This is a genomic window from Ruegeria sp. G10, assembly GCF_056533645.1.
The window spans coordinates 1-49295 of the sequence record NZ_JBQFOQ010000018.1 but is presented as its reverse complement, the minus strand read 5'-3'; the positions used below and the strand labels follow the sequence as shown (position 1 = coordinate 49295).

Sequence of the window (49295 nt, the reverse complement as noted above, 5' to 3'; positions counted from 1 at the left end):
CGGGCAATACTGGCGATCCGCTCAGGCGATGTCCCAGCATCCAGCCGAACGGTAACATCCCCATGGGCAATCTCAATCCTGTCACCGGGTTCTGATGGTGCCGCCGGAGCCTCGGGCTCAATCACGACCGGCGCAAATTCCGCTCCAGCCAAATCCGGCACCACCAATTTACCTTCTCGGGCCAGGCGACGCCATTCAGACAAATGGTTTGGACGCATGCCAGCGCGTCGGGCGACCTCGTTTACGGTCACCCCTGGAACCAGCGTTTCCGCAACAAGCTGCCCCTTGAGCTCTTCCGGCCAGCGCCGCTTGCCATCTCGACCGATCAAAACCTCATGGCCCGCAACGGACTCCAATCGTAGCTCCCGATGGACTCCCATAAATACCTCCAGCCAAAATCTACACTCCGCAGCGGAATCGCAGATCAGGCAGACTTCAGGAAGGTGGGGGGAGGACACCGCTTACGTTTGTTGTAGTATTTATCGCCCTCAAAATTCACAGACTCAATTGCTTCAAAAGGTACTTCCCCAAGGAGCGTTACCTTGAGGCATTCGTCGGGCTCTTCCATTTGATCTTCGATCCATTGGTCGCCCTTCCGGTGGACGTACGTCCAACGTAGGCCCAGAAGAATTCCGTCATTATAGGTCCCCATTAGCCCAACTCTAAACCATGCAGATATTCCTTTGTCTTCCGGTCCGTTTGGGTATGAGTCGATCCGATCAACATCATGCACAATCGCATCGCCGCGATAACCTTCGCGCGCAGATTCAAGGAAGTAGTCCTCAAAAATTGGTCGCCACTTATCCCGTAGCTCTATCCTTCGTTCGGGACTAAGGTGCCGCTTTTTCTTTCCGGGCAACTGAAGCAAGTCCCAGTTGCTAGCGATGCCCACAACGCTCAGAACCATGACAATCCATGGCTCGTAACCGCCTTCCTTGTAACCCCAAGCAATGGAGCCCAGAAAGGCGGTACCTGACCCAACGAGAATTATGTTGTTCTTAATTGATTTCATAGCTATCCGCCAGCAAACGATACTACATTGTGTGTCACATCTACACATCTTACCCTGCTAGATACAATTTCTAGTAAATTGGTGGCGCGACAAAAAACCTAACAATATTCTAAACTGCACGAAAAAAGCGATTTCCAGCAAGTGGTTTACAACAAGTTCAGCTGGCGGCGGGCTGTGAGATAATCCTGCCACTCGGACTCGGCGGCTGCATCGTCGAGCCAAGCGGTGACAAACTCGACCGCACCGTCAAACCTGGCAACATGATCCCGTGCGAGGAAGCGTGAGCAGTAGCCGGTCTCTGTGATCGGCAAAGGCTGGCTGTCCTCGCTGGTCACCAGAAGGTGGCCAATGCTTAAGGTGCTGTTTCGGTCGGCATAGTGGAACGGGTTCCAGACGATCCGGACGCTGACATCGTGCCACTGCAGCAAATGCACTTCAGTGAAGTTGAGCACGGCGTTTGGTGTCTCGTATGGGAATAATGATAGGTCTGTCATGTCAGTCTCCTGTGTGTTGAGGTTTTCTTCGACCGAGACAGATGAGCGGAAGAAAAGCAGACTGCGCACAGCCCCAACACGGTCCCGCGCAGCGGGAGTGGTGCGGGCCGGGGCTTGTGCAGGCTGCGCGTTCGCTCAGGATCGGGCGATATGAGAAAACCGCCACGCAGGAGTCAGGCGCGATACCTAGACAGAGCAATGCAAACACGAACAGCGCAAGCCTGCTTGAATTAGTTTTCAGATCTTAGTCGCGATTCCTGCGTTCGCCCTGCAACGCGCCGGGCTCAAGCCCGTTCCGGAACATGCCGAACAATAGAACTTATCCGGCGAATTCATCGTCAGGAGAACTTCTATGACAAAGAGAAAGAAGTATGAGGACAAGGAAGAGCAAAGTGTTCTCCGTGTCCTGCAAAATTTGGTTATGATCATGGCCGCTGGTCTTGGTGTCACAGTTGCGGTCGGGCTGCGCAGCATTTTTGCTGCTGAAGGCGGATTTACGAGTTGGCTCGTGCCAATCGTTTTCGCGACCGTGCTAACGGTCATTATGGGAGGTCTGTGGCACATCACACTCGGCATGGTCGCTCGGATCGATCCTGCCAATCCTCGGCACACATGGATGGCTATCGGCTTCGCGTTGGCGCTGACGGCAGCACATGGTGCGACGTCCATTCCCTTCCTCGCCAGTGCCATCGGCGGCAATGAGGCAGTGCAGCACCATCAGATGCTCACGGTCAGCAAACTGGAGATCGCTACCGATACAATCTCTGCGCGAACTGCGCACCACGAAGCTGTCATCAACGGGTTTGGCCGTGAACAGGACATGCTTAATACGCTCCTCGCGCAGGAAGTTGCCGGTGAGGGACAATCAAGGCAACCAGGCTTCGGAACGCTGGCGCGGGAGATAGAACAGGCCATCGCCGCCCTCGGTCGCGCGACAATACAAGCAAACGTAACTAGTTCCGATTTACATCAGGAACTGGAAAACATTCGAGCGATCATCGACCATGCGCGTAGTGCTGCCAATGAGGGCGCGAACGAGGATTTTGCAGAACTGGTCGCAGAAGCGCGCAGCATCATCACGTCTGGATAGACTTCTGGAGACAGACCTCGCGGTTGGCCGTGTAGACCTGCCGGACTTTCAGCCGATTTCCAGGCCCGTTGCTGTGCTCCACTACTCGGAAGCCGTTCCGCTAGCATGGAGCGTCGCTATCGCTGCTGATCTGCTTGCCGTTGCTGCCGTCGCTCTATTGCTGATCTACCGTCTGAATGCGGTCGGAAGACCAACCAAGAGGTGATTGCAGACCTGAAACTGACCTGTCGTAAGACAGGTCGGTTTTGTTTGTCCAAATTACCGGTTCAACCACATCGGCATTTGCCCGTTGATCAGCACGATTTGACTGTCCTGCTCCCGCGCGAAGAGACGCTGGATTTCATCCGGCAGGAGTAACGGTGTGCGGTTGCGTTGCGTGTTCCAGTTCTCGGTTGTTGTCGTGCTCTCCCCGACCGTTGCTGGATCAGCCAGCAGGGAGAGAGGATTAGCAAACAAGCTGGCGTCTCCGCGTTGCGCCATCAAGGCCTGTATCTGAGCGTGCGCGCCGGGGTCGCTCGATGAAAGAGCTGTTGCAGAAGAGAGGCTCCTTTGCGTCTGAAGAACCTCGCATTCGCCCAGACGCTTTGAGAGATATTCCAGCGAGGTCTGGTCGGCATTGGCAAAGGCCTGAATGCACCCGGCATTGCCGACGAAACTCTCCCAGGTTCTCGGATAATTGCCGGATAGCTGCGTCAGATCCTGGCAGACAATCATGAGCTTCAGGCCGAAGCCCGCCGCATACCCTGCAGCCTGCTCCAGCAATTTCATGTGACCAAGCACAGGGAACTCTTCCAGCATTGCCAAAATTGGATGGCCTGTCGCCGGTTGTCCTTCAATCTCATAGATGCGCTCCAGCATCATGGCGATGGCTAGTCGCAGGAAGCGTCCGCAATCCGGCATGCGCTGCGGCGGCAGACAGAGATAGAGCGTCACGCCCTGTGGGTCGGTCTTCAGATCATCGATTGCAAAGCTGGAGGCAGCAAACAGACGCCGCATCGGACGCCGCTCAAGGAATTCGAGGCTGCGCCTTGCGGTTGATAAAACGGAGCCGCGTTCACGGTCCCCCATGGAAAGAATGGTCTCGGCGGCGGCTGCCATCACCCCGTCGAATGTCTCGGAGCCTTGCATCAAAGCGAGAAGATGGGAAAAGGCAGTTGGTTTCTCTTCGGCGCCGCTATGATCGCGAGCCAGCTCAAGGCATGCGCCGCGCATCAGGTATTCATAGACCTGGATGAGGTTCCGTGTCGCGCGGCCATCGTGGGTATCAGCCACGAACAGGATCAGGCCTTTGAGGAAGGTCCGGGCGGAATCGTCAAAATGTTCGTTCTCAGGATTTGTGCGGACGATCAGCGCGTCGGCGATGGAGGCAGCGACATCGATGGCCAGGTCGTTGTCTTTAGAGACAAGATCAAGTGGATTCCACGTTCCATGTAACTCTGCGGGCAGCCGGGAAGTGTTGTATGGGTCAAGGACGATCACGCGCTGGCCTGGCCCGCCGTCTTCAGGCAAGGCACTGCGAATGTGCGCTGTTGTGGCGGCCAGTTCACCCTTGGGGTCCGTGACAATTATACTGCCGGGATAACGCTTTAGATTGGGCGTGAGGAGCGTTCGGGTCTTTCCTGCACGGCTGCCCGCCAGAACCAGATGATGGCGGTCATCGCGAATTCCGATTTCAATAGCGGACGTTCCGACGAGCTCTTCAATCTCCTCTTCAAGTGTATCGATCTCCGCGCGCCGGACACTTCCGTCACGCGCGGTATCGAGTGAAATCTCAGCCTGTTTGAGGCGTAGCCGTTCAACTAGAATATTGGCTTCTTCGCTTGGCCAGGGCTGCTCCCCTAGCCAAAGATCGCCTGACCTAAAGGCATATTCTGCAATCTCATGTGGAAAGGCCCACCGCGCGGTTGCACGGGGGGCCTCGTCGTCATTGCCGGTGCCTCGCGGAAGCTGCATGGTCAGTGCACGCGGTGTTCCAGCTCGCTGCGCTCGATCTGGCGGAGCGCGTCCTGGAAGTAGTTATCAGCGGCGATATGGCATTGCATACCGAGGCGTGGATCAAACGTTCCTGTCAGCGAGCACATTCCTTTCCAGGTGGCATATTGAGATTGCAGATCAGCTTTTTTCTCAGCAATGGCCCGCTGCTGCGCCAGTTCCAGTTCCTTGCGGTTCACCTCATCGAACAAGGCCCCGTGGAACTGTGCGGCGGCTTCACCAGCCAGATGGAATGGTTTTAACGGCGCGGGCAGGAAGAGTTGTGCAGCACAAACGCCAGCGCCGATAACCATGATCAGCTTGTTTCGGTCCCATGGTCGGCGCGGCTGCGGGATGCGCTGCGGCTCCAGGCGTTCAAGGACGACGGGCTTGCGCGAAAGCTCAGTGGAAGAATTCTTGCTTTTCTTGTCCACTTTGGGATGGTTTTTGGGATGTGGCATAAAGAGTCCTCCAGGTGATGATCAGAGGGCTTCTCAGTAGGGCCGAACACCGCAGACATCGGGATGCGCGCAGGAACAAAAGGGGCGCCTCAAGCAGCGTCTTTGTCGACAACCGACCTGATTTCGCAATAAAGCGCGATCAGGCGGAGCTTTGGCAGAACACGGCAAAACCGCTTCGGCTGGTTGCCCGATTCATCTGCCTCTAGGAAATGCGACATCCAGCGGTTCTCGGGATCGCTGAACACGTCATCAATGTCCGGTAGCTGAAACGGTCGGCCACTCTGCAGAAAGATGCGCCCATCGTAGCTATAAATCAGCGTTAGAGCATCGAGCCATGGCACGCGTGGAATTTTGAAACCTCTTGCTGGCCGCCAAATTTTCTCGATGTAGAATTTCTCGTCACGCAGCTGCCAGTCTGCAGGAACGATCAGTACATTCATGACAATGCTCCATTTTCCCTTACTATGCGGCAAGCCACTAGAAGTGGTGCCTTGCTTGAGAACCATGGAGCAAACGCTCGCTAAGAACCTAGATACGATACTGATGGAATTGGCAATCTCATGAAAAATCGCGGACGCGGACGACACGGTCAATCAAGTTACTCTGCGCACCATCATCAGACTCTGCGCCACATACTGATGCGGCATTCTGCGAAACGAGAATTCGGTTATCAGACTTTGGTATCCCGACTGGCAGGCCACGCCGAAGCGAAGAACAGCTATGTGGATGCCGTTGACACACTGAATTGGGAGGACATACGGGACGTAATCAAGAAAGGGCGGTGGCTGGGTGATGAGAAGCTGGCACTTTTGGAAAGTTACCTAAAAGCTGAAGAGCCGGATTTGGCAAAGTCTCTCGATCAAACAGAATTTATCGAACGGATTGGTGAGGCGTTTTCCGACTTTTACATTCCTCCTGTTTTCAAACCCGGCACGTGGGATAATGCCACGCTAAGGGCACGTCTAAAGCTCCATGATGCCTACGCACTACTTACTGATCATGGAACGACAAAAATCGGCTTCACGACTTTTCCGAAGCAAGCAGATCGATACCTCATTCTGAGAGAAGTTGAGGGATTGCCCTTCCTAGTTTCGCACGAATTTTCGATTGCAAGCCACGAGAATGCCCGCAGAGACGGTGATAATATGACCAATCTGTATTGCGGATTCTGCCTCCCGGCACCAGACTTTGTTGTAATCCACTCCCGCGGGTTGAAATTCAGAAACTTCCGGATCGTCATTCTTCAGCGGCATGATGAGAAGGTCTTCAATGCTTCGGAAATATACATTCCCAAAGATGGAAAACGAACGCTGAGAGCTGGAAAAAGACGGCGCTCACTTATCGGACCGTATGAAGCAATTCGGCTTGAAAGGGAAAGTGAGAGATTTCAATTTCTAGCAGATTATCTTGATAAAATTGGAACAAAGGTGTAAAAATATGCCCTATTTATATAGACTTATAGATGAAGACAGGAATTTAATGGGTAGGAAGTATGACATTATCAAGGGCGCAGAGTTTGCAGACCTAGAGGAAGTGCGTGGCGCAATTCGTGAAGATAAGAACTCAGTAAACACGCAGGATCCGGATACCGGGCTAACGGCGATGCACATTACAGCTGCTGATGGGAATATATCAGTATTCAACGAATTAATGAAACAAGATCACCTTGATCTATCGATCACAGATTATTGGGATAGAACAGCAATCGATTTAGCCAATGAGGCAGGGCATTTTCATCTAGCACAGAGACTAATGGAAAGAGCATTCCCTCAGTTTTTCTCTGACGATGGCGATCCCTATCCAGAGTATCCAGAGGGCGTTACACCTCTCTGAAGCTGCTTTCCGGCAAGCGTGGCAAGTTGATGCCTGACTGTTTCCTCCCGGATACCCATCACGAACAGCCGTTCCATGTACTACACGGCTATGTACTATACCGTTGATATATCGCTAGAACCCGCTCCCAGCCTTGCAGTGCAGCACATGATGTTCTGGGATTGTTCGCGTATGACGTGTATAATGAAACTAGGTGAAAAGCGGACTGACCGTGCCTTTGGCGCGGGGTCCGCTTTTTTGTTCGCTGCACAAAATGAGCGGCCAATGGAGGTGGGCTATGCCTGATGACAGACTAAAGGAATCCTTCAAGCGTTCGCGTATCGGCGTCGATGTCGCCAAGTACCAGGCCATGCTTGATGCACCTGATCTGAGCGAAGATGACAAGGAAGCTCTGCTCAAAAAGCTCTGGTATATCCTGATGGTGTTTGTCGATCTGGGATTTGAACTGCATCCGGTCGAGTTTCCCTGTGGACAACTCGAACAATCGGAGGGTTCCGAGTGCAGCAACGAGCCGCCCATGTTAGAATTGGAGCAGTTCCTTAAGCAAAGATTTGAAGACGTAGCGCGCGACTGAAGCGGCTGCGCAGAAAGAGAGTCCTGTAATGGCAAAGAGTAAAAGGAGATTAGAAGCAGCACTTTGTGTGATTTACCGCCGTGTCTCTTCGATCAAGCAAACGGTCGAGGGGAGTGGTCTGACGTCTCAGGAAACCCGCTGCCGCGAGTTTGCCAGACATAAGGGTTATGAAGTCGCTGCTGTGTTTTCTGATGACATGACTGGCGCTCATGTGAATCGCCCCGGCATGGACGCCATGCTGGTGTGGCTCCGCGAAAACAGAGCCCTCGAACCTATCGTCCTTATTGACGACCTAAGTCGTTTGGCTCGCGGGCTGGAGGCGCATCTGAAGCTTCGCTCGGAGATTGATCTGGCGGGCGGACGCCTTGAAAGCCCGTCAATCGAATTCGGCGAAGACTCTGATTCAATACTTGTAGAGAATCTTCTGGCATCAGTCGCGCAACACCAGAGAGAAAAGAACGGCGAACAGGTTCGCAACCGCATGACAGCGCGCCTGACAGGCGGTTACTGGTGCTTCAAAGCGCCTGTAGGCTACAAATACAAGCGCACAAGCGGGCATGGTAATCTGCTGGTGCGTGACGAGCCTGTGGCGTCAATCATACAGGAAGCGTTTGAAGGGTATGCGGGTGGCAGGTTTACTTCCCAGGCCGAGATCAAACGGTTTCTGGAAACACAGCCTGATTATCCAAAAGACCTGCCGAACGGCGAAATCCGTATGCAACGTGTCAGCGAACTGCTCGCACGTCCGCTGTACGCAGGATACATTGAGAAGACCGACTGGGGCATCACCATGCGAAAGGGGCAACATGAGGCACTTATCGATCTAAAGACCTGGCAAAAGGTTCAAGACCGGCGCACTGGCCGAAACCTGACACCCTTCCGGAAAGACATCTCCGAAGACTTCCCGATGAGGGGTTTCGTGAATTGCGATGACTGCGACAAGCCCATGACGGCGTGCTGGTCAAAGGGGTCTCGTAAACACTACGCCTATTACCTCTGCGACACGAAAGGCTGCGAGTCGTACCGCAAGTCCGTGCCGCGCGCGAAGATTGAAGACGGCTATAAAGAGTTGTTGAAATCACTCCAGCCAAGCAAGTCCTTGGCCAAAGTGGCGCATGAGATGTTCCGTGATCTCTGGAATGCTCGGCTCGACGGCGCAATCGCAGATAAAGAAACAATCAAGCGCGAACTCGCTGACGTGACAAAGCAAAGCGATGCTTTGATCGAGCGGATTGTTGAAGCGAAGAGCGTGCCGGTCATCTCGGCTTATGAGAAAAAGATCGAAGCTTTGGAGCGCCAGAAGCTCATTCTGAGCGAACAGATTGAAAAAATCGAACCGCCGAAAGGACGCTTCGAACAGACGTTCGAACTCGCGTGGAATTTCCTATCAAACCCTTGGAAAATATGGGATTTAGGCGATCTTTCACTGCGTAAAACCGTGCTAAAACTGACCCTTTCGGAGCCTCTCAGATACCACCGGAAAACAGGTTATCGAACACCGAAAACATCATTGCCATTCAATGTGTTAGGTGACTTCGCAGACCCTCTCTGCAAAATGGTGCACCTGAGAGGATTCGAACCTCTGGCCTCTGCCTTCGGAGGGCAGCGCTCTATCCAGCTGAGCTACAGGTGCGTTGGCTGTTAGCTACCCTCGTTCAAGGCCGGGTGCAACTGCAAATACGACCCGATCAGGCAAACAGATCATGCGCCAGTTCAAGCGCGTCAATCAGCGTGTCAACTTCATCGGTGGTATTATAAAGGCCAAAGCTTGCGCGGCACGTTGCCGTGACACCCAGGTGATCCATCAGCGGCCCCGCACAATGGTGGCCCGCCCGCACGGCAACGCCTTTTTTGTCCAAGATCGTCGAGACGTCATGCGCGTGCCCCGCCCCATCCAGCGTGAAGCTGAAAATCGCGGCCTTGTCGGCGGTCGTGCCCTGCACCTGCAGCCAGTTCAAACCGGTCAAACGTTGCATCGCATAATCCCGCAGGCCCGCTTCGTGGGCCGCAATGCTGTCCATTCCAAGGCCCATCATGTAGTCCAGCGCCACGCCCAAACCGATGGTCTGCACGATCCCGGGTGTGCCCGCTTCGAATTTCATGGGTGGGTCATTATAGATGACCTGATCTTTTGAAACCTCTTTGATCATGTCGCCACCACCAATGAACGGGCGCATCTCGGCCATGCGCTCGGACTTGATATAGATCGCACCCGAACCAGAGGGGCCATATAGCTTGTGCCCGGTGATCGCATAGAAGTCACAGCCGATATCTTCGACATTGACCGGCATATGCACGGCACCTTGACTACCATCGACCAGCACCGGAACGCCTTTGGCATGCGCAGCTTGGGTGATCGATTTCACATCGACCACCGTGCCCAGTACGTTCGAGCAATGCGTGACCGCGACCAGTTTGGTTCTGGGACCAATCGCATCAATCACCGCCTGTGGATCCAGATGACCCGCCGCATCAACATCGACCCATTTCAGGACCACTCCCTGACGTTCACGCAGGAAATGCCAGGGCACGATATTGGCGTGATGCTCCATCACGCTCAGAACGATTTCGTCCCCGGCTTCAAGTCGCGGCATGGCCCAGCCATAAGCCACCAGATTGATACCTTCGGTCGTGCCCGAGTTCAGAACGATCTCATCCTCGTCCGTGACCCCCAGAAATCGGGCCACAGTACCCCGGACGGATTCGTATTTCTCGGTCGCGAGGTTCGACAGATAGTGCAGGCCGCGGTGGACGTTCGAGTATTCGTGCGCATAGGCCTGCGTAACCGCATCAATCACGACCTGAGGCTTTTGCGCAGACGCGCCATTGTCCAGATAAGTCAATGGCTTGCCGTTCACTTCGCGGGACAGGATCGGAAAGTCAGCGCGGATTTTCTGCACATCATACATGGATGGGAATTCCCTATACAGGCCCGCCGGGGGACAACCAAAGAACAAACGGGATGGCCAGAACACCCGAAATCAGCATCACCAGAAAAGCCTTGCCCAACGAGTCGAAACGGTGCGCCTGGTTCAGGAAATGCAGTGTTATGTAAAGGCTAAGGCCCAGCACCACCAGACTGGCCGGTAGAAACAGGAAAGGTGCAATGGTTGCCGCAACCAGCACAACCACCTGCCCCGCAATCTGCAGCACCTGCAGCCAGATCACCAACGTCGCGACCTCAAACAGCGATCCTGTGCCGCCCATCATCCTGCCAACGATCTGAAAACCTACGACGCTGATCAGGATCGCTCCGGCAGAGACAAATAGGGTCTGCGATACGGGCACGGTCAGTTGCGGAACATCCGGCCTGACCATCGGCAGAACGATACCCGACGCGGACTGGACCAGAGCATTCAGGATGACCGCCAGAAAAAATGCCAGCCATAAGACATCTCCGCCAAGCCGCATCGCGATCATGCGGCGCGCGGCTTCGGCGGGGTTCGACAGGGTCAGAACAACCAGATTCATCAGTGCGACAGAGCTCATTCAGGCGCCTTTTGCGTTTGTCTCAATCCCGAGAACCAGAACCAGAGGAAAATCGCAACCCATAACAGCCCGATCAGCGACTGAGCAGGACCCGGCCCGATGAAACCAGCGACCAGACCATTCAGCAAAACCAAAGGAGCCGAGGCTAAAAGAGCCCAGAACAATGCGAGGCGCGCGCCATAGCTGCTTCCTTTGCCACCAAAGGCGCGCGCTGCAAGATACGAGAGCCACGCAAGCCCATAGAAGATCAAAGGCAGCATGAACACAGAGCCCAACAAGGCGCCGCCCATCAGCATGTTCAGTTCCGACCCTTCCAGATGCGCTTTGCGCGCAAGGCTGGGAAGTTGCGCGATAAAACCAATCACGCAGAAAGCCATCACAAATGCCAGGGCCCGGTCTTCCCGTGGCCCCATATCCAACAGACGGCGCACAACGCGCCCCGGTCCGCGATACGTGGCTACGATATCGGTTGTCACCGGCATCAACTGCGGCGTGCCAGCCAGCTTTCGAGACGAGAAACGATCACATTGGCCAGCGCTTCGTCGTCGATCTCTTCCACCGCTTCAGCAAGGAAGGCCAGCGTCAGCATGTCGGTCGCATCTTTAACCGGGACGCCCCGGGACCGCAGATAGAACAGCGCCGTCTCATCAATCGCGCCCGAGGTCGACCCGTGCGAACAGGCCACATCATCGGCATAGATCTCAAGCTCGGGCTTGGCCAGAAACTGGCTGTCATCGTCCAGAAGCAAGGATTGGCTGATTTGGTACCCATCCGTTTTCTGAGCACCCTCCTTGACCAGGATCTTGCCCTGAAACACCCCGGTCGCCCCGTTGCGCAGCACCTTTTTGAACACCTGACGGCTTTCGCAATTCACCGCGTCATGGGTGATGAAAACAGTGTCGTCATGGTGAAAATCGCCATCACCAACGCAGGCACCAGCAACATGCGCGACCGCATCGTCGCCGGTCAGTTCGACAACCTGCTCGTTACGGGTCAAGACACCATTCACAGTCAGGGTGAACGATTTGTAAACCGACTCGCGCCCCATTCGGGTAAACATGTGGGTCGCAGCCCGGCGCTGATGGTCCCGTCCCTGCGCACGCACGTGGTGCAGCGTTCCGCCATCGGCGATATCGATCTCCATACACTTGTTGAAGCGCGACGCCGCCGGGCCGTTCTCGAGGATTGTCACCTCGGCATCGCTCTCGACCCGTACGATGTGGTGCAGGATCGCGTCCGATGTTTCAGAGGCGTGGCGATAAATCAGGCTGATCGGTTTTGAGGGCTTTCCCGTGACATGGATCGCCACACCATCCGAGGCAAACGCAGTGTTCAAGGCCGCAAGCGGACGTTGAACCGGATGCTGGCCCTTTGCTTCAAGAACGCCGTATAACTTCTTGGCCCAATGTATATCTTTGCAGCAGATATCCTCGAGTCGATCAATCGAAACACCTTCGAGTGTCAGGTCATCGGACTCTTCCGGACTAAAGACGCCATCCACAAAAACGATCTTGAGACGATCGAACTCATGAAACACCATGGGTTCATCGGTATGGAACAACGCCGCCGGAACCGCCTCGGCCGAGGTCAGCGTATCCGGGCGCGTGTATTTCCAGTACTCGTCACGGCGACCCGGCAAGCCCATTTCGCGCACACGCGCCAGTGCGGCCTCGCGCGCATCACGGGTGCAGCCCGCATCCGGCATGGTCAACGCGGCCAGTCGCTCTTCGGTGGCTGTTTGTTTTGCTTGGGGTAAGGCCATCAGTTCACCTCGGCCAGAATATCGGCATAGCCGTTGTTTTCGACTTCCAGCGCCAGCTCGGGGCCACCGGATTTCACGATGCGGCCATCTGCCATGATATGCACCACGTCAGGCTTGATGTGGTCCAAAAGGCGTTGATAGTGGGTAATCACCAGAAACCCGCGGCCTTCGTCGCGCAGCGCGTTCACGCCTTCCGAAACCAGCTTCATCGCGTCGACATCCAAACCTGAATCCGTCTCGTCCAGGATACACATCTTGGGTTCCAGCATTGCCATCTGCAGGATTTCGTTGCGCTTTTTCTCGCCGCCCGAGAACCCTACATTGACCGGACGCTTCAGCATATCTGCATCGATCTTCAGCGCTTTCGCTTTGGCGCGCACCTCTTTCAGGAAATCAGTGGCCGACAACTCTTCCTGACCGCGTGCCTTGCGCTGCGCGTTCACCGCGGTGCGCAGGAAGGTCATGTTGCCTACACCGGGAATTTCCACCGGATACTGGAAAGCCAGGAAGACGCCCGCTGCGGCGCGTTCTTCAGGCTCCATCTCAAGCAGGTCTTCGCCATCGAGCGTGGCTGCCCCCTCGGTCACCTCATACCCATCGCGCCCTGAAAGCACATAGCTGAGCGTCGACTTGCCCGAGCCATTCGGCCCCATGATCGCATGCACTTTGCCCGCCTCGACCGTCAGATCGACACCTTTGAGGATCGTCTTGTCCTCTTCTTCAAGTTTCACGTGCAGGTTCTTGATTTCCAGCATTTCTTTGTCCTTTTGCGTATCGCAAGGGGCAACGCTGCCCCCGGTCATTTCCTACCCCAGTATCCTGCGGAGCAGCCGCGCGACGACCCAACCCAAGATCGCCCCAGCTCCAACCGCCCAAACCGGGTTGGTGAATTCCATGTGAGTAACATTGACGTAAGCCACGCCCATCAGACCACCCAGAACCGGCAGGGCATAGCCAAGCCAGATCAGCACGTCATCCTTGCAGATGCCATTTCGGTGGTTTCGCGCCATCAGCTTCTCCAATAATTCCATATCTTATGAAGCTGACCCGACCAGAGCCCCCAAACCACGATCAACGGAGGCACAAAGACCAAAAGACTCAGACCCCCGGCCATCGGTCCGTTATTGACGAATGCCGCCACAATGAACCCCAGTAGAACCAGCACAACCGGCAACACGACCCGACGTGACAACCAATAGAAAGCTACCGAGCGTGCGCCTTCTTTGGCATTGGTTTCAAAAACCCTGGCCTCTTGGCTGATTTGGCTAGGGCGCGCCATCAACCGACCGAGCCTTCCAGCGAAATGGCCACGAGCTGCTGCGCTTCCATGGCGAACTCCATGGGCAGCGCCTGCAATACATCCTTGCAGAACCCGTTGACCACCAGCGCCACGGCCTCTTCCTCGTCCATGCCGCGCTGGCGGCAATAGAACAGCTGATCGTCGTCGACCTTGGAAGTTGTCGCCTCGTGCTCAACGCGGGATGAGTTGTTCCTGACCTCGATATACGGAACAGTATGCGCCCCGCATTTGTCGCCGATCAGCAGGCTGTCGCACTGGGTATAGTTGCGGCTGTCCTTCGCCTTGGGATGCATCGAAACAAGCCCGCGATAGGTGTTCTGCGCCTTGCCCGCGCTGATCCCCTTCGACACGATCCGCGACTTGGTGTTCTTGCCCAGATGCACCATCTTCGTACCGGTATCGGCCTGCTGATAGTTGTTGGCAATCGCGATCGAGTAGAACTCGCCCTGACTGTCATCCCCACGCAGGATGCAGGAGGGGTACTTCCATGTCACGGCTGAGCCCGTTTCGACCTGCGTCCACATTACTTTGGACCGATCGCCCCGACAATCGGCGCGCTTGGTCACGAAGTTATAGATCCCACCCTTGCCGTTCTCATCACCGGGGAACCAGTTCTGAACGGTCGAGTATTTCACCTCGGCGTCTTCTTCGATGATGATCTCGACCACCGCCGCGTGCAGCTGTGCTGTATCGCGTTGCGGCGCGGTACAACCCTCTAGGTACGAGACGTAGGAACCCTTGTCGGCGATGATCAGGGTGCGTTCAAATTGCCCCGTGTTTTCGGCGTTGATGCGGAAATAGGTGCTCAGCTCCATCGGGCAGCGCACACCCGGCGGCACATATACGAACGAGCCATCCGAGAATACCGCAGAGTTCAGAGTCGCATAAAAGTTGTCCGACGGCGGTACAACCGTGCCCAGATACTTCTTGACCAGTTCAGGGTGTTCCTTGATCGCCTCAGAGATCGAGCAAAAGATCACGCCGGCCTTCTTCAACTCGTCCTGAAATGTCGTCCCGACCGAAACCGAGTCGAACACCGCGTCTACCGCAACCTTGCGCCCTTCGGCCGGGGCATCCTCGGCCCCTTCGACGCCTGCCAGAATTATCTGTTCTTTCAGAGGGATACCCAGCTTTTCGTATGTTGCCAGAAGCTTGGGATCGACCTCATCCAGCGACTTTGGCTTTTCCTCCATCGATTTCGGACGCGCGTAGTAATACTGATCCTGAAAATCAATCTCGGGGTAGCTGACCATCGCCCATTTGGGCTCTTCCATCTGGGTCCATCGTTCAAACGCGGCCAGACGCCATTCGGTCATCCACTCCGGCTCTTCATTCTTGTCCGAGATCAGACGAACGATATCCGGGTTCACGCCTTTGGGCGCATACTCCATCTCGATATCGGTTTCCCAGCCGTATTTGTAGGTGCTGACCTCGCGAACTGCGTCCACGGTTTCCTGATCAACACCTTCTTTTACCTGGGTCTGGTCCAAAGCGGCCATATGACACCCTCCGTCTGATCACGCAGCACGCGCGCGATGCTTTTTCTCTTTATCCAGCCACGTCTCGGCGAAACGCAGCACGTCTTCTTCGGTCGTCTCAGGCCCCAGCGATACGCGGATCGCACTGGCAGCCGTTTGTTCGTCAAACCCCATCGCAGTCAGCACGGCGCTTGCCCGTACCTTGCCGCTGGAACAGGCCGAGCCCGCGCTGATCGCAAAGCCTGCCAAATCCATCTGCATCACCTGCGTTTCACCCTTCCAACCGGGGGTCGCGAAACACGTGGTGTTCGGGAGTCGCTCCTGACCTTTCCCGACAAAAATAGTAGCTTTCGTTCCAGCCTCAAGAGCGTTTTCTAGAATATTTCTAAATTCAGCGGTCTGCGCCCAAACACCGTTCGCAAGATCCTGCGCGGCTGCTTCAGCTGCGGCACCGAAGCCCGCGATTCCAATGACATTTTCTGTCCCGGACCGACGGCCCATCTCTTGCCCGCCGCCCTTGATCTGCGCCGCGATATCCGTGCCGCGCTTCATGACCAAGGCTCCGATTCCCTTGGGGCCGCCCAGCTTATGCGCCGAAATCAACGCCATCTGCGCACCCATCCAATTGAACGCAACAGGCACCTTGCCGAAAGCCTGCGTTGCATCTGTCACAGCCAGACCTTGAGGCAGCTTCTGAACAATACCTGTTTCCGAATTCGCCAGCTGAAGAACCGATCCCGCAGGGTCTGTCACGACCACCTGGCCCGTTTTCGAAACCGGTAAAGATTCGTCTATCCAGGCTCTTACAGCATCATGTTCAATCGCCGCGCCCTGAAGGTCCCGCGCGGCTATCGCCAAAGCTGCCGCCTCGGTCGCGCCCGAGGTGAAAACGATCTCCGCACCATCCGCGCCGAACGCGCTGGCGATCTGCGACCGGGCCTTTTCGATCACCGCCTTGGCCGCCCGCCCCTCGGCATGCACAGATGAGGGGTTCCCCGCCGCATCCATCGCCGCGACCATCGCCGCGCGCGCCTCGGGGCGCAGGGGTGTTGTTGCATTGTGATCCAGATAAACGCGTTTCATGGATACATCTTTTCTGGTGTCAGGCGTAGAAGCGCGCGCACAGGTCCCATCAAATCAATCGTCCACGACTGCAAACAGGTTCGGCACCGCCGGACATGGGGCCAGATCGTTCATGATGACGTCTGACAGACGAGTCTGATGCAAGAACACATAGACATTCGCGCTAAGGCTTTCCCACAACCGGTTGGTCAGCGATTGCGCACGGCTGCCGGACGAGCCCCCCGACGCCCCCGCACCTTTGTGCATCGCATCAACGGTTTCATCCACTGCCGCCAAAACCTCAACCACGCGTATGTCGGAAGCGGGGCGCGCCAAACGATAGCCACCGCCGGGTCCACGCACCGACGCCACCAGCTCGGCCCGGCGCAGCTTGACGAACAACTGTTCGAGATACGGCAACGAGATATCCTGACGCTCGGAAATCTCACCCAGCGTCACCAGCTTGTCAGACGGCTGTAGCGCAATATCAGCCAGCGCCACCATCGCATAGCGACCCTTTGTCGACAGCTTCATTTCATTCCCTCTCGGCAAGAACCGCGCGAAAACATTGACGCCGCCGCGACCAGTGCGTATCTCCCACTGACAGCGTATTTGCGCGACACAGATGCAATTAGAACCGTTCTAAAGTACCCGACGATTACCGTCAAGATAATCCCGGGACCAACACGGTAAAAAACAGGACGAAAGCACACATGCCCGAGGTGATTTTTCCCGGACCCGAAGGCCGCCTGGAAGGCCGCTACCACCCGCAAAAGGAAAAAGACGCACCGATCGCCATCGTCCTGCACCCGCATCCTCAATTTGGCGGGACCATGAACAACAAGGTGGTCTACAACCTGCACTACGCCTTTTACAACATGGGCTTTACGGTGCTGCGCTTTAACTTCCGCGGTGTTGGCCGCAGCCAGGGCGAATACGATCAGGGCGTTGGAGAGCTGAGCGATGCCGCCTCTGCGCTGGATTACCTGCAGTCGATGAACAACAACTCGAAACACTGCTGGGTCGCCGGATTCTCGTTCGGCGCATGGATCGGGATGCAACTGCTGATGCGCCGCCCCGAGATCACCGGCTTCATCAGTGTCTCGCCGCCCGCGAACATGTATGACTTCTCGTTCCTCGCGCCCTGCCCGTCTTCGGGCCTGATCATCAACGGCTCGGCCGACCGGGTGGCTCCGCCTGCCGACACCGCGTCGCTGGTTGGCAAACTGCACGAGCAAAAGGGCATCACCATCACTCATAACGAGGTCGAGGGTGCGGATCACTTTTTCCAGGAACGTCACATGGATACGCTGATGACCGATGTGACGGATTACGTGAAACGCCGCTTGACCGAGAACACACGCTGATGTCCGACACCATCAACACCCTTGCCGCCAAGTTGGCCGAGGACACGATGAAAGTCATGGATGAAACGGGCGAAGAGCGCTTTTTCGTTGAGGTTGGGGATGTGCTGGGTGCCGCCTCGCAATCCCTGGAGGAAGCGTTCCTGACCGAAATCCGCGTTCGCCTGGCCGAACGCAAAGCGCGCCAGTTCGTCGTTCAGAAGCTGACCGAGCATCGATCGAAACTGAAAGCGATCGAAAAGCAGTAGGAAAAGAAAAAAGGAGCCCTGAGAGCTCCTTTTTTAATCGCTCGGCGGGCGCTTAAACCAAAACCCCGATATACCGATCAACAAATTGGGCTGCATCAATGTCGACGGACCCCCCGTCTGCAAGCCACCCGAGCGCCACAATCAGAACCGAAACGATTATGACGGATTTTGCAAAAGTCGTCATCAACTCAAACTCGTTAAAAAAACACTAAAAACAACACAGTGGATAGCACGCATTTCGGTGGCGCGAATAGTAAGGTTTACCTGACCTTTGGTCATTTGCGGATCCAGAAGGTTTCGCATGGCGGACTGACAGCATCTGGCGCAAACGTTGCATTTGCGTCTCGGTAGCTTGCGCCGCGCACTTCGGGCCTTTGATGATCTGGCTCGTTTGCCGATCAACGGTCTGTTTTAGGGCGCGGCAGCCCGCTGGCTACCGGTTAGGGCTGGTATATTTCGCCGCGCCGCGCTATGCGCGCGTCAACTTCCCGTTCAAAGGCTGACCTCTCATGGACCTGCGCAATATCGCAATCATCGCTCACGTGGACCACGGCAAGACGACCCTGGTGGATGAGCTGCTCAAACAATCCGGAGCGTTCCGGGAAAATCAGGCCGTGGCGGAACGCGCCATGGACAGCAACGATCTGGAGCGCGAGCGTGGCATTACCATTCTCGCCAAAGCGACCAGCGTCGAGTGGAAAGACACGCGCATCAACATCGTCGACACCCCGGGCCACGCCGATTTCGGTGGTGAGGTTGAGCGGATTCTCAGCATGGTTGACGGCGTGGTCCTGCTGGTTGACGCCGCCGAAGGTCCAATGCCGCAGACCAAGTTTGTCACCTCCAAGGCGCTGGCACTGGGGCTGCGCCCGATCGTGGTGCTGAATAAGGTCGACAAACCCGATGCCGAGCCCGACCGCGCGCTGGATGAGTGCTTTGACCTTTTCGCCAACCTCGGCGCAGACGACGACCAGTTGGATTTCCCCGCCATGTATGCCTCGGGGCGCTCGGGCTGGGCCGATATGGAGCTGGATGGCCCGCGCAAGGACCTGACCGCCCTGTTCGACCTGATCGTCGATCACGTTCCCGCCCCCAAACAGATCGAAAAAAAGAACGAGCCGTTCCGCATGCTCGCCACGACGCTGGGCAGCGACCCGTTCATCGGTCGCATCCTGACCGGTCGTGTGGAAAGCGGCACGCTTAAAGCGGGCGACACCCTCAAGGCGCTCAGCCGGGACGGTTCGCTGATCGAGAACTTCCGCGCGTCGAAAATTCTGGCCTTCCGTGGTCTGGCGCAGCAACCCATCGACGTGGCCGAAGCGGGTGACATCGTGACCATCGCAGGCATGAGCAAAGCCACCGTCGCGGATTCGTTGGTCGCCCCGCAGGTCGACGAGGCCCTGCCCGCACAGCCCATCGATCCGCCGACCATCACCGTCACCTTCGGCATCAACGACTCGCCCTTGGCCGGTCGTGACGGCAAAAAGGTTCAGTCCCGCGTGATCCGCGACCGGCTGATGAAAGAGGCCGAATCGAATGTCGCAATCCGCATCACCGACACCCCCGGTGGCGAAGCGTTCGAGGTCGCGGGGCGTGGCGAACTGCAGATGGGTGTCCTGATCGAGAATATGCGCCGGGAAGGCTTCGAACTGAGCATCTCGCGCCCGCAGGTTCTGTTCCGCGAAGAAGACGGCCAGCGCCTTGAGCCCATCGAAGAAGTCACCATCGACGTAGATGACGAGTATTCCGGCTCGGTGATCGAAAAGATAACCGGCGCCCGCAAAGGTGAACTGGCCGAGATGCGCCCCGCAGGCGCAGGCAAGACCCGCATTATTGCGCACGTGCCCTCGCGCGGCTTGATCGGCTATCACGGCGAATTCCTGACCGACACGCGCGGGACCGGTGTTCTAAACCGCGTGTTCCACGGATGGGCAGCGCACAAAGGCCCGATCCCTGGTCGCCGCGCCGGCGTTCTGATCTCGATGGAAAACGGTCAGGCCGTGGCCTACGCCCTATGGAACCTTGAAGAGCGCGGCCGCATGTTCGTGGGCCCGCAGGCCGATGTCTATCAGGGCATGGTGATCGGCGAGCACTCGCGCGACAACGACCTTGAGGTGAACCCACTGAAAGGCAAAAAGCTGACCAACGTGCGCGCCAGCGGTTCGGACGATGCGGTACGCCTGACGCCGCATATCCAGTTCTCACTGGAAGAAGCCATCGCCTATATCGACGATGACGAGCTGGTCGAGGTCACGCCAAACGCTATACGCCTGCGCAAACGCTACCTCGATCCGCATGAACGCAAAAGGATGTCTAAATCCGCTTAGAAGGCGCAGTAATCTGGTTCACAGATTGGAAACAATGACCCAATCGTGGCAATTTTGCGTCATTTCTCGCATCCAAGAAATCCGGAAAGCTCAGCCGCAGGCTGGGCTTTCTTTTTGTTTTTTATTGCTTTTTCTGCAAGCAGTCGCATTTTCCGGATTTGAGCCACTTCCCCGCCCAGCAAAAAACGCGCAGAAAGATGCCCAATTTATGTTCAAACTGTGACGGCGGGGCGATATACGCAACGTAGTTAATGAGTACCAAGGAGAGGCGCCATGCGCATCAAGTCCACCCTGTTATCTTTTGTTTTTGTTTCTGCAACATTCCCCTTTCTCTCAACCGGCACCGCGCAAGCTTCGGAAATGTGCACCGTGAAAACGGCGCGGCAGTCGGTCTCTTCAACCACGCTATGCGCTTGCGACATCGTTAGTTCGCAAATGCTGAGATACATCCAGCGCCGCGCTGATTTTGAATCAATCCTGGAACAGACCTTTCTTGACTGCCCAGCTTTCGCTGCGCTGCTGACCGACCTTCCCACAGCCTCCGTTGGCGTTGCCCAGCAGCGCTCTGGCGATGGTCCGGCAGATGAAAATCGTGGTAGCCCGAGCTCTAACGATCCAAGTGGCAATGGTAGCCCTGGTGGCGGCAGTCCATCGGGTAGTGGTCCTGAAAAAGAATCTGAAAAGCAGACTGATACAAAGTCTGAAACGCAGACCGATACAAAGTCTGAAACAAAAACTGAAACAGAGACTGAAACAAAGACCGAGACAAAGACCGAAACAAAGACCATCGGTCTAGTTCAGAAGTAGCCTTGCGATTTCGCGATCCCGAGTGCAATGATCACGCCCACAAAACCAAAGAGAATGAGGGAAGTGCAAAGCGACTCTCATTCAATTGGTTGATTATCTAGGCGTCTGATACCAAGCAGTGCTTAGCTGCGACCGTATACACCAACCCACTTGCGCGGCTGATTTGGGTTCTGCATACGCAAAAAGAGATAACGGGTCTCTGACCAGGGTTTGATGCGGTTCGTCAAGTTGTCGAGAACCAAATCGCCCTGATCAGAGCGATACACCAAGACCGCATGGGGGTTCCTACGTGAGTCCAAAACCGTTGCGATCAAAAGGCGACGCGGGTCGATTCCCGCATTTACAAGATCTCGTTTCTTAAGCAACGCAAAATCTTCACAATCTCCGCCACGCGAGGTGGGAAGCGCCCAGTGCTCTCGCATTCTGTATTGAGACTGGTCTGTCACCTCGCGCGTCGAGGCATTGACGCGTCGGTTGATCTGCTTGACCAGTTTCATCTCTTGAGCACCGGACATGGAAGCCACTGCTTTGTGCGCGCAAGCCCATGCGTATTGCCGGCACAACTGAACCGCACCAGATGGTGGGGGCGACGCAGCAACAACCGGAATGAATGCGCCATCGCGTGCTTCTGCGCTTGTAGCGAAGAACGCAGACCCACATAGCAGCAGAGACATCGCGCACGCACCGCCAAATCGAACGACGCCGTTACCTGCGACCCTTAGCTTCGTGCTAATCCAATCCATCCCAGTCCCTCGAGCTCTGTTCAATCAAACCGATCAGCGTGGCTCAGAACCCTATCTGCTCACTGGAAAATATCCGTGAACAGCGGGTCGCACGCAATCTCATGTTGAAGCTGAGGGGGAAAAGCGGCGGAAATTCGTCATTTTTTGTGACGATTTCCGCGCAGGATCATGGCGCGGGCGTCACATTTGGCCCGATCTCCACTTTAAAATCGTGACGTAAGACATTGTAATAATTTGACTTTGCGGGGCATAAAAGCCGGCCATACAGTCTAAGCGATAACACACATTCTCGTGATCGGTTTCAACGAGCTCGCGGAGATCCAGGTCCAAAGGTGATTCTCAATCAGTGATTTCAACGACGACCAGTTCTCGCTCGCTGGCCCCGCGTGCGTGATCCAGCGCCTTCTGATATTCGGCCGAGTGATAACACTCCACCGCCGCTTCCACCGATGGGAAACGCGCGACCACATTTCTTGGCCGCTCTTTGCCTTCCAGCTGGACATAGCGCGCGGCACGGGCGATAAACTCTCCGCCATGGGCCGCGATAGCAGGGCCCGCCAGCTCAGCATATTTTCCGTAGGCGTCCGCATCAGTTACCGTGACATGCGCGATCCAGAGTGCTGGCATCTTATCCTCCCAATACCTGCTCGGCAGCCTTGATGGCCGCATCTGCGTTCGAAGCATCCTTGCCACCACCCTGCGCCATGTCCGGTCGGCCGCCACCGCCCTTACCGCCGAGTTCCGCGACCGCCGCCTTGACCAGATCAACCGCGGACAGCTTTTCGATCAAATCCTGCGTCACACCAGCGGCCACTGCCGCCTTGCCGCCCGTGTCCGCGATCAGCAATACAGCCCCTGATCCCAGGCGGGTTTTGTGCTCGTCAATCAGCGCAGGTAAGTCTTTTCCGGATACACCGGTCAGAGATTGCGCAAAGAATGCAACACCGTTGACCTCGCGGGCATCGGCACCGCCGCCCTGTCCGGCACCCCCGGCCATGGCCAGATCGCGGCGCAGCTGGGCCACTTCGTTCTGCAGTGCCTTGCGTTCGTCCAGCAACGATTTCACACGCGCCACCACATCATCTGGCTGCGCTCTCAGCTCAAGCGCGATCGCACCCAAACGGTGATCCTGTGCAGACAGGTATTTGAACGCCTCATCCCCGGTCAGAGCTTCAATCCGCCGCACACCCGCACTGCTGGCGCTGTCGCCCAGTACGACAAACGTACCGATATCGCCGGTCTGACGCACATGCGTCCCGCCGCAAAGCTCGATCGACCACGTCTCGCCATCCTGCCCTTTGCCGGTCGGCGCCTTGCCCATAGAAACAACGCGCACCTCGTCACCGTATTTTTCGCCAAACAACGCCTGCGCCCCCAGTGCACGCGCGTCGTCCGGGGTCATGATGCGGGTTTCAACGGGTGAATTCTGGCGGATGAAATCGTTCACCTCCCGCTCAACCTTTTGGATTTCGTCCAAGGTCAGCGCCTTGGCGTGGCTGAAATCGAACCGCAGACGCTCGGCGGCATTGAGCGACCCACGCTGCGCCACATGGTCGCCAAGCGTTTCACGAAGCGCCTCATGCAGAAGGTGCGTGGCCGAGTGGTTTGCGCGGATCGCGGTACGACGGGTGTGATCAACAGCAAGCTCGACAGCATCGCCTTTGGACAGCATGCCCTGATCCACCACAATCTTATGCGCATAGACCTTCCCATCGGCGAATTTCTTGGTGTCTTCAACGCGTGAGACATGCGCGCGTTCGTCCAGACGGCGAATTTCGCCCGTGTCGCCAACCTGACCGCCGGCCTCGCCATAGAACGGCGTCTGGTTGACAACAGCCCACCCCGTGCCGCCCGTTTCGATCTTGTCCACCAGCGCACCGTCAACGACCAGCGCCGCAATCTGTCCCTCGGCCTGCTCTGTATCGTAGCCCAGAAAGTCAGTGGCCCCGGCGGTATCGAGCACATCGAACCAAACAGCCTGGTCAGCGGATTCACCAGACCCCGCCCATGCGGCACGGGCCTTGGCCTTTTGCTCGGCCATCGCAGCATCGAATCCATCGGTGTCGACGGTCAGCCCCTTCTCTCGCAGGGCATCTTGCGTCAGGTCCAACGGGAATCCATAGGTGTCATACAGCTTGAACGCCGCATCGCCGGGCAATGCCGCGCCTTTTGGCAGTCCAGCCACCTCATCGTCGAGCAGTTTGAGTCCACGGTCGAGCGTTTGCTTGAACCGCGTCTCTTCCAACAGCAGTGTTTCTTCGATCAGCGGTTGGGCCTGCCCCAGTTCCGAGTACTGAGCGCCCATCAATCGCACCAGCGTCGGCACCAGCTGGTGCATCACCGGGTCCTTCGCGCCCAGCAGATGCGCATGGCGCATCGCGCGTCGCATGATCCGGCGCAGAACATATCCACGCCCATCATTGCTGGGCATGACACCATCCGCGATCAGGAAGGATGTCGAGCGCAAGTGATCCGCGATCACGCGATGATGCACGTTCTGATCGCCGTAAGGATCGACGCCTGTCGCCTCAGCCGATGCCTCGATCAGTGTTTTGAACAGATCGGTATCGTAATTGTCATGGCTGCCCTGCAGCAGCGCGCCGATCCGCTCCAGCCCCATGCCGGTGTCGATCGACTGCATGTCGAGTTCCACCATCGAGCCGTCCTCGAACTGCTCGTTCTGCATGAAAACGATGTTCCAGATTTCGATGAACCGGTCGCCATCTTCCTCGGCTGAACCCGGAGGGCCGCCCCAGATATGATCGCCGTGATCATAGAAAATCTCGGTACAGGGACCGCAAGGACCGGTCGGGCCCATCTGCCAGAAGTTGTCATTGGTGGCGATGCGGATGATCCTGTCTTCGGGAACGCCGACCTTTTTCCAGATCTCGAATGCTTCATCATCCGTATGGTAAACGGTGGTCAACAGGCGGTTCTTGTCGATCCCGAATTCCTTGGTGATCAACTCCCAGGCGAACGGGATGGCATCATGCTTGAAATAGTCCCCGAACGAGAAATTCCCCAGCATTTCAAAGAATGTATGATGGCGAGCGGTGTAGCCCACATTGTCCAGATCGTTGTGCTTGCCCCCTGCCCGCACGCATTTTTGCGCAGTTGTGGCGCGGCTGTAGTCGCGCGTTTCAACGCCGGTGAACAGGTTCTTGAACTGCACCATGCCCGAGTTCACGAACATCAGCGTCGGGTCATTACGCGGCACCAGCGGGCTGGACGCGACCACCTCGTGCCCCTGCTTGGCGAAATAGTTCAGAAAGGTTGATCGGATATCGTTCAGCGTGGGCATTTGGGCTCTCTCGGCGCGCAATCATCTTGTTCGCTCATGGGTTTATCCCTGTCCCAAAGGATAGTCCACAGGATAGAGGGGCCGCCCTTGGGATAAGCAACTATCTCACGGCATCGTAGGTGCCTGAAACGAAACAAGGCGGCCCTGATGGACCGCCCTGTTCCAGATATTCTCAGCACCATCGGGGTGCCGGGGGATTTCTGCTGTTCCCGTCAGCGACTGTCTCAAGCCTCGAGGATATCATCCTCTTCCGCTTGTGGTGGCATGTCGAAATCCAAGCCATGCGCAGCGCGAATCTTATCTTCAATCTCGAACGCGACGCGACCATTGTCACGCAGGTATTGCTTTGCGTTCTCGCGTCCCTGCCCGATCCGTTCATCACCATAGCTGAACCACGAACCCGACTTCTCGACCACACCGGCCTTTACGCCCAGATCCAGCAGTTCACCCATCTTGCTGATGCCTTCGCCATACATGATGTCGAATTCCACCTGCTTGAACGGCGGTGCCACCTTGTTCTTGACGACCTTCACACGGGTCTGGTTGCCAACCACTTCATCCCGATCCTTGATCGCCCCGATACGACGAATATCCAGCCGGACCGAGCTGTAGAATTTCAGCGCGTTACCGCCTGTTGTGGTCTCGGGGCTGCCAAACATCACGCCGATCTTCATCCTGATCTGGTTGATGAAGATCACCATACAGTTCGAGCGGCTGATCGAACCCGTCAGTTTGCGCATTGCCTGGCTCATAAGACGCGCCTGAACACCCACATTGCTGTCGCCCATGTCGCCCTCAAGCTCGGATTTCGGCGTTAGTGCCGCCACCGAGTCGACCACGACCATATTCACCGCGCCCGAGCGCACCAGAGTGTCAGTAATCTCCAACGCCTGTTCACCGGTATCGGGCTGTGAGATCAGCAACTCGTCCAGATCAACGCCCAGCTTGCGCGCATATTGCGGGTCCAGTGCATGTTCCGCGTCAACGAACGCGCAAACACCACCGCGCTTCTGCTGTTCCGCAATACAATGCAGCGTCAGCGTGGTTTTACCCGAGCTTTCAGGCCCGTAAATCTCAACAATCCGCCCCATTGGCAGACCGCCGATTCCCAGCGCGATATCCAGCCCGAGGGAGCCGGTCGAGCTAGCCTCGATATCCTGCTTGGAATCCTCGCCCAGCTTCATGATCGAGCCCTTGCCGAACTGTCGTTCGATCTGGGCCAAAGCGCTGTCGAGCGCCTTTTGCTTGTCTGCGTTTTTCTTGTCGCTCATTGTCAGAAGATCCGCCATTGTCCTGTCACTATCCCTTTTGTCACACCCTTTGACGGGCGGCAATCGCTGCTTTGTTCGCCTCTTGTTCCTTATGGGACCAAAAAGAGAACATTTCAACTAAAACTTACGAAACCCACTGTTGAGCAATTGTGTTAAAGAGTCGTTTACGACAATCTGCGACACGAAAAGCGTTGAAGAGAAAAGAGAAATGCTGGTTTTTTACAAAGAGCGTCTTGCGCTGTTGTCTGTGCCCAAAACCGGTAGTACCGCCTATCAGGAAGCCCTGCGCGACCGGGCTGATATCGTAATTTCCGGTCCGACAGACCTGAAACATGCAAACCTGCGTCGCTATGACAGGTTCTTTCAGTCCATGTTCCGCAAAATCTTCGACACCGAGATGGAGGTGATGGCTGTCATACGCGAACCCATAGACTGGCTGGGCAGTTGGTATCGATACCGCTCGCGGCCGGAACGGCAGGGGCATGCGCATGCCACCCACACGCTGAGTTTCGACGATTTTCTGAACGCCTATATGGCGTCCCCAACCGCGCCCTTTGCCGATGTCGGATCCCAGAGTGACTTTCTGCGCCCGCGCAAAACCGGCGCTGACGTTGATCACTTGTTCAAATACGAAAACCAGGACGCGATACGGTCTTTTTTGCAGGATCGTCTGAACTGCGATATCCACCTAGAACGCACGAATGTCTCACCGGAACGGCCTTTGGATCTTGCTGCAGAGACCGAACGGCGGTTCCGCAAACGACATGCCGCCGAATTCGCACTGTATCAGGCGGCGCGCTAACTCAATTGCTGATAAACCGCTTCGGTCAGTTGCGTCAGTGAGAACGGTTTGGGCAGAAAAGCGGAATTCTCAAGCTCTGGGCCGGACTCACTGAAAGCACCTTCTGTATAGCCTGACATGAACACCACCCGCACATCAGGGCGCGTCTCACGCGCCTGACGGACCCAACTTGGGCCATCCATACCGGGCATGACCACATCAGTCACGAAGACATCGACAGACAAATCCGTGTCTTCAAGCAGGTGCAAGGCCTCCTCGGCCGAGGCCGCCTCGAGCACGGTGTATCCTTTCAGCCGCAGCGCGCGTGTTGCAAAGGCGCGCACCGGCGCTTCGTCTTCGACAAGCAGAACCACGCCCTCACCCTGACGCGCAATCGGCTCTTCCAGAGCGACGGGTGCCGCAGGTTCTTCGCTGACGATCAGCGTGCTGACGGGTAATAGGACCATGAATTCTGTCCCCTTACCCAGCACGCTGTCGACAAAAATGAAACCACCGGTCTGCTTCACGATTCCATAGACGGTGGACAGGCCCAGCCCCGTGCCTTCACCCGTGCGCTTGGTGGTATAGAACGGCTCGAACACCTTTTGCAGCTTGTCTGTAGGTATGCCGATGCCGCTGTCGATCACCTTCACCGTAACATATTCGCCGGGCTGTACCGTTGCCCGGTCGCGGGTGAAGGGCCGATCCAGGGACAGCACCTCGGTCTCGATCCGGATCTCGCCACCCTCGGGCATCGCGTCGCGGGCGTTGACCACGAGGTTCATCAAAACCTGCTCAAGCTGACGCTTGTCGGCGCATACCGGTTTAAGGACGGGATCGTGGCTGAGGGTCAGGCGCACCTTCTCACCGACCAGACGGTTCAGCAGATGAATCAAATCCGAGATCGTATCCCGCAGGTCCAGAGTCTGGGGCCGCAACGTCTGCTTGCGCGAGAACGCAAGCAACTGGCTGACCAGAGCCGCCGCGCGGTTAGCGTTCTGATTGATCTGCACAAGGTCCCCATAATCCGGATCGTTTTGATCATGGCGCAGCAGCAGCAAATCGCAGTGACCCGAAATCGCGGTCAGAAGATTGTTGAAATCATGCGCAACCCCACCTGCAAGCTGGCCCACCGCCTGCATTTTTTGACCCTGAACAAATTGCGCCTCAAGTGTCTTCAGCTCCGTTGCATCGTTGAGCACAGCAATCAGTGCTGCCTGGCCCTCGCGCTGGATACGCGACAGAGTGACCTGTACGAACACGTCTTGATCCCGGCGCGTCAGGCGCAGAAATTCCGAACGCGGAGTGGCGTTCAGTTCCAGCGCGCGGCTCAGCCAGTCGCGGATCGGATACCCAAGCCCCTGCATCATAGTCTCGATATTGGTAACCCCGGGTTCGACGTCTCCGATCAGTTGCTCTGCCAATCGGTTGGCTTCCAGAATTTCTCCGTCGGCGGAAAGCCGCATGACCGGAACAGGAAGCTCGGCGACCGTCGCCGGATCAAGATCGGCAGTAGCGACATCAACCGGCGTCAACAGGATATCCCGGACCGTGTCGCTTTCCCGCAAGGTCGAAAGAATCACCGATCTTTGCCCCTCTGGGGTCAGCAACTGATGGACGCCAGGCTGCGCACCGGGTGATAGCACCTGGCCAATGGTCACGGGGCTGCGGCCAAGAAGGCGTATCGCTGCGTCGTTTGCCCCCAACACCACATCGTCGCAACCAACCGTCAGGACCGGAGCCTGAATGTCCCGAGCACGGCACGCTGGTTGCGGCCCAAAGCGCCAGCAAAAGCAATCGTCATCCAGCCGCGTCACCGCGACCGAGATCGTCTGACCACGCGTGACAATATCGCGCTCGGCCCTTCCCCGTGTCCTGGCCTGCGCCTGGAGACTGGTCAAAACCGCAGCCGGGGTCGCGAATCTGGACCGCAGGCATATGTCGAGACGTCCGCCAACGGTCGCTTTCAGGCAGGATCGTGCGCGCAGATTGGCATTCAGGATACGTCCACTTGCGCTGGCGATCAGGCTGGATGTGGTCTGATGATCAAGATAAGCCGAGATGTAAGCCAGCGCTTGCTGGCTGGCCCGGTTCTGATGCCATTTGCGCGCGAGTTCAAAGAGAACAACAACCAGCGACGACAAACCCGCGGTCAGGGTCATTACGCTCCACGGAGCTGGAACCAGACCAAGCCCGGCAGGCAGGCACAAAATCAGAGCGATCACCCCAAGTGAGACAGAACGCCAGTGTACACCACCCCAACGCCCCGCAGCGTCAGGAAAGGACTGAGAAATTTCGGACATAAACAGCTCGTGTTAAGTCAATTTTTGACCAATATCGGCCTGCAATGGTTAACCACCGCTTAACAAGTTCACGGCTTAAACTGCTTATGGTTGATTTTTCAAATTCACGCTCTCGTCAAGTGAGCGGTGTAAAATCCGTCGGTACCGTGTGAAACCAGCCACGATTTGCGCAACCCGCAAACCCAGTCCGGATGGTTGTGCAAAAATGCATCCACAACAGCGTCATTCTCGGTCGTCAGCATCGAGCATGTCGCATATGCCAGCACCCCACCCGTTGCCACAAACGGCACAACATCGGACAGGATCCGGGCCTGAAGGTCTGTCAGTTCCTGCAAACGCTCGGGTGTTAGCGCCCATTTTCCAGCGGGTGCGCGGCGCCAAGAACCGCTTCCCGAACAGGGTACGTCGGTCAAAACAATGTCAAACGGTGCTTGCTTAGCCAATTGCGCGGACGACAAGAGCGTGACACTGACGCCCGCACGCTGCGCACGCGCCGGAAGATCACGCATCCGCGCCGGATTGGCATCATGGGCGAACACCTGAACACCCTCTGCGGCCAACGCCAGGCTTTTGCCGCCTCCGCCCGCGCAGTAGTCCAGAACACGCAGGCCTGCGTGCAGATCAAGCGCTGCAGTCACGGCCTGACTTGCAGCATCCTGCAGTTCGACAAGCCCGGTTTTATAAGCCGTACTTTGGGCAACCCCGCGCTCACCTTCTGTCACCTCAAGCGCGGTCTTGCAGGCTCTATGCGGGGCCGTCGCTATTCCGTCCTCAGCCAGCCGAAGCGCCGCTGCCGCCCTGTCACCTTTTGCGCGGTTGACGCGCAAATGCACGGGTGCGCGTGTCTGCAAGGCCCGAGCTGCCTGCTCGGTTTCTTCTGCCAATGACCCTTTGAACGTAGGCCAGAGCCATTCGGGAATATCAAGGCGCTCGGCATCACTGGCAAAAGGGCGCGCCTGCTCTGAGGACGCGATGGGCGCTGGTGCGAACTTGTTGCCCGTGAACACGGCAGAGGGATCGCCGGATTCTGCACGGATTGCTCCGATCATCAGCCCGCGCCCGGTTTCCGCCCCGCCGAGCGCCGCGAAGGATCGTTTGCAACGCAGGGCGCCAAATACATGGTCCCGGATCGCCGCACGATCTTTCGACCCGGCGAACCGGCTGCGCCGGGCCCAGCCGGTCAGGGCTTTTTCAACCGCGACACCCGAGAGAATCTCGTCGAGAATCTCAATTGAGGCCTGAACGCGCGCTGCCGGAGTCATTACCGTTTCGAATCCCGAAGATCACATCACACGATAGTTCGGGCTTTCGCGGGTGATCTGGACGTCATGCACATGGCTTTCCTTCAGTCCCGCGCCGGTGATCTTGACGAAATTGCAGTTCTTGCGCATCTCATCAACGGTCGCGCAACCTGTGTAACCCATCGCCGCCCGCAGACCGCCGACCAGTTGGTGCACCACAGCGCTGGCCGAGCCCTTATAGGGCACCTGCCCCTCGATCCCTTCGGGCACCAGCTTGTCGTTGGCTGCGTCCTTCTGGAAATACCGATCCGCCGAGCCACGCGCCATCGCACCCAAACTGCCCATGCCGCGATAGGATTTGAACGAGCGGCCTTGGTACAGAATGACCTCGCCCGGGCTTTCATCCGTGCCTGCGATCATCGAGCCGACCATGGCGCAGGACGCCCCTGCCGCAATCGCTTTGGCGAAGTCGCCAGAGAACTTGATACCGCCATCCGCGATGACCGGAATATCACCCGCCGCCGCTGCACAATCCATGATCGCCGTCAGCTGAGGCACTCCGACCCCGGCCACCATACGCGTGGTACAGATCGAGCCTGGCCCGATCCCCACCTTGATCGCATCCGCACCCGCATCGATCAGCGCCTTGGTTGCCTCGCCCGTGGCGACGTTCCCAGCGATGATCTGAACCTCGTTCGACAGCGTCTTGACCCGACGCACCGCATCCAGCACCCCTTGCGAATGACCATGCGCGGTATCGACGACGATAATATCGACGCCCGAATCCACAAGCTGTTCAGACCGTTCAAACCCTGCATCGCCCACCGAAGTTGCCGCCGCCACCCGCAGGCGACCCAAGCGGTCCTTACAGGCGGTTGGGTTCAGCACGGCCTGCTCGGTGTCTTTCAGCGTCAGCAGACCGGTCAGCTTGCCGCCGCCATCAACGACAAGCAGCTTTTCGATCCGGCGGGCGCGCATCAGGCTTTTGGCCTCTTCCAAATCCGCCGGTTCCTGCAGCATCGCCAGATTGTCCGAGGTCATCATCGCCTTAATCGGCGTATCGTCCGAGGTCGCAAAACGCATATCCCGATTGGTCACAATGCCCACGACCCGGCCGCTTTCATCAACAACGGGAAAACCGGTGAAATTGTACCGTTCCACGAGCGCCTGCGCATCGGCCAGCGTTTGATCCGCGCGCAAGGTCACGGGGTTATACACGATACCGGATTCAAAGCGCTTCACGCGGCGCACTTCGCGGGCCTGTTCCTCGACCGAAAGGTTCTTGTGCACCACGCCGATGCCACCGGCCTGCGCCATAGCAATGGCCATACGCGCCTCGGTCACCGTGTCCATCGCTGAACTCAGCAGAGGGATATTCATGGTGATCTCACGCGTCACGCGTGTGGTCGTATCCGCGGTTGCCGGCAGCACAGAAGATGCGCCCGGAACAAGAAGAACGTCGTCGAAGGTGAGTGCCTCACGAATCTGCATCTGATAACCCCATGCAAAAGCCCGTTTGACGGTGACCCTATTACATGGATTTCACCCAAGGGAAAGCCCTGAACCAAGTTGTTTTTCCGTGTTGGGCTTTACCAAGCCCGAAAACGACGCAAGCTGTGCAAAACGTGCCGCTGAATGCCCTTTCCCTTTGCGCGCAAACGCATATCTTCCGCCGCATACGCGCGAATACAAAGGCAGGCCTTTCATGACCACCGATCCTCTTGTCGTCTTCACCCCCTCCGGCAAACGCGGGCACTTCCCCGTCGGCACGCCGATTCTGACCGCTGCCCGTCAGCTGGGCGTCGATCTGGATTCGGTCTGTGGCGGGCGCGGGATTTGCTCGAAATGTCAGATCACGCCCAGCTATGGCGAGTTTCCCAAGCACGGCGTGACCGTCTCTGAGGACGCGCTGAGCGAATGGAACGCGGTCGAGCAGCGCTATGACGACAAGCGCGGCCTCAAGCCGGGTCGCCGTCTGGGCTGTCAGGCCTCGGTTCAAGGCGATGTTGTGATCGACGTGCCGCCCGAAAGCCAGGTGCACCGGCAGGTCGTCCGCAAGGCTGCCGCCGCCCGTGCAATCACCATGGACCCGGCCACGCGGCTGTATTTCGTGGTGGTGGAAGAACCCGACATGCATTCCCCCACCGGCGATCTGGAGCGGCTGGAACGCGCATTGCGCGAACAGTGGAAGATCGACGCCGTGACGGCCGACTTGTCGCTGATGTCCAAGCTGCAGCCTGTTCTGCGTAAGGGTAAGTGGGAGATCACTGTGGCCGTTCACAAAGGCCACAAGGACAGCGTCGCCCGCATCGTTGAAATCTGGCCTGGGCTGCACGAACAGGGGCTGTACGGTCTGGCCATCGACCTCGGCTCAACCACCATCGCCGCGCACCTGACCGATCTGGAAACCGGCGAGGTCAAGGCATCCTCAGGCCTGATGAACCCGCAAATCCGCTTCGGTGAAGACCTGATGAGCCGGGTGTCCTATGCCATGATGAACCCCGGCGGCGATGCCGAGATGACCAAAGCGGTGCGCGAGGCGATCAACGATCTGACCACCTCGATCGCCGATGAGGCCGGGATTGATGCAGCCCTGATCGTGGAAACGGTGTTCGTCTGCAACCCGGTCATGCACCACTTGCTGCTGGGTCTGGACCCGGTGGAACTGGGTCAGGCCCCCTTTGCGCTGGCCACATCGGAAAGCATGTCCCTACCTGCGCGTGAGATGGAGCTGACCACCATGAACCCCCGTGCGCAAGTTTACATCCTGCCCTGTATCGCGGGCCATGTGGGCGCGGACTGCGCCGCCGTCGCGCTGTCCGAAGAACCCGGCAAGTCCGAAGACCTCGTGCTGATCGTCGATGTGGGCACAAACGCCGAAATTCTGCTGGGCAACACCCAGCGCGTTCTGGCCTGTTCCTCGCCCACAGGTCCCGCCTTTGAGGGCGCGCAGATCAGTTCGGGCCAGCGCGCTGCCCCCGGCGCTATTGAGCGGATCGAAATTGATCCCGAGACCAAAGAACCTCGCTTCCGCGTCATCGGGTCCGAGAAATGGTCCGATGAGGAAGGTTTTGATCAGGACATCGCCACCACCGGAATCACAGGCATCTGTGGCTCGGGCATCATCGAAGCCGTGGCCGAAATGCGCATCGCCGGGTTGCTGGATGAAAGCGGCCTGATCGGATCAGCCGAGCAGACCGGCACCCCGCGCTGCGTGCCCGAAGGCCGTACCCATGCCTATCTGATCCACGACGCCAGCGCCGAAGGCGGTCCGCGCATCACCGTCACCCAAGGCGATATCCGCGCGATCCAACTGGCGAAATCAGCGCTCTACGCCGGTGCGCGCCTGCTGATGGACGAGATGGAAGTCGACCGTGTGGATCGCGTCGTTCTGGCCGGAGCTTTCGGAGCGCACATCTCGACCAAGCACGCGATGGTTCTGGGCATGATCCCCGACGCACCGCTGGACAAGGTCTCAAGCGCAGGCAACGCCGCAGGCACCGGCGCGCGGATTGCGCTGTGCAATATCGGTGCGCGAGCCGAGATCGAGCGTGTCGTGCGCGAGATCACCAAGGTGGAAACTGCAATTGAGCCGAAGTTTCAGGAACACTTCGTTGCAGCGAACGCTATCCCGCACAAGACCGATCCGTTTCCGGAACTGGCCTCGGTGGTCACCCTGCCCGCGCCGTCCTTCAACACCGGCGGTGGCGACGCCGAAAACACTGGCCGCCGCCGCCGCAGAAGGTCATAGTCGCCTCATCCACAGGAGGCGGACATGACAGAAAACGAGGAACAGGCGGAATTCTGGGGTAGGTCCGAGCAAGGCGCCAAGTGGCTGACTTTTGAAGATCAGCTCGATCACGCCTTTGCGCCTGTTCTCGATCTGGTTCTGAACCGGGCTGCGCTGTCGTCGGGTATGCGGGTTTTGGATATCGGTTGTGGCACCGGCGTCAGCGCGTTGGCCGCTGCCCGTGCTGTTGGGGCCGAAGGGCACGTATTGGCCGCCGACATATCGCAGCCTTTTCTGGACCGCGCTGCCGAACGCGCCGAAAGGCATGGGCTTCAGACCATCACTTTTCAGCTGGCGGATGCTCAGACCTATGCGTTTGAACCAGATCGGATGGATGCCGCGATCTCTCGGTTCGGGGTCATGTTCTTCAACGACTCGGTCGCAGCATTCCGCAACATCGCTTCGGCCCTGAAACCAGGGGGGCAAATGACCTTTGCCTCTTGGGGTCCGCTGGACGTCAACCCTTGGTTCAAGATACCCCATGTCGCCGCCGTTCAGCGAATGGGTCAACCGCCCCGAGTGGATCGCTATGCGCCCGGGCCTCTGGCCTTCCACGATCTGGACCACGTCAAAGGCCTTTTGACACAGGCGGGGTTGTCCGACGTGACCGGCGAAGCGGTCGCGATAAACCTCACAGGTTTTGGCGGCGTTGAAAGCACGGCGAACCTTGTGACGCGTGTCGGCCCCGCAGGCCGCGTAGTCGCGCATTTCGAGGGGGATGAAACCGATACGATGGCCATTCAAAAGGCAGTCGCGACCGAGTTCCAGCAGTATCAATCGCGTTCGGATGTCCTGATTCCGGCGACGATCAACTTGTATCAGGCCCGACGTGCGGGGTGATTGGAGCGGGTAGCGGGAATCGAACCCGCGCGTTCAGCTTGGGAAGCTGACAGGCTACCATTACATCATACCCGCCGCAGGGCTCTGGATAGCATTGCGGGTTTCCGGAACACAAGCCGCAACCCGCAGGGCCTGCGAAGAAATTCCCAACAAAAAAGGCCGGACGCGAGGCCCGGCCTTTCTGTTCAGATCGCCTGAGGATCAAGCGCGGCGGCGACGGCCACCACCGCGACGGCCACCTGCGCCACCTGCGGCGCCAGCCTCATCAGGTGCTTTGTTGAACTTGATCCACGCCCCGCCATGCGGGTCGTTGTTGGTCAGCAGGTTGGCGGCGCGGATCGCCTCCATTTCCTTACCGGCGCGCGGCAAGGTCGAGCCCAGACCGAACAGCTGGCAGAAGGTTTCGTCATCCATATCCGCAGGCAGAACGATGCCTTTTGCCTCAACTTCGGCCTTTTTCTCCGCCAGTTTCTTGGGACCAACCGGCAGGGCAACAGGGTTCATGATCGCCGAGGTCATACCCGCGCCCATTGCCATCGGCAGGAACGCGTTGTTGATGCCATGACGGTTGGGCAGCCCGAACGAGATGTTCGACGCACCGCAGGTGGTGTTCACACCCAGTTCCTCGCGCAGGCGACGGACCAGAGCAAACACCTGATTGCCAGCGGTTGCCATCGCACCGATGGGCATCACCAGCGGATCAACCACGATGTCATGCGCGGGGATACCGAAATCGGCTGCGCGCTCGACGATCTTCTTGGCCACGTCGAAACGGACATCGGGGTCTTCCGAGATGCCGGTATCATCGTTCGAGATCGCGACGACCGGCACGTTGTATTTCTTGACCAGCGGCAGAACCAGCTCCAGGCGATCCTCTTCGCCGGTGACCGAGTTCAGCAGCGGACGGCCTTCAGCCGCCTCAAGACCTGCTTCCAGCGCGCCGGGAACCGACGAGTCGATGCACAGCGGCACATCAACCAGACCCTGCACCAGTTCGACGATCTTGGTCATCAGCGGCGGCTCGGTCTCGTTCGGGTTGGGGTTCGAGTTGTAGACAACGCCCGCGTTGATATCCAGAACGGTGGCCCCGGCGGCGACCTGAGCGATGGCGTCTTTCTCGACGGTCGAGAAATCGCCTGCTTCCAGCTCGGCAGCCAGCTTCTTGCGGCCGGTGGGGTTGATCCGCTCACCGATCACGCAGAACGGTTCGTCAAAGCCCAGAACGGCGGTTTTTGTTTTTGATTCGACGACTGTACGGGTCATGTCGGGTCCTTAGGAGTTTGCAGGCTTTGCCGAAGCGCCGCCGTTTTCGATCGCCCAGTTGGCGTTGGTCTTGATACCACCCAGCGGGAAGAAGTGCACGTTGGTGATGTTGAAATCGGGGTTCGCCGCCTTGTGCGCGGCCAGTTCGGTCAGAACGTCGGTGGGTTCGTATGGCAGCAGCAGCTTGGACACATCCATGGCGCGCTTTTGCAGAACCTTCAGCGACGGGCCAACGCCACAGGCGATCGCGAACTTGATCAGCGTCTGCAGCTTGGCTGGACCTGCGATACCGATGTGGATCGGCAGATCAATACCAGCCTCTTTCAGGCCGTCAGCCCAAGCGATGATCGGCTTGGCATCAAAGGCGAACTGAGTGGCCAGTGCCATTTCAGCATCGGTCGTTTCGCTGAATTTCTGCTTCCAGCGCAGGGCGTCGTCGACATTCTTGGTCGAGCCGTCCGGGTCGATGTCCTTGTTGCCTTCGGGGTGACCGGCAACGTGCAGGCGCTTGAAGCCCGCCTTATCGAACAGACCGCTTTCCAGCAACTGCATCGAGCTGTGGAAGTCGCCATGGGGCTTCTCAACACCACCGGCCAGCAGCAGAGCCTGCTCGACACCTGCTTCGCCCTGATACATCGAGATCCAGTTCTCCAGCGTCGCGGCATCCTTGATGATGCGCGCGGGGAAGTGCGGCATGACCGGATAACCTTCGGCAGCAATGCGCTTGGCGGTCTTGACCATATCCTCGATGGGCGTGCCCTCGATATGGGCGATGTAGACGCGGGTGCCCTCGGGCAGCAGCGCGCGGAAATCCTCGACCTTTTCGGCGGTGCGAGGCATCACCTCGATCGAATAGCCCTGCAGGAAGGCTTCGACAGTCGGGTTCACCGGGGCCTTCGCGGCCGCATCACGTTTCTTGAAGTTCAGCAAAGCCATCGCGGCCTCCCATAAAGATTTCGGGCTCATGCCCAACCGTCATTTGCGATCAGCGCCTTGATACGGTCCTGATCATATTCCGTTTCCAGACGCGCGGCCTCGGCCTCGGCAATCTCGGACGGGTCGCCGTCAACTGCAAAGGGTTCAGCCTTGCGCCATTCAGCCAGATAAGCGTCGCTGTCCTTGGCATTCACCTTCATGGCAGCCCGGTCGATCGCCTGTTCGAACCGTTCTTCCAACTGCCGCTTTGCGCCACGACGGCCTTTGCCGACGATGACTTGGGCGGGAATGTCGCGCCAATATACGATGGTGACGTCGGGCATCGCTTTTGATTCCTCCTGACCAGATGGACCGGTTCTAAACTTCTATGTGGGCACGGGTCGGTCGGTTTTCGACACACGGCGCATTTGCAGCGACGTTTTTGCCCACGATGGGATACCGAGGGTATATCGGGGATTTCACCTGTCCGCCCATCAAAATTCTCATGACTTTAATGAGTGGCTTGCGTGATCGAACGGCGCGACCTATGGTCAGGATAACTCGAAAATCGGAGGGCGTTTCAGATGGCGCCCAAGCGTCCCAAAGGTGCGGGCGCGTTCCCGAAAGCGGTCGAAAGCCCCGCGCCGGCAAAACCCGATCCGGATGCACTCTATGCGGCACTGGATTTGGGGACAAATAGTTGCCGCATGTTGATCGCCCAGCCCAAGGGCAGCGGGTTCCATGTGGTAGACAGCTTCTCGAAGTCCGTGCAGTTGGGCGCGGGTTTGGAGCGTACCGGACGTCTGTCACGGGCGTCGATGTCACGTACCGTTCAGGCGCTGCGAATCTGCCAGCAAAAGCTGAAACGCAACAAGGTCAGGCGAATGCGTCTGATCGCGACCGAGGCCTGTCGACGCGCCAAGAACGCGCGGGATTTCATCCGTCAGGTGAGGCGCGAAACCGGTCTGACGCTGGAAATCATCCAACCCGAAGAAGAGGCCCGCCTGGCCGTTATCTCTTGCGCGCCACTGGTGTCCACCAAGACCGAGCAATTGCTGGTCGTCGATATCGGCGGCGGCTCGACCGAGCTGGTATGGATCGACATCTCATCAGTGCCGCGTCGGGATCGCCCGGCGGCAATCATGCGATTGCACAACGGGTTTCACACCGCCGAAAGCCCCTTCCCCGCCGCCAAGGTTGTGGACTGGATCAGTGTGCCGTTGGGCGTTGCCACCTTGCGCGATCAGTTCAATGACGTCGAAGACGACGCCGCACGCTTTGCCCTGATGAGCTGGTTCTTTGAAGAGAACCTTGCAGATTTCGCACCTTACAAGGACGAACAGGCGCGCGAAGGGTTTCAGATCGTGGGCACCAGTGGAACCGTGACAACCGTCGCGGCCTCGCATCTGGGGCTGAAGCGCTATGACCGGACCAAAGTGGACGGGTTGCGCATGACCAGCGATCAGATTGACAAAGTGATACGCGGCTATCTAGAACTCGGCCCTCAGGGTCGGCGGCGCGATCCCCGGATCGGGGATGACCGGCAGGCCCTGATCATGTCCGGCTCGGCCATTTTGCAGGCGCTGCTCAGATGCTGGCCCACCGACCGCCTTTCCGTGGCGGACCGGGGTCTGCGCGAGGGTCTGCTTTATGCGCAGATGAGCGCGGACGGCGTATTGGAAGACGGACCGTTCTGATGGCGAAGACACCTACCGGAAAAGGCAACTCAGGCCGCGGACAGCGCGATCTGAAGGTCAAAGTTAAGACTGCGCGCGGGCGCAAGCTCAGCTCGACGCGCTGGCTTGAGCGGCAGTTGAACGACCCATACGTCAAACGCGCCCAGTCCGAAGGCTACCGGGGGCGAGCTGCGTTCAAGATACTGGAGCTGGACGACAAATTCCGCTTTCTGGTGCCGGGCGCGCGCGTGGTTGATCTGGGGTGCGCCCCGGGTGGCTGGCTGCAGGTCGCTGTCCAGCGCGTCAATGCGCTGGGTGAAAAAAGCGGCAAGCGCATCGGCACCGTTCTGGGTGTGGACCTGCAAGAGGTTGAACCGGTCGCGGGTGCCACGGCGCATGTGCTGGATTTCATGGAGGATGACGCCGATCAAAAGGTCAAGGACTGGCTGGGCGGCAAAGCTGATGTGGTCATGTCTGACATGGCCGCCGCCTCATCGGGCCACAAACAGACCGATCACCTGCGGATCATGGCGCTGTGTGAAACAGCCGCCTATTTTGCGTTCGATGTCCTTGAAGAAGGCGGCACGTTTGTTGCCAAGGTGCTCGCAGGTGGGGCCGAGGGTGATCTGCAAAAGCTGTTGAAACAGAAGTTCACCAAAGTGGCCAATGTCAAACCACCTGCATCCCGTTCGGACAGTTCCGAGAAATTTGTGGTTGCCACCGGGTTCCGCGGGTGAACATCAGTCGAGATCAATCCTGCCCTGCGCCAGACGCTGCGTACGCAGCGACGCGACAGCGATGCCCTGCAGCAACAGCGCTTCTCCGTGGTTGATGTCCGCTGGTTTGCGCATGCGCAATTCCTGAATCCGCTGATCCAGCGTCGTCTTTTGTGCACCGGTCAACGGCAGCGCAACGGTTGCGGGGCGGTCTGGCATGGCTCAACCTTTCGGCTTGGTTTGTACCTAAAACCTAAGGGGACAATATGCCCGGATCGTGGCCGAAATCGGTCTGTTCGATGCCACAGACCGTCGGCATGACACACCGAACCAGTATGAGCTGCGATCGCAAATTTCACTTTTGCTTGGCGAAGCGTGCAAACCTAGTCGGTCGGAAACGGTCGACGCTTCTCAACGTTGTTGAGGCATAAGGGACAGCGCTCTTGTCATTGCGCAGCGTTTCGCAGGTCGATCAGCGCCCCATTATACTCTGCACCAAGGATCAGCATGGCAGAGCACAGATAAAGGAAGATCAACGCCGCCATCGCGCCCGCAAGCCCGGCATAGGTCGCACTATAAGTGGCGAACTGTGCGATATAGACCGAAAACCCCCAACCGCCGGCGGCCCAAAGGGCCAGCGTCAATATCACGCCCGGAAGAATCTGAGACAGCCGGTGACGCCGTGTCGGCAGAACCAGATGCGCCAGCAAAACGGTCCCGGCAGGGACAGCCACTGTGAAGGTCCACCGCAAGCGATCGACCGACAGCCAGCCATCGACATCCACCGATGTGGTCTCTGCAACCAGACGGGTGTAGACGGGCAAGACGACCTCGAACGCAGCAATGGCCAGAATTGCCGCCCCGCCGAGGATGACGAGGCCGAAACACAACAGCCGTGTTTTCCAAAACGGCCAGCTATCCTGATCATGATAGGCCTGAGTCATGGCTTTGCGTACAGCGGCCACTCCGTTCGAGGCAAAGTAGATCGCCAGCAAACCACCGATTGTGATCACCCCCGACCCTGACCCGGCGAGCACGGCGCGCAGTTCCGAGACGATCGGATCGGCAACATCCTTGGGCCACGCACCAAAGATGAGCTCGATGAGTTCATCCGTGACATAGCCCTGCGACAGAGCTCCCGCCAGCGCCACCGTGAACAGAACGAACGGAAACAGGGCCATCATGAGCGACATCGCGACGTGGCTGCTCATGACAAAGCCGTTCTTGGCGTTGAAGCGCCGCAGCGCCAGCCAAAGGGCGCGGACCAGCTGGCCCGAGGATGGAATCGCAACGTGTGTCATCGCCTAACTGTATCCTGCCTTGCTGCTGCAAAGAACCGCCAAACCGGCAGAGGCAGTGAATTCCTGCGCGTAACTGGCTGGGTGGATTGCATAAACCCGCCAGCACGTGCAGGATCGGCTTGAACGCAAATCTGGGCCACCCATGACCTCTGAGACCGACGACAGCATGACACGACCGCGCCTTCAACTGGGTGTCCTACGCGATGTTGCAATCGTCTCTACGCTGGTCGTTCTGGGCCTGTATGCGGGGGCCAAGTTTCTTGTGCCTCTGACGATGGCGCTGCTGGTAAACGTGCTGATCATGGCGCTGAGCGACCGGGTCATCGCGCTGACGCGCGCGCCAATATGGCTGGCCAACATTGCGGGCGTGACCGTCGTTCTGGCCGGTTTGTTCATGATCATGTACATCCTCGGCAGTCAGGCCACGCAGTTCGCACGCTCGATCAACACGTATGAAAACCAGTTCGACGGTGCCGTGAACCGGATCACGGGCCTTGTGGGCAATGACGTGACCAGCTTTATCCGCGACAATCTTGTCAGTATCGATATGTCCTATGTGGCCCGCGTTCTGCTGGGCAGCGCAACGTCGCTGCTGAATCAGTTCTTTCTGATCAGTCTCTACGTCGCCTTTCTGATGGCCGAGCGTCTCGCGTTTCGGAAAAAAATCCAGTTGGCAGCCGGCAACCCCAAGCTGGGGGCGGATCTGGCAACGGTTCTGGATGCGATTTCGCGCAGCCTGCAACGTTATGTCGGGGTGAAAACACTGATCAGCCTGATCACAGCGACGATCAGCTATTCGATCTTCAAACTCCTAGGGTTGGAATATGCCGAGACCTGGGCCGTGCTGACCTTTGCGCTGAACTTCATTCCATCGATCGGCTCGATCATCGCAGTGATTTTCCCATCGATGATCGCGCTGGTCCAGTTCGACAGCATCGGCCCGTTTCTGGTGATCGTACTCGGCTGCGGCACCATCCAGTTCCTGATCGGCAATTTTCTGGACCCGGCAATGCTGGGCCGGTCGCTGAACATGTCGACGTTTCTTGTGATTTTGGCGCTGACTTTCTGGACGACCGTCTGGGGATTGATCGGAGCCTTCCTCAGCGTGCCTTTAACGGTCTGCATACTGATCATCTTCAGCCATATCCCGGCGCTCAGGCCCATTGCGATCCTGATGTCTCTGGATGGGCGGCTTGCCACGGACACTGCCTAAAGCGCGCCCGGAACGGTACGGGATGTAGCCAATGCCTAGACGCCTCACTAAAGTTAACCAAACCAGATAAATCCCGGACCCAACCAATAAAATGTGGACCCTGTTTGTTTCGTTTTCCGTCTTTGCGCTGTATTGCGCGGCGGTGGTGTTTTCGGTCCGGGCCGCGCAGACGGCGCGCACGCCGCAGGGTGCAGTAGGCTGGGCTGTGTTCCTTTTGTCTGCCCCGGTCTTTGCTGTCCCGCTTTATCTATTCCTCGGACATCACCGGTTTCGCGGTTATCGCATTGCCCGACAGGAAAGCGAACGGGTGGTCGAAGGGATCAAGACCTTTGCCGACTTCTCAAAGCCCGACCCCCAAACGCTGCGGATCAATCCGCGCCCGTTCGAAGCGCTTGCTCACCTGCCCGTCTCGCGCGGGAATGGCGCAGAGCTGCTGATTGATGGGCACGCTACCTTTGACGCCATTCTTGACGCGATCGATCGCGCCAAAAGCTATGTTCTGATCCAGTTCTACATCGTGCGCGACGATGATCTGGGCCGCAGGGTGCAAGACAGACTTCTTGCTGCGGTCAAACGCGGTGTACATGTGCGGTTCATGACGGATGCGGTTGGCAGCTATGGCCTGCCCACCAGTTATCTCGAAACACTGCGCGACGGAGGGGTCGATGTCGCGGACCCGCGTGAGCAACGCGGGCCGAACTTCCGGTTTCAACTCAACTATCGCAATCATCGAAAAACCGTGATCATCGACGGCGAGACCGGCTTTATCGGGGGTCACAATATCGGCGTCGAGTATCTTGGGCAGAGCCCCCGCTTTGGGCGTTGGCGCGACACCCATGTCAAAATGACCGGTCACGTCGTCCGGCAGTTGCAGCTGATCTTTACCGAAGACTGGCACTGGGCCCGCGACGAAGACCTCATCGACGAGCTGGACTGGGCGGGCAGCGAATCCGCGCAGGATATGAACGCCCTGCTGGTTGCAACCGGTCCGGGTGATGAGACCGAGACGGGCGCGATGATGTTCTTCGCGGCCATCACCGAAGCGAAAGAGCGCCTGTGGATCGCCTCGCCCTATTTCGTGCCCGATATCGATATCATGACCGCGCTGCAACATGCCGCGATGCGCGGGGTGGATGTGCGGATTCTGATCCCGGACGTGATCGATCATCGCCTGCCCTGGCTTGCCGCCTACGCCTATTTCGACGAAGTCCGCGACTGCGGTGCACGGGTGTTTCGTTACACGGACGGGTTCATGCATCAAAAGGTGTTTGTCGTTGACGACACGCTGGCGGCGGTCGGCACGACCAATCTGGACAACCGCTCGTTCCGGCTGAATTTCGAGGCGATGGCGTTATTCTTCGATTCGCGCGCAGCGAACGCGGTCGCAGAGATGCTTGAGACTGATTTCGCCACCAGCTACGAGCTGAGTCGCAATCTTCAGCAACAACCAGCGCATATCCGTTTCGGCGCGCCGCTGGCGCGGTTGTTTGCGCCGATCCTCTAGGTCAGGAAACGCTCCTGGAATACACGGGTCATCAGGGCCACGAGAAACGCGGTTGATAAGCCGAATGCCAGAAGGCCTGTCACCGCTGCGAAGGCTCCGAAAATCCGCAGTCCCTCGCCCAGAACTATGTCTCCATAGCCCAGCGTCGTGAACGTCACCAACGAGAAATAAAGCGCCGTGTTCCAATCGGGCAGCACATCCCCCAGCACCCAGACAACAGCCCAGATCCAGACCTGTACGGTATGGGTCAGGACAATGAACAAGAGTGCAACGGTGATCGGTCCTGCCGTCGCGACGATCGCGTTCCGGCTTTCCCATCGGTCCACCAGTCTGCGGATCACAATGACACAGACGGTCAGAAGTATGATCTCGATCAGAAAACAGATGCCGAGATATAAGCTGCCCCAAAGGATTTGCTGCGACAAAGTCATGAAACGGCCCCGGTCCCCTGCGCTGACGTTGATCGCAGCATGGGGCTTTCTGCAACGCGGAACAACCCTGGGACCTGCGGCGAATAGAACCGAACTCGGCACTGGACACTGACGTTCGGCGTTGCACATTGTGGCCAAACCAGATGAGGCCATGAATGCTGCTGTCGATCGATCAAGTGCGGAAATCCTACCCGGGCGGGCGACCGGTTCTGGACAATGTCTCGCTGAGCTTGCAGCAAGGCCAGACACTGGCCCTGACCGGTGAAAGCGGCAGCGGCAAAAGCACGCTATTGCATCTGGTTGCCGCATTGGACGGGTTTGATGCCGGCGAGATCACGCTGGACGGGCACGCTCTGTCTCCGCTGGACGATGCCGGCCGCGCCGAGCTGCGCCGCGACTGCTTGTCACTGGTGTTTCAACAATTCAACCTGATCCCGTCGCTGACGGTTGCGCAGAACCTGTCGATCCATGCGCGCCTTGCCGGGCGATACGATCCGGGCTGGATCGATCATCTGAGCGAACGACTGGGGCTGTCGGAGTTGCGCGACCGCTATCCCGAAAACCTGTCGGGCGGGCAGCAGCAGCGCGTCGCGATCGGACGCGCCATGGCGACGCGACCAAAACTGCTGCTTGCCGATGAACCCACCGGTAATCTGGACGAAACCGCCAGCGCCGTGGTGCTTGAGCTGATGCTGTCTCTGGTGGCTGATACAGGGGCCGCGCTGCTGCTTGTCACGCATTCGAACGAGATCGCCGAACGACTTGACCGGCGCGCGCATCTGGCAGGTGGTCAAATCACATGATTGGCCCGGCTGCACAGTCGCTGCTGTCCCACTGGCGCGCGCATCCCTTGCAGCTGGCGACGTTGCTGACGGGGATTGCTTTGGCCACATGCCTCTGGTCCGCTGTTCAGGCCATCAATTCCGAGGCACGTGCCAGCTATGCGCGTGCCAATGCCCAGCTTGCGATCGGACAGTTCGATGAGCTTCAAAATCCGGGCGGCACCATCACTGTCCAGCAATACGCCGAGCTCAGGCGGGCGGGTTGGCAAGTTGCTGCGGTCCTCGAAGGGCCATTGCGCATCGGAGAGCGCCGCCTGCGCCTTATGGGTGTCGACATGGTCGCCTACCCCGCCCTGCCCGCTGTAACCGAGGTCAACGAAACCGCGACCCCGCCTGATCCGTCCGATATTCTGACGGCTCCGGGCCGGTTGCTGATGGACCCCAGCCTCAGCCCCCTGTTCGAGAATATCGATGGTTTTCCGCCTCTTATCGAAACCACCAACCTGCCCCCCGACCTCATCCTGACCGATATCGGCGTTGCAGAACGCCTGCTGGATCGCCGGGGACAGATCTCGCGGCTGCTGGTTCTGCCACAGCAGCCGCGTGCAGTACCGCCGTTGCCCGAGGTCGCACCCGAGCTCACGCGCATCAACGCATCCGCGCAATTGGATACCGCGCAGCTGACCGACAGCTTTCACCTGAACCTGACAGCCTTCGGTTTGCTTTCCTTCGCGGTGGGTCTGTTCATTGTGCACGGCACAGTCGGGCTGGCCTTTGCGCAAAGGCGCGGCATGATCCGCACCCTGCGGGCGCTGGGCCTGCCGCTGCGACAACTGGTCGGCATCGTTCTGGGAGAACTGCTATTCCTCGCCGTCGCCGGGGGAATCCTGGGCCTGATACTGGGTTTCTTCCTTGCAGGTGCCTTATTGCCCGACGTCGCTGCCACATTACGCGGGCTGTACGGCGCGCCGGTCGATGGGCAAATGTTCCTGCGACCACAGTGGATTCTGGCGGGGCTTACCATGGCGATCGGTGGCACGCTGCTTGCCAGCGGCCAGGCCCTGTGGCGGTTATCCCGCATGCCAATCCTTGCCGGTCCCGGCCTACAAGCCTGGAGCGGTCAGGGATCTGCGCAGCTCAGCGGTGCCTGCGGGCTTGGCCTGATCGCTGGCGGGGTCGTCCTCTTCTTCGCCGCCGATGGCCTTCTGGCTGGCTTCGCGCTGCTGGCTGGAGTGCTGACCGGCGCAGCCCTGATCCTGCCCGCGCTGTTGTCTGCCATCCTGTCGTTCTTTGGGCAACGCGCCAAAGGCCCGTTGGCCCAATGGGTCTGGGCAGACATGCGTGCGCAGTTGCCCGGGCTGTCGCTCGCCCTGATGGCCCTGCTGCTGGCGCTTGCTGCGAATATCGGTGTGGGCACCATGGTCTCAAGCTTTCGGCTCACTTTCATCGGCTGGCTCGATCAGCGCCTGACGGCCGAGCTTTACGTGACCGCAAAAGATGAGGCGCAGGCCGCGCAAATGGCACAGTGGCTGGATCCGCAGGTCACTGCGATCTTGCCCATCCGCAGCACCGAACTACCGCATGAAACCGGCCCTCTCTTCCTTTACGGTATTGTCGATGACGAGACATACCGACAGCACTGGCCCCTGATCGCGCAAGAGCCGGACGTCTGGAATGCCGTATTGCTGCGTGGCGGTGTGCTGATAAATGAACAACTTGCCCGCCGCGCCGATCTCTGGCCCGGTGATACGCTATCGCTTGCGTCCCAGTACGATCTGACCATCGCGGGCGTCTATTCGGACTATGGAAATCCCACAGGACAAGCGATCGTCGCGATGCCCCTGCTCGACCAGATCGCCCCCGGCACGACCGACCGGCGTTTTGGCATCCGCATCGCGCCGGATCGCGCAACCGATCTGGCTCAAGCCCTGCGCGAGCGGTTCGATCTGCAAGCACGTGCAGTGGTTCAGCAAGCCGCAATGAAAGCGCAGTCGTTGGCGATTTTCGAGAAGACCTTCGTCGTGACCTCGGCCCTGAATGTCCTGACATTGGGGGTCGCGGGCTTTGCAATCCTGACGAGCCTTCTGACGCTTTGGACACAACGGCTCCCGCAGGTGGCCCCGGTCTGGTCACTCGGGCTGACGCGAGCGCAACTGGCGCGGCTTGAGCTTCTCCGCAGCGTATTGCTTGCCGCCCTCACCGCCTGTCTGGCGCTGCCTTTGGGATTGGTGCTTGCCTGGGTTCTACTTGCCGTGATCAACGTCCAGGCCTTCGGGTGGAAGCTGCCGATGCACCTCTTCCCTGGCGACTGGATCGGGCTGTTCCTGCTGACCCTGTTCGCCGCAGCCTTGGCCGCAGCCCTGCCCGCATGGCGCCTGCTGCGCCTTCCCCCTGCCGCCCTGCTGAGAGTTTTTGCAAATGAACGCTAAAGCCCTGGTCGTCTTTCTGTTGATTCCGATCACCGCATGGGCCCAAGGCTATGCCGGGTTGGGCGGTGACGCCGAGGGGTTCGACCGCCCAATGGCTGGATACAATTTCCAGTTCCCTCAGGACCACGGCCCGCACCCGACCTACCGGATCGAGTGGTGGTACCTGACCGCCAATCTCACCGGAGAAGACGGGCGCGACTACGGCATACAGTGGACCCTGTTTCGCTCGGCGCTGAAGCCAACTGAAACCGACGGGTGGCAGAGCCCGCAGATCTGGATGGGCCACGCGGCCGTCACCACGCCCGATGCACACCATTTCACCGAGCGCCTCTCGCGCGGTGGTATCGGTCAGGCTGGGGTTATCGCAGACCCATTTGAGGCGTGGATCGACGAATGGCATATGCGCGGCAGCATCGAAGGCGCACTCGATCTGGCTGCGAACGGTCCGGAATTCGGCTATGACCTGAACCTGCAGGCGCAGGGCCCGCTGGTCTTCCACGGTGACGCCGGATATTCGGTCAAATCCGCCGATGGCCAAGCCAGCTACTATTACTCGCAACCTTTCTACAGCGTCGAGGGAACGCTACATCTACCGGACCGCGATGTCGCCGTGACAGGTCAGGGCTGGTTGGATCGCGAGTGGTCCTCGCAGCCGCTGGCCGAAGACCAAAGCGGCTGGGACTGGTTTTCACTCAGTTTCGAGGGCGGGGACAAACTGATGGCTTTCCGCCTGCGCGGCGCCCGCGGAGATTTCACGGCCGCCACCTGGATTGACGCGGATGGCAAGACGACTACACTGCCGGATGGATCGGTCGTCTTTACAGCGTTGCAGACCAGCCAGGTCGCGCAACGCGAGGTACCAACCCGTTGGCGCATCGAACTTCCGGATCATGGGGTCAATGTCGAAGTCGCGGCGCTGACGCCCCAATCATGGATGGGCACAAGTTTCGAATACTGGGAAGGCCCGATTGCAATATCGGGCAGCCACGCGGGCCGCGGATATCTGGAAATGACAGGGTATTAGAACCCCTACCGCACAACATAAACCGAAGCCGACGAATGACGGATGACGCGTGAGGCATTGGGCCCCAGTAAGTAATCCTTGAGATCAGGCTTATGTGCGCCGATCACAATCAGGTCAGAGCCGGCATTCTCGGCGGTTTCCAGGATTTTCTGATAGGCTGATCCGGTGGCCACGACATGGCGCACCTTGGCATTGCGCGTCTCGCCCAGTGTCGTGGTGCAAAAGCTGACCAGCTTGTCATGCGCGGCTGCCACAGCCTGGTCGTGGAATTCAGGCTTGAAGAAGCCGGAAACCCAGCTTTTGCCAAAATCCGGCAGCACAGTCACAACATCCAGCTGGGCGCCGTCGAGATCGGCCAATTGAGCCGCGCGTTGCAACACGCCCGCATCCAGATCATCATTGCTGATGTCCACAGCACAAAGGACGGATTTTGTCATGGTGTTACCTCTTGTTGTGTGGTGCGTGCGGCGCGGCCCCTTTGCAGGAAGGCGATGAGGCC

At 58.1% G+C, this 49295-nt stretch carries 47 protein-coding genes, 2 tRNA genes and 1 pseudogene; 19 read left to right on the top strand and 31 right to left on the bottom strand.

Features of this window, described 5'->3' with window-relative positions:
* The 3 genes from tnpA to ACR0KM_RS20175 form a co-directional block, all read right to left on the bottom strand.
* The coding region (gene tnpA / locus ACR0KM_RS20185; protein WP_480865555.1) for an IS66-like element accessory protein TnpA at positions 1 to 380 on the bottom strand (380 nt) is incomplete at its 3' end.
* Positions 381 to 424: 44 nt separating this feature from the next.
* Positions 425 to 1012 (bottom strand): hypothetical protein, encoded by a 588-nt coding sequence (locus ACR0KM_RS20180; protein ID WP_480861483.1) that lies wholly within the window; start codon positions 1010 to 1012, stop codon positions 425 to 427.
* A gap of 146 nt (positions 1013 to 1158) precedes the next feature.
* Positions 1159 to 1506: a hypothetical protein gene (locus ACR0KM_RS20175; RefSeq protein ID WP_480861484.1), complete on the bottom strand. Its 348-nt coding sequence runs from the start codon at positions 1504 to 1506 to the stop codon at positions 1159 to 1161.
* A 352-nt stretch (positions 1507 to 1858) separates the two neighbouring features.
* Here ACR0KM_RS20175 and ACR0KM_RS20170 point away from each other — a divergent pair, with 352 nt between their 5' ends.
* The gene (locus ACR0KM_RS20170; protein WP_480861485.1) at positions 1859 to 2596 is read left to right on the top strand and encodes a hypothetical protein; all 738 of its coding nucleotides are present in this window, start codon (positions 1859 to 1861) and stop codon (positions 2594 to 2596) included.
* Positions 2597 to 2854: 258 nt separating this feature from the next.
* Here the strand turns inward: ACR0KM_RS20170 and ACR0KM_RS20165 are convergent, their stop codons facing one another.
* The 3 genes from ACR0KM_RS20165 to ACR0KM_RS20155 form a co-directional block, all read right to left on the bottom strand.
* Entirely contained in the window at positions 2855 to 4549 is a 1695-nt protein-coding gene (locus ACR0KM_RS20165) for a type IV secretory system conjugative DNA transfer family protein (protein ID WP_480861486.1), read from the bottom strand.
* Positions 4550 to 4551: 2 nt separating this feature from the next.
* Positions 4552 to 5028, bottom strand: a complete 477-nt coding sequence (locus ACR0KM_RS20160) for a hypothetical protein (RefSeq protein WP_480861487.1) — start codon at positions 5026 to 5028, stop codon at positions 4552 to 4554.
* A gap of 89 nt (positions 5029 to 5117) precedes the next feature.
* Positions 5118 to 5468, bottom strand: a complete 351-nt coding sequence (locus ACR0KM_RS20155) for a hypothetical protein (protein ID WP_480861488.1) — start codon at positions 5466 to 5468, stop codon at positions 5118 to 5120.
* 120 nt (positions 5469 to 5588) lie between these two features.
* On the opposite strand from ACR0KM_RS20155, the gene ACR0KM_RS20150 reads away from it, so the two are divergent.
* From ACR0KM_RS20150 to ACR0KM_RS20135, 4 genes and pseudogenes are all read left to right on the top strand, one after another.
* A complete protein-coding gene (locus ACR0KM_RS20150; protein ID WP_480861489.1) occupies positions 5589 to 6461 on the top strand; it encodes a hypothetical protein in 873 nt (290 codons plus the stop codon).
* A gap of 4 nt (positions 6462 to 6465) precedes the next feature.
* Positions 6466 to 6861: a hypothetical protein gene (locus ACR0KM_RS20145; RefSeq protein WP_480861490.1), complete on the top strand. Its 396-nt coding sequence runs from the start codon at positions 6466 to 6468 to the stop codon at positions 6859 to 6861.
* Positions 6862 to 7138: 277 nt separating this feature from the next.
* Positions 7139 to 7435 carry a hypothetical protein gene (locus ACR0KM_RS20140; RefSeq protein ID WP_480861491.1) on the top strand — a complete coding sequence of 99 codons (297 nt, stop codon included), beginning with the start codon at positions 7139 to 7141 and terminating at the stop codon, positions 7433 to 7435.
* A gap of 28 nt (positions 7436 to 7463) precedes the next feature.
* Positions 7464 to 8288: pseudogene (locus ACR0KM_RS20135) on the top strand (recombinase family protein); the annotation flags it as partial.
* A 703-nt stretch (positions 8289 to 8991) separates the two neighbouring features.
* On the opposite strand, the gene ACR0KM_RS20130 reads toward ACR0KM_RS20135, so the two are convergent.
* From ACR0KM_RS20130 to iscR, 10 genes are all read right to left on the bottom strand, one after another.
* Positions 8992 to 9068: transfer RNA gene (locus ACR0KM_RS20130), tRNA-Arg, on the bottom strand.
* A 55-nt stretch (positions 9069 to 9123) separates the two neighbouring features.
* Positions 9124 to 10344 (bottom strand): cysteine desulfurase, encoded by a 1221-nt coding sequence (locus ACR0KM_RS20125; protein WP_480822325.1) that lies wholly within the window; start codon positions 10342 to 10344, stop codon positions 9124 to 9126.
* A 13-nt stretch (positions 10345 to 10357) separates the two neighbouring features.
* A complete protein-coding gene (locus tag ACR0KM_RS20120; RefSeq protein WP_480822327.1) occupies positions 10358 to 10924 on the bottom strand; it encodes a Yip1 family protein in 567 nt (188 codons plus the stop codon).
* Entirely contained in the window at positions 10921 to 11406 is a 486-nt protein-coding gene (locus ACR0KM_RS20115; RefSeq protein WP_480822329.1) for a YIP1 family protein, read from the bottom strand. The genes ACR0KM_RS20120 and ACR0KM_RS20115 overlap by 4 nt, the downstream gene beginning before the upstream one ends.
* A complete protein-coding gene (gene sufD / locus ACR0KM_RS20110) occupies positions 11406 to 12686 on the bottom strand; it encodes a Fe-S cluster assembly protein SufD (RefSeq protein WP_480861492.1) in 1281 nt (426 codons plus the stop codon). Before sufD ends, ACR0KM_RS20115 begins: the two co-directional genes overlap by 1 nt.
* The gene (gene sufC / locus ACR0KM_RS20105) at positions 12686 to 13441 is read right to left on the bottom strand and encodes a Fe-S cluster assembly ATPase SufC (RefSeq protein ID WP_480822333.1); all 756 of its coding nucleotides are present in this window, start codon (positions 13439 to 13441) and stop codon (positions 12686 to 12688) included. The genes sufD and sufC overlap by 1 nt, the downstream gene beginning before the upstream one ends.
* 51 nt (positions 13442 to 13492) lie before the next feature.
* Complete coding sequence (locus ACR0KM_RS20100) at positions 13493 to 13696, bottom strand: hypothetical protein (RefSeq protein WP_480861493.1); 204 nt, start codon at positions 13694 to 13696, stop codon at positions 13493 to 13495.
* A gap of 268 nt (positions 13697 to 13964) precedes the next feature.
* Positions 13965 to 15485, bottom strand: coding sequence for a Fe-S cluster assembly protein SufB (sufB, locus tag ACR0KM_RS20095; protein WP_480861494.1), 1521 nt, complete (start codon positions 15483 to 15485; stop codon positions 13965 to 13967).
* Positions 15486 to 15503: 18 nt separating this feature from the next.
* The gene (locus ACR0KM_RS20090; RefSeq protein ID WP_480861495.1) at positions 15504 to 16547 is read right to left on the bottom strand and encodes a cysteine desulfurase family protein; all 1044 of its coding nucleotides are present in this window, start codon (positions 16545 to 16547) and stop codon (positions 15504 to 15506) included.
* Between the two features lie 54 nt (positions 16548 to 16601).
* On the bottom strand, positions 16602 to 17060 hold the full coding sequence (gene iscR, locus ACR0KM_RS20085; protein WP_480822341.1) for a Fe-S cluster assembly transcriptional regulator IscR: 459 nt from the start codon (positions 17058 to 17060) through the stop codon (positions 16602 to 16604).
* A gap of 179 nt (positions 17061 to 17239) precedes the next feature.
* Here iscR and ACR0KM_RS20080 point away from each other — a divergent pair, with 179 nt between their 5' ends.
* From ACR0KM_RS20080 to ACR0KM_RS20065, 4 genes are all read left to right on the top strand, one after another.
* Positions 17240 to 17893: an alpha/beta hydrolase gene (locus ACR0KM_RS20080; protein ID WP_480822343.1), complete on the top strand. Its 654-nt coding sequence runs from the start codon at positions 17240 to 17242 to the stop codon at positions 17891 to 17893.
* The gene (locus ACR0KM_RS20075; protein ID WP_480861496.1) at positions 17893 to 18138 is read left to right on the top strand and encodes a hypothetical protein; all 246 of its coding nucleotides are present in this window, start codon (positions 17893 to 17895) and stop codon (positions 18136 to 18138) included. Before ACR0KM_RS20080 ends, ACR0KM_RS20075 begins: the two co-directional genes overlap by 1 nt.
* Before the next feature lie 509 nt (positions 18139 to 18647).
* Positions 18648 to 20465, top strand: a complete 1818-nt coding sequence (typA, locus tag ACR0KM_RS20070) for a translational GTPase TypA (RefSeq protein ID WP_480822347.1) — start codon at positions 18648 to 18650, stop codon at positions 20463 to 20465.
* Between the two features lie 273 nt (positions 20466 to 20738).
* On the top strand, positions 20739 to 21272 hold the full coding sequence (locus ACR0KM_RS20065; RefSeq protein WP_480861497.1) for a hypothetical protein: 534 nt from the start codon (positions 20739 to 20741) through the stop codon (positions 21270 to 21272).
* 122 nt (positions 21273 to 21394) lie between these two features.
* Here the strand turns inward: ACR0KM_RS20065 and ACR0KM_RS20060 are convergent, their stop codons facing one another.
* The 4 genes from ACR0KM_RS20060 to recA all read right to left on the bottom strand — a co-directional run bounded on the left by ACR0KM_RS20060 (position 21395) and on the right by recA (position 26605).
* Positions 21395 to 21946: a transglutaminase-like cysteine peptidase gene (locus tag ACR0KM_RS20060; protein ID WP_480843352.1), complete on the bottom strand. Its 552-nt coding sequence runs from the start codon at positions 21944 to 21946 to the stop codon at positions 21395 to 21397.
* Positions 21947 to 22354: 408 nt separating this feature from the next.
* Entirely contained in the window at positions 22355 to 22642 is a 288-nt protein-coding gene (locus tag ACR0KM_RS20055) for a DUF1330 domain-containing protein (RefSeq protein ID WP_480822353.1), read from the bottom strand.
* Position 22643: 1 nt separating this feature from the next.
* Positions 22644 to 25316, bottom strand: a complete 2673-nt coding sequence (gene alaS / locus ACR0KM_RS20050) for an alanine--tRNA ligase (protein ID WP_480861499.1) — start codon at positions 25314 to 25316, stop codon at positions 22644 to 22646.
* 224 nt (positions 25317 to 25540) lie between these two features.
* Positions 25541 to 26605 carry a recombinase RecA gene (gene recA / locus ACR0KM_RS20045; protein WP_480822357.1) on the bottom strand — a complete coding sequence of 355 codons (1065 nt, stop codon included), beginning with the start codon at positions 26603 to 26605 and terminating at the stop codon, positions 25541 to 25543.
* A gap of 190 nt (positions 26606 to 26795) precedes the next feature.
* Here recA and ACR0KM_RS20040 point away from each other — a divergent pair, with 190 nt between their 5' ends.
* Positions 26796 to 27389, top strand: coding sequence for a gamma-glutamyl kinase (locus tag ACR0KM_RS20040; RefSeq protein WP_480861500.1), 594 nt, complete (start codon positions 26796 to 26798; stop codon positions 27387 to 27389).
* Here the strand turns inward: ACR0KM_RS20040 and ACR0KM_RS20035 are convergent.
* The 3 genes from ACR0KM_RS20035 to guaB all read right to left on the bottom strand — a co-directional run bounded on the left by ACR0KM_RS20035 (position 27386) and on the right by guaB (position 32403).
* Complete coding sequence (locus tag ACR0KM_RS20035) at positions 27386 to 29671, bottom strand: ATP-binding protein (protein ID WP_480861501.1); 2286 nt, start codon at positions 29669 to 29671, stop codon at positions 27386 to 27388. The genes ACR0KM_RS20040 and ACR0KM_RS20035 overlap by 4 nt on opposite strands.
* Positions 29672 to 29775: 104 nt before the next feature.
* Positions 29776 to 30933, bottom strand: a complete 1158-nt coding sequence (locus ACR0KM_RS20030) for an RsmB/NOP family class I SAM-dependent RNA methyltransferase (RefSeq protein WP_480861502.1) — start codon at positions 30931 to 30933, stop codon at positions 29776 to 29778.
* A gap of 21 nt (positions 30934 to 30954) precedes the next feature.
* Complete coding sequence (gene guaB, locus ACR0KM_RS20025; RefSeq protein ID WP_480822365.1) at positions 30955 to 32403, bottom strand: IMP dehydrogenase; 1449 nt, start codon at positions 32401 to 32403, stop codon at positions 30955 to 30957.
* Between the two features lie 214 nt (positions 32404 to 32617).
* Between guaB and ACR0KM_RS20020 the strand changes: the two genes are divergently transcribed.
* Positions 32618 to 34663 (top strand): ASKHA domain-containing protein, encoded by a 2046-nt coding sequence (locus tag ACR0KM_RS20020; RefSeq protein WP_480861503.1) that lies wholly within the window; start codon positions 32618 to 32620, stop codon positions 34661 to 34663.
* Between the two features lie 24 nt (positions 34664 to 34687).
* Positions 34688 to 35542 (top strand): class I SAM-dependent methyltransferase, encoded by an 855-nt coding sequence (locus tag ACR0KM_RS20015; RefSeq protein ID WP_480861504.1) that lies wholly within the window; start codon positions 34688 to 34690, stop codon positions 35540 to 35542.
* A gap of 1 nt (position 35543) precedes the next feature.
* Here the strand turns inward: ACR0KM_RS20015 and ACR0KM_RS20010 are convergent.
* The 4 genes from ACR0KM_RS20010 to ACR0KM_RS19995 form a co-directional block, all read right to left on the bottom strand.
* A tRNA-Gly gene (locus ACR0KM_RS20010) sits at positions 35544 to 35617 on the bottom strand.
* A 126-nt stretch (positions 35618 to 35743) separates the two neighbouring features.
* On the bottom strand, positions 35744 to 36805 hold the full coding sequence (locus ACR0KM_RS20005; protein ID WP_480822371.1) for a methyltetrahydrofolate cobalamin methyltransferase: 1062 nt from the start codon (positions 36803 to 36805) through the stop codon (positions 35744 to 35746).
* 9 nt (positions 36806 to 36814) lie between these two features.
* The gene (locus ACR0KM_RS20000; RefSeq protein ID WP_480861511.1) at positions 36815 to 37741 is read right to left on the bottom strand and encodes a methylenetetrahydrofolate reductase; all 927 of its coding nucleotides are present in this window, start codon (positions 37739 to 37741) and stop codon (positions 36815 to 36817) included.
* Between the two features lie 26 nt (positions 37742 to 37767).
* On the bottom strand, positions 37768 to 38064 hold the full coding sequence (locus ACR0KM_RS19995) for a virulence factor (protein WP_480822373.1): 297 nt from the start codon (positions 38062 to 38064) through the stop codon (positions 37768 to 37770).
* Between the two features lie 240 nt (positions 38065 to 38304).
* On the opposite strand from ACR0KM_RS19995, the gene ACR0KM_RS19990 reads away from it, so the two are divergent.
* Complete coding sequence (locus ACR0KM_RS19990; RefSeq protein WP_480822375.1) at positions 38305 to 39417, top strand: Ppx/GppA phosphatase family protein; 1113 nt, start codon at positions 38305 to 38307, stop codon at positions 39415 to 39417.
* A complete protein-coding gene (locus ACR0KM_RS19985; protein ID WP_480822377.1) occupies positions 39417 to 40133 on the top strand; it encodes an RlmE family RNA methyltransferase in 717 nt (238 codons plus the stop codon). Before ACR0KM_RS19990 ends, ACR0KM_RS19985 begins: the two co-directional genes overlap by 1 nt.
* Positions 40134 to 40136: 3 nt before the next feature.
* On the opposite strand, the gene ACR0KM_RS19980 is transcribed toward ACR0KM_RS19985, so the two are convergent.
* Together ACR0KM_RS19980 and ACR0KM_RS19975 are read right to left on the bottom strand one after the other, a co-directional pair.
* Positions 40137 to 40331 carry a hypothetical protein gene (locus ACR0KM_RS19980; protein ID WP_480861505.1) on the bottom strand — a complete coding sequence of 65 codons (195 nt, stop codon included), beginning with the start codon at positions 40329 to 40331 and terminating at the stop codon, positions 40137 to 40139.
* A gap of 227 nt (positions 40332 to 40558) precedes the next feature.
* Positions 40559 to 41413, bottom strand: a complete 855-nt coding sequence (locus tag ACR0KM_RS19975; RefSeq protein WP_480861506.1) for a YihY/virulence factor BrkB family protein — start codon at positions 41411 to 41413, stop codon at positions 40559 to 40561.
* A 142-nt stretch (positions 41414 to 41555) separates the two neighbouring features.
* Here ACR0KM_RS19975 and ACR0KM_RS19970 point away from each other — a divergent pair, with 142 nt between their 5' ends.
* Both ACR0KM_RS19970 and cls read left to right on the top strand, forming a co-directional pair.
* The gene (locus tag ACR0KM_RS19970; protein WP_480822383.1) at positions 41556 to 42626 is read left to right on the top strand and encodes an AI-2E family transporter; all 1071 of its coding nucleotides are present in this window, start codon (positions 41556 to 41558) and stop codon (positions 42624 to 42626) included.
* 91 nt (positions 42627 to 42717) lie between these two features.
* Positions 42718 to 44130, top strand: a complete 1413-nt coding sequence (cls, locus tag ACR0KM_RS19965) for a cardiolipin synthase (RefSeq protein ID WP_480822385.1) — start codon at positions 42718 to 42720, stop codon at positions 44128 to 44130.
* Here the strand turns inward: cls and ACR0KM_RS19960 are convergent.
* Positions 44127 to 44561, bottom strand: coding sequence for an ion channel (locus tag ACR0KM_RS19960; RefSeq protein WP_480822387.1), 435 nt, complete (start codon positions 44559 to 44561; stop codon positions 44127 to 44129). The two genes, cls and ACR0KM_RS19960, sit on opposite strands and share 4 nt — an antisense overlap.
* 155 nt (positions 44562 to 44716) lie before the next feature.
* Here ACR0KM_RS19960 and ACR0KM_RS19955 point away from each other — a divergent pair, with 155 nt between their 5' ends.
* Genes ACR0KM_RS19955 through ACR0KM_RS19945 form a run of 3 tightly spaced genes read left to right on the top strand, consistent with a single transcriptional unit; the run spans position 44717 to position 48796 of the window.
* A complete protein-coding gene (locus tag ACR0KM_RS19955; RefSeq protein ID WP_480861507.1) occupies positions 44717 to 45364 on the top strand; it encodes an ABC transporter ATP-binding protein in 648 nt (215 codons plus the stop codon).
* Complete coding sequence (locus tag ACR0KM_RS19950) at positions 45361 to 47772, top strand: ABC transporter permease (protein ID WP_480861508.1); 2412 nt, start codon at positions 45361 to 45363, stop codon at positions 47770 to 47772. Before ACR0KM_RS19955 ends, ACR0KM_RS19950 begins: the two co-directional genes overlap by 4 nt.
* Positions 47762 to 48796: a lipocalin-like domain-containing protein gene (locus ACR0KM_RS19945; protein ID WP_480861509.1), complete on the top strand. Its 1035-nt coding sequence runs from the start codon at positions 47762 to 47764 to the stop codon at positions 48794 to 48796. The genes ACR0KM_RS19950 and ACR0KM_RS19945 overlap by 11 nt, the downstream gene beginning before the upstream one ends.
* Before the next feature lie 5 nt (positions 48797 to 48801).
* On the opposite strand, the gene ACR0KM_RS19940 is transcribed toward ACR0KM_RS19945, so the two are convergent.
* Positions 48802 to 49233, bottom strand: coding sequence for a universal stress protein (locus tag ACR0KM_RS19940; RefSeq protein ID WP_480861510.1), 432 nt, complete (start codon positions 49231 to 49233; stop codon positions 48802 to 48804).
* Positions 49234 to 49295 lie beyond the last annotated feature (62 nt).

What these genes read in the sequence shown, in the direction of transcription:
- ACR0KM_RS20020 (WP_480861503.1), top strand. Translation starts at nt 32,618, where the DNA reads ATGACCACCGATCCTCTTGTCGTCTTCACCCCCTCCGGCAAACGCGGG.
- ACR0KM_RS20100 (WP_480861493.1), bottom strand. Translation starts at nt 13,696, where the DNA reads ATGGCGCGAAACCACCGAAATGGCATCTGCAAGGATGACGTGCTGATC.
- ACR0KM_RS20075 (WP_480861496.1), top strand. Translation starts at nt 17,893, where the DNA reads ATGTCCGACACCATCAACACCCTTGCCGCCAAGTTGGCCGAGGACACG.
- typA (WP_480822347.1), top strand. Translation starts at nt 18,648, where the DNA reads ATGGACCTGCGCAATATCGCAATCATCGCTCACGTGGACCACGGCAAG.
- ACR0KM_RS19945 (WP_480861509.1), top strand. Translation starts at nt 47,762, where the DNA reads ATGAACGCTAAAGCCCTGGTCGTCTTTCTGTTGATTCCGATCACCGCA.
- sufD (WP_480861492.1), bottom strand. Translation starts at nt 12,686, where the DNA reads ATGGCCTTACCCCAAGCAAAACAAACAGCCACCGAAGAGCGACTGGCC.
- alaS (WP_480861499.1), bottom strand. Translation starts at nt 25,316, where the DNA reads ATGCCCACGCTGAACGATATCCGATCAACCTTTCTGAACTATTTCGCC.
- ACR0KM_RS20155 (WP_480861488.1), bottom strand. Translation starts at nt 5,468, where the DNA reads ATGAATGTACTGATCGTTCCTGCAGACTGGCAGCTGCGTGACGAGAAA.
- ACR0KM_RS19960 (WP_480822387.1), bottom strand. Translation starts at nt 44,561, where the DNA reads ATGACTTTGTCGCAGCAAATCCTTTGGGGCAGCTTATATCTCGGCATC.
- ACR0KM_RS19950 (WP_480861508.1), top strand. Translation starts at nt 45,361, where the DNA reads ATGATTGGCCCGGCTGCACAGTCGCTGCTGTCCCACTGGCGCGCGCAT.
- guaB (WP_480822365.1), bottom strand. Translation starts at nt 32,403, where the DNA reads ATGCAGATTCGTGAGGCACTCACCTTCGACGACGTTCTTCTTGTTCCG.
- ACR0KM_RS19955 (WP_480861507.1), top strand. Translation starts at nt 44,717, where the DNA reads ATGCTGCTGTCGATCGATCAAGTGCGGAAATCCTACCCGGGCGGGCGA.
- ACR0KM_RS20120 (WP_480822327.1), bottom strand. Translation starts at nt 10,924, where the DNA reads ATGAGCTCTGTCGCACTGATGAATCTGGTTGTTCTGACCCTGTCGAAC.
- ACR0KM_RS20040 (WP_480861500.1), top strand. Translation starts at nt 26,796, where the DNA reads ATGCTGGTTTTTTACAAAGAGCGTCTTGCGCTGTTGTCTGTGCCCAAA.
- ACR0KM_RS20125 (WP_480822325.1), bottom strand. Translation starts at nt 10,344, where the DNA reads ATGTATGATGTGCAGAAAATCCGCGCTGACTTTCCGATCCTGTCCCGC.
- ACR0KM_RS20015 (WP_480861504.1), top strand. Translation starts at nt 34,688, where the DNA reads ATGACAGAAAACGAGGAACAGGCGGAATTCTGGGGTAGGTCCGAGCAA.
- ACR0KM_RS19940 (WP_480861510.1), bottom strand. Translation starts at nt 49,233, where the DNA reads ATGACAAAATCCGTCCTTTGTGCTGTGGACATCAGCAATGATGATCTG.
- sufB (WP_480861494.1), bottom strand. Translation starts at nt 15,485, where the DNA reads ATGGCCGCTTTGGACCAGACCCAGGTAAAAGAAGGTGTTGATCAGGAA.
- ACR0KM_RS19995 (WP_480822373.1), bottom strand. Translation starts at nt 38,064, where the DNA reads ATGCCCGACGTCACCATCGTATATTGGCGCGACATTCCCGCCCAAGTC.
- ACR0KM_RS19985 (WP_480822377.1), top strand. Translation starts at nt 39,417, where the DNA reads ATGGCGAAGACACCTACCGGAAAAGGCAACTCAGGCCGCGGACAGCGC.
- ACR0KM_RS20005 (WP_480822371.1), bottom strand. Translation starts at nt 36,805, where the DNA reads ATGACCCGTACAGTCGTCGAATCAAAAACAAAAACCGCCGTTCTGGGC.
- ACR0KM_RS20160 (WP_480861487.1), bottom strand. Translation starts at nt 5,028, where the DNA reads ATGCCACATCCCAAAAACCATCCCAAAGTGGACAAGAAAAGCAAGAAT.
- ACR0KM_RS20030 (WP_480861502.1), bottom strand. Translation starts at nt 30,933, where the DNA reads ATGACTCCGGCAGCGCGCGTTCAGGCCTCAATTGAGATTCTCGACGAG.
- sufC (WP_480822333.1), bottom strand. Translation starts at nt 13,441, where the DNA reads ATGCTGGAAATCAAGAACCTGCACGTGAAACTTGAAGAAGAGGACAAG.
- ACR0KM_RS20170 (WP_480861485.1), top strand. Translation starts at nt 1,859, where the DNA reads ATGACAAAGAGAAAGAAGTATGAGGACAAGGAAGAGCAAAGTGTTCTC.
- ACR0KM_RS19975 (WP_480861506.1), bottom strand. Translation starts at nt 41,413, where the DNA reads ATGACACACGTTGCGATTCCATCCTCGGGCCAGCTGGTCCGCGCCCTT.
- ACR0KM_RS20060 (WP_480843352.1), bottom strand. Translation starts at nt 21,946, where the DNA reads ATGTCTCTGCTGCTATGTGGGTCTGCGTTCTTCGCTACAAGCGCAGAA.
- ACR0KM_RS20150 (WP_480861489.1), top strand. Translation starts at nt 5,589, where the DNA reads ATGAAAAATCGCGGACGCGGACGACACGGTCAATCAAGTTACTCTGCG.
- ACR0KM_RS20000 (WP_480861511.1), bottom strand. Translation starts at nt 37,741, where the DNA reads ATGGCTTTGCTGAACTTCAAGAAACGTGATGCGGCCGCGAAGGCCCCG.
- ACR0KM_RS20115 (WP_480822329.1), bottom strand. Translation starts at nt 11,406, where the DNA reads ATGCCGGTGACAACCGATATCGTAGCCACGTATCGCGGACCGGGGCGC.
- ACR0KM_RS20080 (WP_480822343.1), top strand. Translation starts at nt 17,240, where the DNA reads ATGCCCGAGGTGATTTTTCCCGGACCCGAAGGCCGCCTGGAAGGCCGC.
- ACR0KM_RS20180 (WP_480861483.1), bottom strand. Translation starts at nt 1,012, where the DNA reads ATGAAATCAATTAAGAACAACATAATTCTCGTTGGGTCAGGTACCGCC.
- ACR0KM_RS19970 (WP_480822383.1), top strand. Translation starts at nt 41,556, where the DNA reads ATGACCTCTGAGACCGACGACAGCATGACACGACCGCGCCTTCAACTG.
- ACR0KM_RS20065 (WP_480861497.1), top strand. Translation starts at nt 20,739, where the DNA reads ATGCGCATCAAGTCCACCCTGTTATCTTTTGTTTTTGTTTCTGCAACA.
- ACR0KM_RS19990 (WP_480822375.1), top strand. Translation starts at nt 38,305, where the DNA reads ATGGCGCCCAAGCGTCCCAAAGGTGCGGGCGCGTTCCCGAAAGCGGTC.
- ACR0KM_RS20165 (WP_480861486.1), bottom strand. Translation starts at nt 4,549, where the DNA reads ATGCAGCTTCCGCGAGGCACCGGCAATGACGACGAGGCCCCCCGTGCA.
- ACR0KM_RS19980 (WP_480861505.1), bottom strand. Translation starts at nt 40,331, where the DNA reads ATGCCAGACCGCCCCGCAACCGTTGCGCTGCCGTTGACCGGTGCACAA.
- recA (WP_480822357.1), bottom strand. Translation starts at nt 26,605, where the DNA reads ATGGCGGATCTTCTGACAATGAGCGACAAGAAAAACGCAGACAAGCAA.
- cls (WP_480822385.1), top strand. Translation starts at nt 42,718, where the DNA reads ATGTGGACCCTGTTTGTTTCGTTTTCCGTCTTTGCGCTGTATTGCGCG.
- ACR0KM_RS20090 (WP_480861495.1), bottom strand. Translation starts at nt 16,547, where the DNA reads ATGAAACGCGTTTATCTGGATCACAATGCAACAACACCCCTGCGCCCC.
- ACR0KM_RS20175 (WP_480861484.1), bottom strand. Translation starts at nt 1,506, where the DNA reads ATGACAGACCTATCATTATTCCCATACGAGACACCAAACGCCGTGCTC.
- ACR0KM_RS20145 (WP_480861490.1), top strand. Translation starts at nt 6,466, where the DNA reads ATGCCCTATTTATATAGACTTATAGATGAAGACAGGAATTTAATGGGT.
- ACR0KM_RS20140 (WP_480861491.1), top strand. Translation starts at nt 7,139, where the DNA reads ATGCCTGATGACAGACTAAAGGAATCCTTCAAGCGTTCGCGTATCGGC.
- iscR (WP_480822341.1), bottom strand. Translation starts at nt 17,060, where the DNA reads ATGAAGCTGTCGACAAAGGGTCGCTATGCGATGGTGGCGCTGGCTGAT.
- ACR0KM_RS20035 (WP_480861501.1), bottom strand. Translation starts at nt 29,671, where the DNA reads ATGTCCGAAATTTCTCAGTCCTTTCCTGACGCTGCGGGGCGTTGGGGT.
- ACR0KM_RS20055 (WP_480822353.1), bottom strand. Translation starts at nt 22,642, where the DNA reads ATGCCAGCACTCTGGATCGCGCATGTCACGGTAACTGATGCGGACGCC.